A 47,491-nucleotide genomic window follows, 5' to 3' on the forward strand; every position below is an offset into this window, starting at 1 on the left:
TACTTTATATCTATTTTAAGTGAAAAATCGTAACAAACAGTTTGTTTATTAACAATAATTTTCTAGTTTATTATTAGCGTACATAACTATTTATTATAATGACGCTTGACAATTAGTCTGTAACCGCTGATAATTGCGCCGTTTTTTAACCTTATATTTTAATTTTAGTGAGGTGGCAAAATGCCTGTAGTTAACACTTTATCTTAATGCCGACACGGTATTCTCTATTATATTGTCTTTTGCTAGGTATTACCTAAGCGCTTTTATTGCAATTCAATCTATAGATTTTTTGCCTTGTCGGTTTTCCCTTATTTTTTGGAGAAAACGTGATGACAATGGAATCTTATATTCAAAATTTAGAATTAATTAAATACCCACGAACACCACACCTAGAAGGCTCTCGCTTACAATTTGGTGATAGTGAACATGGACAACGCCCTTATAATCAATTAGTTGGTCAACATATCGTTGTTGAAGAAAAGTTAGATGGCGCTAATTGTGCTATTAGCTTTTCAGCCAGCGGAGAACTATTGCTGCAATCTAGAGGGCATTATTTAATGGGGGGGTCACGAGAACGCCAGTTTAATCTATTAAGGCGCTGGGCTTGCGTGCATGAATATTGGCTATTAGAACGATTAGAAGATCGCTATATTCTTTATGGTGAATGGCTACATAAAAAACATGCAATTTTTTATGACGCACTGCCTCATTATTTTTGCGAGTTTGATATTTGGGATAGGCAACAAAACTGTTTTTTATCTACGATAAAACGGCATCAATTACTAGCAGATGGTCCTGTTTTATCGGTGCCAGTTTTATTTGCAGGATCGGCACCAGCTAAATTAAGTGAATTATTGAATTTGGTTAAGGAATCTTTGGCTAAAACAGCTAATTGGCGAACTTGTTTTGAAAAAATTATAACTCGCGAAAAACTTGATTTAACCAAAGCATGGCAGCAATGTGATAATTCTGATTTTATGGAAGGATTATATCTAAAAATCGAATCGGAAGAACAAACAGTTGATCGTCTTAAATGGGTTAGACACGATTTTGTGCAAGCGATTTTAGATGCAGGGCAACACCATTCTGAACAACCCTTTATTCCTAATCAACTAGCCAACGGTGTTGAACTTTATACACCACAATTAACCGTGAATTGGAACAGCAGATTGATAAATGGAGGAAAGGTATGAATTATCCAGCATTAAAACAGCAAATAACACACACCATAGCAATGGATGATTTTAGCCCATGGTTAAGCTGTATTCCTGAATTAAACCGTTTGTTAACTACACCTCAAGATGCTATGTACCATGGCGAAGGGAATGTATGGATTCACACTCAAATGGTTATCCGAGCATTATTGGGGCAGAGTGAATTTGCTAATGCAACAGAAGATGAACAATTTGTGTTATTTATGACGGCCTTATTGCATGATATAGCTAAGCCTGAAACGACTATAATTGATAAAATCACAGGTAAAATTACCCAACCTCGGCACTCAAAAAAAGGTGAGATTTATAGTCGCATATTATTATGGCGAATGGGCGTACCGTTTGATTTAAGAGAGCAAATTTGCCGAATCATTAGCGTACATCAAGTCCCTTTTTTTGCTTTAAATGAAGAGCGAAAAAATAGAACACCTGAATATTTAATTCATCATTTATCGTGGCAGCTACCTATTTGGATGTTATGTCTACAAGCTAAAGCGGATATGCAAGGCCGCATTTGTGCCGATAAAAAAAGAGCACTTGATGAAGTTGAGCTATTTAAACAGTTGGCACTTGAAGAAGGGTGTTTATATCACCCTCGCCAATTTGTGGATGATTATACTCGGGTTCAATATTTTCGGGGAAGTAATGTCTTACCTGATTATGCGTTATATCCCCAAAAAGGATCGGAAGTAATTATGCTAGCAGGTTTACCTGCTTCAGGTAAAAATAGTTGGGTAAGCAAACATTATCCAACATGGCCTGTTGCGTCTTATGATGATGCCAGATCTGAACTAAAACTGAAGCATGGCGAAAATGAAGGGCAGGTTATACAGTTTGTCTTAGCTAAGGTAAAACAGTGGTTAAGAGTAAAACAACCTTTTATTTGGAATGCGACCCATTTATCGCAAGAAATGCGACAAAAAGCGCTCGATTTACTCTACGCTTATCATGCCAACGTGAAAATTGTATATATTGAACAACCAGAAAAAGAGTTATATCGCCGAAATGCTGCGCGTGATACGACTTTGCCCAATAAAACCATTCAGCGGTTATTAAATAAATGGGAGGTTCCGCTACCAACCGAAGCACATAAGGTAAGCTATGTAATTAACCAATAATTGCATAATATCTTATAAGGTAAATTGGGGCTGATATCAAAGCCCCAAAATTGCTTAAATAGCTGTTTACTTAAATAGTTGTTAGCTTCAATAGTTGTGTACAATATTAAATACCTTTATTTTAATACCCATAAATAAAGGTTATTTCTTATTGGTTTATCTTATTTGTTATACTCAGACAAAAACCAAGTAATAGCAATTAAATCCGCCGAACCGCCAGGACTTAAATTACGTTTAACGAATTCGGTATCAAGTTGATATAATTTTTTTCGACCGTCAGAATGAATAATACCACCTTGATCAATAAGATTTTTCGCCTCTTGCTGGACAAAATACAATCCGTCTAATCCTCCTCTTGAAACGACATTAGTATCTTGATTAAAAGCAAGCAAGTACAACATGGCTTGTAGCAAGCAAGTTTCTTCATCATAGCCACTGTTTTGCATTTTTTGAAAAATCGGAAGAGAGATATTTCTAACTATTGCGTAGCCTGATTCAGCTTCCCCTCTTGCACCAGTCAGATTGTGGCGTTTAAATAACCTCTCGCCTACAGAATTTGCTTGTATATTTTGCTTTAGCTCGCTTTGGACAATACCTTGGCAAATTGCTGAGACCTCATCGCAAATACTTTGCGTGTTGACTGGTAATCCTAGTTGTTCTAATTTGCCAATAGCCCCCATTAATAGCCCAAAGGCAAATATACCGCCCTTATGTGTATTGACTTGATTAGTTGCTCGAAACATGGCTTGTTCACACTCAATGCCAATTGGTCTAATGCCTGCTAAAAAATGTTGATTATCATAGTTGGCGGAATTTTTACCGTACTTATAAAAACGCTCAAACCAAATACAAATAGCTTTAATACTTTGGACAAAGGTTTGAAAATCCATATCACGATGTGCACCGCTATTATTCATATCAACCAATCCAGGTTTAGGCGATAAGCAAATTTCTTTTATTAATGCTTTGGTTGCTAATTGTGCAGGTAAACATCGATTAGGATCATTATTAAGTTTTAATTCTAATAATGCGATTTGCTGTGAATAATCACTCATTATTGATCGGTACCTATTAAAGTGTTTTTGAAGTATGATACGAGTTTTTGATAATAATAATTAATATTATCAATATGATAGTTGAGTATTTTTTACTATTTATTCACACGATAGTTATTATCCTCAATTTATTTAGCTACAATCTAGCAATAACGTTATAATGATGTTTTGTGAAAGCGCTAATTCATTGATAAAAATAAATTAGCATCTTAAATAAAGATCAATATTCACTGGTTTTAACTGCTAATACTTCTCGATTACCGTTATGCGCTGGAGCACTAATAATGCCTTCAATCTCCATTTGCTCAACAATTCTTGCTGCTCGATTATAACCAATTCTGAATTTTCGTTGCACGCTAGATATAGAGGCTCGGCGAGTTTCGATAACAAATTCGACCACTTGGTCAAAAATAGGGTCGAGTTCTTCATCGATACTCTCTGAATTATTGCCATCGTTATCACCACTTGAAACGGTTACATTTTCAATATATTTTGGTGCACCTCGTGCCTTCCAGTCTTGAACTACAGCATGAACTTCTTCATCACGGACGAAGGCTCCATGTACTCGTATTGGAATTGAGCTATTAGGGGCTAAATAAAGCATATCCCCCATACCAAGCAGCGATTCCGCACCCATTTGATCTAAGATCGTTCGAGAGTCGATCTTGCTTGATACCGTAAATGCAATACGTGTAGGAATATTAGCTTTAATTAAACCAGTAATCACATCAACCGACGGGCGTTGTGTCGCTAAGACAAGATGGATACCCGCCGCTCTGGCTTTTTGTGCAAGCCTTGCGATTAACTCTTCTACCTTTTTACCCACTGCCATGATAAGGTCGGCAAACTCATCAACCATCACGACAATATAGGGTAATTTATCGAGTGTTGGCATATTAAGATCCATACTATCGGTTGGCTTCCAAAGAGGATCAGGAATTGGTCTACCCATTTCATCAGCTTGTTTAATTTTTTCATTGTAACCAGCAATATTTCGCACTCCTAACGCTGACATTAGACGATAACGACGTTCCATTTCATTTACACACCAATTAAGTGCATTGGTAGCGTCTTTCATGTCAGTAACGACTTGAGTTAATAAGTGTGGTATTCCTTCATAAATAGAGAGCTCAAGCATTTTGGGATCGATCATAATAAACCGCACATCTTCAGGTTGCGATTTATATAAAATACTTAAAATCATTGCATTAACACCAACTGATTTACCCGAACCAGTAGTACCGGCAACTAATAAGTGCGGCATCTTAGCTAAATCAGCAACCACTGATTGCCCAGAGATATCTTTACCTAATACGATTGTTAATGGTGATTGAGCATCTTTGAATTGAGGACTGTCTAATACTTCCCTAAAATAAACTGTTTGACGATTCTTATTGGGTAATTCAATGCCAACATACGGTTTGCCCGGAATAACTTCAACTACACGAACCGATGGCATGGATAATGATCGTGCTAAGTCACGATCTAGTGTTGAAATCCTAGCAGCTTTAATGCCTGGTGCAAGCTCAATTTCGAAACGAGTAATCACAGGCCCAGGCATATAATCAACAACTTTGGCTTTTACTCGGTAATCAGACAAACTTTTTTCAATCAATTCTGACATAGCGTTTAAGGCCACATGATCCACCTCAATTCTTGCCGTTGGAGGCGCTGTTAATAAGTTTAGCGAAGGTAGTGGCGTAGTTGGTTTTGGCAATGGTTTATCATTACGTCTCAATAATGGATGAATTAAACTAGCCTCATCATTTTCTGAGGAATGATAATCTTGATCATCTTGAGCTATCTCTTCAGGATAAATATCATCAATGATTGGATTAGCTTTTTTTAATGCTTCAGTATCAACATATTCAAGTTGTTCTACTTCTAATTTTACGCCTGTTTGCGTTTCAGTTTTTTCATCTGCTATCTCTTGTATGGTAGCTGTGTTTATAATAGCATCAGGCTCTTGCATCAATGGCTGCTCAGTTTCAATGGTTTTCATTATTGAAATATCTAGAGCGGGTTCAAATGAACCCTTTTCATTATTGAATTTAATTTCATGTTTATTGTCTACCGAAGTAAATAAAGGTTTACTTGGTGCATCTGATATTGTGTACTTATCTGATTGTTCAAATGATAGTTTTTCTTCAGATTTTTGCGTTTGGATCACCTGCTTTATTTGCGCCATTGAAGAAGATAAAGCCTGTTCTTGATCTGGAGTTGCTTTATCTCCATTTATGTTTTGAATAATTGATTCAAGACGAGACAAAATTTCCTCTGGGTCGAGTTCTTTCCTAGGTGGATTATCAACGGCTTGGGGTGTTGTTACCTGTGATAATTGCAAAGAATCTTTGGTTTTAATTAATTCTTCGGTCGTTTTGATTAAAATCTTTTCATTTTCATCAGCAAAAATAAGAGTATTTGATGCCTGCTCTTGAGGTATTTCATTATTAACAGAATAACTTGGTGAAATAATTTCGGTGTTATCACCTTTGTTATCACAAGGTATTGTAAATTGAGGTTCTTTTGTTACATCATCAGATCGTATAATATTTTTTTCTTGTTTTAACGCAGTCTGTTCAATGTTATTTGTTGTACAAGCCTTGATTAACCATCTAATAGGTAACAGTAAAATCATGACAAAAGCACCTAATTTTTCCATTAGATTCAACCACGAAAATCCAGTTAATAATGTTATACAGGCTAAGCAAGTTCCAAGAAGAGTTAATGATAAAGTTAAGTTATTTATAATGGGTAGAAGGCTTTCAATGACTATTGCCCCAAGATAACCACCTGCTTCAAATTGTTCTGCATCACGAATATTTAAAGCAAAAAAACCCGTCGAACTGAAGATAAATGCCAAAACACCAATAATTCTAAATGAAAGACTAAAATAATTAATGGGATCATTGGCATGTTTATAAAAATGAACTATGAGTTGTAAACAAATAAAAATAGTAATAAAAGGGATGCTATAAGCGATAAACCCTAAAAATTGGAAAAAAATGTCGCTGGCATATGCGCCAAGATAACCGCCAAAATTGCTAATAGGATAGTGCCAAGCAGTACGAGACCAGCCAGGGTCAGCGGGATCGTAAGTAAACAGAGATAAAAATAAACAAACAGATAAACCTAGTATTGCAAGCAAAATGAATTGAGTAATAATCTGCTTTCTTGTCATTTTGGGCTTTTTCAAACAAGTACCTAAAAAACTATCGCTATTAAAATTGCTGGCATTTTACCATAAATTGCGCTATGTCACAGAGCGAATGAAATATAAAACATCATTTATTGTAGTTACTATCGATTTATAGGAAATAGATTTTCACTAAATCGTTTGCTATTTTGCACGTAACTTTTTGCATTGTTTATATTGCCTTCAATTTCGTTTTCAGTCAGTTTACGAATAATTTTTGCTGGCGAACCGATAATTAAACAACCTTCACTATAAGGAAGCGTGCGTGTGACTAATGAGTTAGCGCCCACTATGCAATTTTTAGCTATTTTCGCATCATTTAAAATAGTACTTCCCATACCAATTAATACATTATCTTCAATAATACAGCTATGAAGAATAACATTGTGACCAATTGTTACATTTTCACCAACAATACAAGGGGTACCTGTTTCAACATGTACAGTGCAATTATCTTGCACATTACTATTTTGACCAATATGAATAGGCGCGATATCGCCACGTAAAACAGTATTAAACCAGATCGAAACACCTTGCTCTAAAGTTACATTACCAATTATTTCAGCTGATTTTGCAATAAAACAATGTTGATGAATTTGCGGATGTAAATCACCTAATTGGTAAATCATGATTTTTCCTTTTTTGGTTTTTGGCACACAAAAATAAGCTAACAGCAAGAAAATTACATAACACCATAGAGCCAACCATTAACCATTCGGTCGAGTTATTTACCGTTTCTCTTACAGTCGAATGCGTTGATGCTAACATTGATAATGATAAACCCATTGCGCCAGCCACTGCAAAGCGAATTGTACCTGCTAAAGAAGAAGCTGTACCGGCAATATGCTGATGAAGATCTAAAATAATCGCCATGCTATTGCCTCCAATGGTTGACATACAACCAATATAACCAGCAATACAAATAACTAGGCAGGTAAACCCTAGATTAAATAGACTGACAACAAGAAGGCTTGTTGCCATAGTAAATTGGATAAAAAGCCCTAACTGCATCATTTTAATCGAACCAACACGTTTAACAAAACGGCTATTTACGGTATTCATCAATATCATAACAATAATATTGAGTGCAAAGTAATAACCAAAATTAGTGGATGCAACGCCATGTAAATTCATATAAACAAAGGGACCTAAGCTTAAAAAAGAGAATAACCCCGCCCCTGAAAATGCGCCTATCATCATATAAGTGAGTGCTTGGCGGTGTCGAAACAGCATAATAAAATTGCTTAAAATACGAACTAAGCTAAACCGATCTCGTTTGGCTTTTGCGAGTGTTTCAGGGATATTGGTGACAACTAAACCAAAGCAAGCGAGAGCAATTAAGCAGATAGTGTAAAAATTGGCTCGCCAATTAAACCAATATAAAATAAATCCACCGATAATCGGCGCCAGTAATGGAGCAACATTGGATATCAGCATGACAAAGGACATCATTTTAGAAAATTCATCACGATCACGATAAATATCTTTCATTAACGCATTAATGACTATTGTGGTTGCCGCAGCCGCAATACCATGAAAAAAGCGAGCGGTAATTAATTGATTAATATTGGTAGCAATTGCACAGCTTAATGCCGCGCCTATAAACATAATTAGGCCAAAAATTAAAACGTTGCGTCGCCCATAACTATCAGTAAGCGGCCCAAATAAAAGTTGCCCAACGGAGAAGCCTAGTAAATAGCAGCTAATAGTGAGTTGTACAGCTGTATCGGCTACATTAAAGTTGTGCGCAATAGTTGGCATACTTGGTAAATACATATCTATAGATAATGGCATAAGCATAGAGAGTAAACCAAGGATAAAAATCAGCGCTTTTTTAGATATTTTTATTTCTACCTGTGTGTTTTGGTTTTGCACAAATCGTTCCTTTTTACGGCTTTTATATAAAATTTAATTAAGGACAAGCTTAATTTTTGCGGTGTGGCTAGCTTTAAAGTATCTATAAATATAAATAGAATGCCTCATCTTAACGACTTATCATTGCGACAATTGATATTAGCTAAAAGAATGAATTTCATCTTGAGTCAATGGTCGATATTCTCCCTCCGGTATATCAATAATCACGTTACCGATTTGTTTTCGATGCAACGCAATTACGTGATTATTAACCGCTGCAAACATCCGTTTTACTTGATGATAGCGACCTTCGCTAATGATTAATTCAGCATGAAAATCATCAATAATGGTTAGTTTTGCAGGTTTAGTGGGTGACTTTTCACTTTTCAGTTGAATGCCTTTTTTAAATATATCAATGAGCTCAACTTTTAATGGTTGTTCAACGGTGACTACATAAATTTTTTCACAATGATGTTTAGGGGATGTAATTCGGTGTGACCACTTGCCATCATCTGTAAGCAAAACAAGCCCTGTAGTATCAAGATCAAGCCTTCCTGCTGCATGTAATTTTTCAGGCATCGGCTCATCAATAAAATAAAGAATTGTTGGATGATCGGGATCATTGGTCGAACAAACATAGCCTTGCGGTTTATTGAGCATAAAATAGCGTTGGCTGGCCACTTGTTCAATTTGATAACCATCATATTCAACTAATTGATCTGGCGATAATTGATACGCACCTGATTTGATAATCTCACCATCGACAGTCACTTTTTTAGCTTTGAGTTCTTTGTTTACAATAGTACGACTGGCGCCTAAATGATGAGCAAGAAATTTATCTAATCGCATAATTTAAAAATATTCCCTATTACTTTAAAGGTGTATAGATATCAAAACGGTGATTTTTAGTTTTAATTTCAGCTGTTGGCTTTTGGTTAGCTAAAAATGGCGCATAATCAGGTCGTTTTACCACAACTCGTTTCCGGGCTAATTGCCTTGCTGGTGCTAATAAACTATCAGCATCACTATCACTACCAACTAGCTGTTGAAAAATGCGCATCTCTTTTTTGACAAGCGCACTTTTTTGCCGATGTGGAAACATCGGATCAAGATAAACAACATCTGGTTTTTCAGGGTAAGCCCTCAATCCCTCAATGCTTGAATCATAAATTAAGTGTAAATGTTGCTCAATCCAGTGACCTATATCGAGATCTTGGTAGGCACGTTGTAAACCATCGCTTAATAATGCGGCAGCGACAGGATGCCGCTCAAACATAGTGACATGACAACCAATAGATGCTAAAACAAAGGCATCACGACCAAGTCCCGCAGTTGCATCAATAACTGAGGGTAAATACTCACCTTTTACACCTACTGCTTTAGCGATTGCCTCGCCACGACCACCGCCAAATTGGCGACGATGAGCCATCGCGCCAGAAACAAAATTAACACAGATAGAGCCTAATTTTGGTTCGTCTGTTTTTTGTAACTCAAGTCGATTATTTTGGGTAACTAGCGTAAACGGAAGATCGGCATGGGCTAATAACCATTGCTCAGCTAATTGTGTTAACTGAGCTAAGTTAGAACTACTTGATACCATAGTGACGAAGTAGCGCATCAAGTTGAGGTTCGCGACCTCGGAAGTTTTTAAATAGCATCATTGGTTCATCGCTACCGCCTTGTGACAATATATTGTCAAGAAATGCATTACCTGTTTTCGCATTGAAGATACCTTCTTCTTCAAAACGTGAAAATGCATCAGCAGATAAAACTTCTGCCCATAAGTAACTATAATAACCTGCCGCATACCCCCCAGCAAAAATATGGCTAAAAGCATGAGGAAAGCGTCCCCATTCAACAGTAGGAACAACAGCAACTTGTTTTCTGACTTCAGCTAATGTGTTTAAAATATCGAGATCTTTTTGCGTATGTAATTTAAAATCAAAAAGACCGAATTCCAATTGCCGTAAAATAAATAACGCAGCTTGATAATTTTTAGCTTCTAGCATCTTTTCTAGCATTTCTGCGGGTAATGGTTCACCTGTTTGATAATGACCGGATATAAATGCGAGCGCTTCAGGTTGCCAGCACCAGTTTTCTAAAAATTGGCTTGGCAACTCAACAGCATCCCACGGCACGCCATTAATACCAGCTACTGATGAAACATCAATTTCGGTTAACATATGGTGTAATCCGTGGCCGAATTCATGGAATAATGTGGTGACTTCGTCATGAGTAAACAGTGCTGGTTTATCTCCAATTGGGCGATTGAAGTTACAAGTTAAATAAGCAACAGGTTTTTGTATATGACCATCCGCAAAACGCATGCGACCAATACAATCATCCATCCAAGCACCACCTCGCTTGTGTTCACGTGCATATAAATCAAGATAGAAGCTACCTTTTAATTCGCCATTAGCAGCATAAAGATCATAAAATTTGACTTCTGGATCCCAAACTTCAACGCCTTTTCGCTCTTTGGCTGTAATACCGAAAATACGATGTACTACTTCAAATAAACCATTAATTACTCGTTGCTGCGGAAAATAAGGCCGTAACTCTTCATCATTAATAGTATATAAATACTGTTTTTGCTTTTCACTATAATAAGCAATATCCCATGGTTTAATATCACTGGCACCAAAAAATTCATACGCATAGCGTTTTAGTTCAGCTAGCTCTTTTTCACCTTGTGGCTTGGCCTTAATTGCTAAATCGCTTAAAAACTCGATGACTTGCGTTGTGGATTTAGCCATTTTTGTTGCCAGTGATTTGTCTGCATAAGTCTTGAAACCTAATAATTGTGCTAGCTCGTAACGTAGGTCCAGAATTTGCTTAATGATCTCTGTATTATCCCATTTACCCGCATTTGGTCCTTGGTCGGATGCACGCGTGTTATAAGCTTGGTAAAGCTCAAACCGTAAATCACGATTATCACAATAAGTCATCACAGGAAGATAACTTGGTATATCCAATGTCAGCAACCACCCCTCTTTGCCTTTAATTTTAGCTTGTTCTTGTGCTGCTGCAAGCGCACTTTCAGGCATACCAGACAGCTCTTTGATATCAGTAATTAGTTTTGACCAACCCATAGTCGCATCTAGTACATTATTACTATATTTTGATGATAATTCTGATAATTTTGCGACAATTTCACCGTAGCGTTTTTGTTTATCATCAGGTAAACCAATTCCGGATAATTCAAAATCACGTAATGCATTATCAATAACTTTTTTCTGTGCTTTGCTTAACGTTGCGTATTGTTCGCTTTCTTTGAGTTGTTTATAGGCCTGATATAAAGGCTTATGTTGCCCAACCCATGTACCGTACTCAGAAAGTAAGGGTAGACAAGCTTCATAGGCTTCACGTAATTCTGAGCTATTTTTAACTGAATTAAGATGGCTAACAGGAGACCAAGCTCGACTAAATTTTTCGTCTACTTCATCAATGGGCTGGATCAAATTATCCCAAGTATATTTACTATTTTGTTTAAGTACAGTTTCAATAGTATTTCGACAATTTTTTAGCGCCTCTTGTATGGCAGGTAAGACATGTTCAGGTTTAATTTGAGAAAAAAGCGGTAATGGTACATCTGTTAGTAATGGATTAGTCATGTTGAGATACCTTTATACAAATGGTGTTGTCTATTAATAGAACATAATATGATGGCAAAGGTGAATAATTCAAGAGAATTTCATGCAAGGGAATACTTATAATCCCATAAGCTTACGTTCACGTTGCCACTCAGTGGGAGTATAGGTTTTTATAGAAAGTGCATGAATGCGGTTATCATTAATAAATTCTGCCAAAGGGGCATAAATAGCTTGTTGTTTTTTTACTCGATTTAAATCAGCAAATAATTCACCTACTGCAATAACTTGAAAATGACTACCATCATCGGTCAGCACATGTACATCATCAAGCTCAAGTGAACTTTTTAATTTATCTATAATTTCTTGTTTATCCATTCTTCATTCTCATCACTAATATAAATTATCGGGATTATTTTTTGTCAAAAAACTTTCAGGTGATTAGGCGTTCTGTATAAAAAGCTAATGTGCTAGCTGTTAATTACCTGTTGTAGATCATACAGCGTCAATAATGTTTGTAACTGAGGATTAATGCCTTTAAGCCCTACGTTATATTTATTGCAAAAATAAACTAAAGTCGCGAGTCCTGAAGAATCAACACGAGTAAGTTGCCCTACATCAATGTGTTTTACACCATTTAATATGGTATTTTGTGTAGACCACAGATCGTTTAATGAGTGAACATCTAGCTCACCAAATAAACACAATACATCTTGTTGTTTTTCTGTTGTGATTCGCGACATTTTAAACTAGCCTTTTGGTTTCGTATTTGGATCAATCTTGCGATTTGAAAGCTCGGTTAATTGTTTCGTCAATGCATCAATACCACCTTGACGTAAAATTGATGACCATTCATTTTGTTTAGTGCTGATCATGCTTACACCTTCGGCAACTAAATCATAGGCTTTCCATTCGCCAGTTACAGTGTTTTTACGCCATTGAAAATCAATGCGTAAAGGTTGACCTTGGTTTGGTTGGATTAAGAGTACACGAATAGAAATAAGATTTTTCCCCGTTAAATCTTTTGCTGCCTCAACTTGATATTGTTGACCATTATACATTGAAAGCGCTTGTGCAAAAGTTTGTACTAAATAGTTTTCAAAAGCATCAAAATAGGCTGTTCGCTGCGCTTCGCTTGCACTTTTGTAGTAGTTCCCTAAAATTAACGCACCAGCGTATTTTACTTGTACATAAGGTAATAAATCTTGTCTAACAATGTCTTTAAGTTTGTTTGGATTTGATTTAATCACCGATGATTGCGACTGCATTGTGGTAAAAATTTTATCGGCGGCTACTTGCATCTCTTTATAGGGATCATTTTCCGCGAATGTATTAGCACTAAACAATAAAGCTAATGCTAAAAAAAGGGTTGTTTTAAATTTGTTTAACATGTTAACTCCTTAGTTTTCATTTATATCTTGTTTTTTATCTTTATCATCTTTGTCTTTATCTGATGAACCACCTATGCTGTAAAGAAATTTACCAATAAGATCTTCTAAAACAATTGCAGGCGTTGTGTTGTGCACAACAAAACCTTCAACTAAGTATGGTGGAGTTTTATTTTTTTCTGCCTTAGCCAAAATATCTGGATCAACGTCTAGTGAGTCAATACTTAATTCCGTTTCTCTATCAACACCTATATTGATATCAATATACTGTTCGCCGAGTATTCCAGATGTCTTAATGGCAAGAGAACTTGAACTTGGAATTTTGTTATACTGAGTATCTATATCCATAGCTACATACGGCTTGTACTCATCGTTATTTGGCGAACTTAACGAAATATCACTAACTCGCCCAATCACTACACCACCGATCTTGATAGGCGATCGAACTTTTAACCCACCGATGTTATCAAATACAGCATAAACCCGAAAGGAATTATGGCTAGCAAATGATGTTGGATCAGCGACTCTAAAGCATAAAAATAGCACTGAACAAATGACCAGCACCATGAATAATCCTACTGTAATTTCAATTTTACGACTCATGTTTAATGACCTCAATGACTAAACATTAATGCGGTTAAAATAAAATCTAACCCCAAAATAACTAATGATGAATAAACAACAGTATTCGTTGTTGCTCGACTAATGCCTTCTGATGTTGGTACACAATCATAACCATTAAAAAGTGCAATCCAAGTGCTAGCGATAGCAAATACAAAGCTTTTTACAAAACAATTGCCCAAATCATGCCACCAATTAACACTACTTTGAATGGATGACCAAAAAAAGCCTGAATCAATCCCTTTCCAATCAACACCAACAAGTGCACCACCTAAAATGCCGACTGTGACAAAAATTGCTGTTAAAAACGGCATACTAAAAAAACCAGCCCAAAAACGTGGAGCAATAATACGTCGTAATGGATCAATCGCCATCATTTCCATGCTTGATAACTGTTCAGTTGCTTTCATTAAACCTATTTCAGCCGTTAATGCTGAACCCGCACGGCCTGCAAACAGCAAGCCTGCAACAACAGGGCCGAGTTCACGAAGTAAGGCAAGTGCGACCATCATTCCAAGGCTTGCTTCGGCACCAAACGTAGTTAATATAAAGTAGCCTTGTAAGGCAAGTACCATGCCAATAAAAAGGCCAGAAACCATAATAATCGTTAGTGATTGAACGCCAACAAAGTAAAATTGTTTGACTAATAATGGAAATTGTTTATTAAATTGTGGTTTACCAATTAATGCACCAAAAAGCATAACGCCAGAACGGCCAATCATCGAAATAATATTGATAAAACATTGCCCTAATTTTGCTAATAAATTCAACATTATTTTATACCTCTGCTTAGGTCTAATTTATAATCATCAGCAGGATAATGAAAAGGCACAGGACCATCTGCCAATCCATCAAGGAATTGTTTAACTCGTAAATCGTCATTATCACGTAATTGTTGTGATGTGCCACCGGCAATAATATGTTGTTCAGCAACAATATAAGCGTAATCAGCAATACTGAGCACTTCGTTTACATCGTGGCTAACAACAATGCAGGTTAATCCTAATGATTGGTTAATTTCAGCGATAAGTTTAACTATAACTCCCATTGATATAGGATCTTGTCCAGCAAAAGGTTCATCAAACATAATTAAATCAGGATCAAGTGCAATAGCACGCGCCAAAGCCGCACGCCTTGCCATTCCTCCAGATAATTCCGATGGCATCATATGCGCAGCACCACGCAATCCAACAGCTTGTAGCTTCATTAAAACTAAATTATGCAACACAGGCTCAGGTAAGTTAAGGTGTTCACGTAACGGATAAGCCACATTATCAAATACAGATAAATCAGTAAATAATGCACCTGATTGAAATAACATACTCATACGTTTGCGGACTTCATAAAGTCTAGATCGAGACATGCAAGGGATGTCTTCACCATCAAATAAAATTTGTCCTGACTGAGGTTTTAATTGCCCCCCAATAAGCCGTAGTAGTGTGGTTTTGCCAATTCCTGAAGGTCCCATGATTGCCGTCACTTTACCTTTAGGGACATTCAAACTCATATTTTTATAAATAGGTCGCGTTCCACGATAAAAAGACATGTCATGAATTTCGACCAGATTTTTCGGTAATTCGCTCGCCACAGTGACTTCCTAGACTACTAAATTAGTATAATTTCGCTTATTTTACTTGATATTTGTGAATAAAGAAATCTATTAAACGCATAATCAAATAGTTATTAGAATTATGCATCAATAATAAACGATAACTAAATCAAGCTCGTTTGATAACGGGGGCTTTAATATCTTGGCATTTGTTTATCAATCATTACAGCCCAAGCATCAATCCCACCTGCAAGGTTATATAGCCTGTTAGGATCGAAGCCATTTTCTACTAAAAAATGGGCAACAGCTAAACTACGCCTGCCGTGATGGCAATAAATTACAATATCAATTTCATCTGGAATTTTATCTAGATATAATGGGATAGTATTCATTGGGATATGAATTGCGTTGTGAATACCGCAAATAGCCACTTCATTGGCTTCACGCACATCAAGCAAAAATAGTTTATCTTGCTGGTTTAATTTGTTTATAAGCTCAATTGGCGTGATTTCTTGTATAGTCATTATTTAAAACTCATTAAAATAGTTGTAAAAAAGTTTCAGGAAACTATGCATTTTAGTATAACAATTTGATTTAGCATTAGCTTTATATCATCCTGAAACACTGTAACAGGATGATATTTTGCAACTTATTCCTCTAAAGCTTTGCTAATTTTTTCATATAGATCTTTAGATAAATTTTCAATTTTAAGCAATGTTTCAAGCGCTTTTCGCATTTGTAGTTGGCGTTTTTCGTCATAACGTTTAAATCGAATAAGGGGATCGATTAATCGCGCCGATACTTGTGGATTTTTCTGATTTAATTCAGTGAGTATTTCAACTAGAAATTGATAACCACTACCATCTTGCGCATGAAATGCGACAGGATTGTTATTGACAAAGGCACCAATTAATGCACGAATTCGGTTTGGATTACTCAGTGAAAATGAGCGGTGGGTAAGCAACTTTTTCACTGTAACAAGGACGTTTTTGTCTGGGCTTGTTGCGTTTAACGCTAACCACTTATCCATAACTAGTCCATCTTGGTGCCATTTGTTATCAAAGTCAGCTAATAATTCAATTCGACAATTAAGTTCCGCTTTTACCGCCACATTTAAGGCTGCTAAACAATCAGTCATATTATTTGCTTGATGATATTGCTGACTAACTAGTGTATTAGCGCGCGAATTATCATCCGCATAGGCTAATAAAGTTAAACAACAGTTTTTAAGTGACCGTTTAGCAATATCGTTATGTTCGATCTGATATTGTGGGGTTTTATTGTTGTTATAGATTGCACCTAATTCATCGTTAAGCTCATTAGCAAAACGTGTTAATAAAAAGTGGCGAACTTGGTAAATAGCAATAGGATCAACCACAGTAAATAAATTCGCCAACTCGTTTTCAGATGGTAAGGTTAATATTAAGGCAATAAGGAAAGGATCGGTATTTTCTGATAATAATACAGATCTAAAGGCATCTAATACAGTATCAGGTAGGGTTAACTTTTGATTTTCCTGATAATTTTTTACATTTAAACGAACATATTTTGCTAATAGCATTTGAGCAGCATCATAACGGCTAAAGGCATTAGTCGCATGTTGCATTAGGAATATAAGATCATTATCTTGATAATCATAAGCTAACTTAACAGGTGCTGAAAAATCACGTAATAATGAAATAATTGGTTTTTCAGCCACATTATCAAAAATAAATTGTTGTTTGCTCTGCGTTAAATTTAAAATGTGGTGAATAGGTTTGCCTTGGTATTGTAATGCAATTATATCACCATTATGCCGATATAACTCGATATTAAGTGGAATATGCAGTGCTTGTTTTTGTGCCTGATCTTGAGTTGCAGGTGTACATTGTTCTACTGTCAGGGAATATTGTTGTTTTGTTTCATCATAATTATCGGTGACGGTTAGCTCTGGTGTACCAGATTGACTGTACCATAATTTAAACTGGGTTAAATCAATACCCGAGGCATCTTGCATGGCAGCCACAAAATCATCACAAGTTGCTGCACAACCATCATGGCGTTTAAAATAGAGTTTCATTCCCGCTTGGAATTTGTCCTCCCCTAGTAAGGTGTGCATCATACGGATAACTTCAGCCCCTTTTTCATATACAGTTACCGTATAAAAGTTATTCATTTCAATAACTTGATCTGGGCGAATCGGATGAGACATTGGGCTGGCATCTTCAGCAAATTGCACGGTACGTAAAAGTTTGACATCTTCAATACGTTTTATTGCACATGACCCCATATCAGCGCTAAATTCCTGATCCCGAAAGACGGTTAATCCTTCTTTTAAGCTGAGTTGGAACCAATCACGACAAGTAACTCGATTGCCTGTCCAATTGTGAAAATACTCATGACCAATCACACCTTCAATGCCTAGGTAGTCATCATCTGTTGCCGTTTGAGGTTTGGCAAGCACATATTTTGAGTTAAAGATATTTAAACCTTTGTTTTCCATTGCTCCCATATTGAAAAAATCAACAGCAACAATCATAAAAATATCTAGATCATATTCAAGCCCAAAACGCGTTTCGTCCCAACGCATGGCATTTTTTAAGCTTGTCATCGCCCAGTGCGAACGATCTAAGTTACCTTTATCAACATAAATTTCTAAATCCACTTTCCGTTTTGATTGTGTGATAAATTGGTCTTTTAAAATATCAAAATCACCAGCAACGAGCGCAAATAAGTAGGCAGGTTTAGGAAAAGGATCTTGCCACTGAACCCAATGGCGCCCATCGGCAAGTTCGCCTTGTGCAATACGGTTACCGTTAGAAAGTAGGAAAGGGTAGCATTGTTTATTCGCTGTAATACGCGTTGAAAAACGTGCAAGCACATCAGGCCGGTCAAGATAATAGGTTATATGGCGAAATCCTTCCGCTTCGCATTGGGTACAAAGCGCATCGCCTGATACATATAAACCTTCCAGTGCAGTATTATCAATTGGTTTGATTTCATTAACAATAGTTAAAGTAAATTCTGTAGGAACATTTTGAATAACTAATCCTGTTTTAGTGAGTTGATAATCATGCCATGGTTGCTCATTAATATTCACCGATATCAACTTAAGATCTTCACCGTCTAAAATTAAATCATTCGCTTGATTATTTTTTTGAAGCACACGGCTACGAGCGGTTACTGTTGTTATTTCTGGTGCTAAATCAAAATCAAGATCAATATCGGTAATGGTAAAATCGGGCACTTTATAATCAAGCCGATTTTTGGCAATAGGTTGCAATTCAGGTGTTTTTGTATTCATGTTATGATGACCTTTTGGTTTGTACTCAAATTATATGCTGTGCTAATTAGCATTATAGCGGATTAAAAACAATCTTATTACATAATTAATCTATATCTTCATTATTATTCTGCTATAATCTTAAGAATTTTCTTTAAAGTAATAGCAGTCAATTTACATGTTACCAGCGATAATTACATCAATACTAGATACTGATGCTTATAAGTTGCATATGCAACAAGCTGTCTTTCATCACTACCCAAATGCAACAGTTGTTGCCGAGTTTCGCTGCCGTAGCGATGATTTATTAGGACAATATGTTAATGAGATAAAGAATCAAGTCAAATTGATGGAATCATTATCACTAAATGATAACGAGTTTGATTATTTATCTCGCATTTCGTTTTTTAAATCGGACTACTTAAATTGGTTAAAAAACTGGCGTTTTAACAGTGAATTACTAACAATTAAAAATGACAATGGGTTGCTGGTTATTCGAATCGAAGGTAAATGGTTAGATGTTATTTTATGGGAAGTGCCATTACTTGCGATCATTAGTGAAATAGTTCACAAAGATCGCTCGCCCAATATTGGTGTTCCTGAAGCCTTAGTAAGGCTAAAAGATAAATTGGCGTTGTTTGATAAAAAAACAGCTAATATAGATATGTCAGGCTTTAACTTAATGGATTTTGGCACACGTAGGCGTTATTCGTTTGCAGTGCAAGAGGCGGTTGTTAGTTATTTAAAAAATAATTTTAATAATTTTCATAGCACTAGCAATTATTTACTTGCTTATCGTTTAGGGCTTACTCCTGTTGGAACGCAAGCACACGAGTGGTTTCAAGCTCATCAGCGCCTAAGCTCAAATCTGGAAGATTGCCAAAAAAATGCACTGCAAGTTTGGCTAGACGAGTATACCAAGGATTTAGGTGTTGCTTTAACTGATTGTATTACTATGGATGCGTTTTTACAGGACTTCGATTCCCATTTTGCCTCTTGTTATCAAGGATTACGGCATGACTCAGGTGATCCAATAAAATGGGGTGAAAAAGCGATTGCGCATTACCAACAATTAGGCATTGATCCTAAAACAAAATTGCTAGTATTTTCAGACAGCTTAAATTTTGATAAAGCGATTAGCATTTATCAACACTTTAATCATCGTGTAAAATTATCTTTTGGTATAGGTGGTTTTTTAGCTTGCGATATTCCATCGCCAGATTTTAATACTAAAGCTTTGAATATTGTAATTAAATTGACAGAATGTAATAATCAGTCAGTCGCTAAATTATCCGATAGCCCTGGAAAGACTATCTCTCAAGATTTAGCTTTCGTTAATGAATTAAAACGGACGTTCAGTGTTAAGTATTAATCAATAATCTCACTTAACATAAAAATAAACAACTAGAAATAATTTATAAAAGCACGTCCTAACAAAAACTTTTGATATTTTGTGTGTAGTAAGTGGCATTAAAAAGGCTGGAAATGCCAGTATTAGTTTAGATATAACATTAAATAATGTAGAGATGGAAAATTAAAATGAATTCAGTTTCACCTATTGTTGATGTGTTACAAGGCAGAATTGCTGTTGGTAGCACTATTTCTGTTCAAGGCTGGGTAAGAACTCGGCGTGATTCTAAAGCCGGTATTTCATTTTTAGCTGTTTATGATGGTTCTTGCTTTGATCCTATTCAAGCTGTTATTGAAAATAATTTACCTAATTATGAGCAAGATATCTTACGCTTAACTGCCGGATGTTCAGTTAAGGTGACAGGTAAAGTCGTGGAATCACCAGGTCAAGGTCAAAAATATGAATTACAAGCCATACAAGTTGAAGTTTACGGCTTTGTTGATGATCCTGAAACTTACCCAATGGCAGCTAAACGTCATTCAATTGAGTATCTTCGTGAAGTCGCACACTTACGAGCAAGAACGAATATTGTTGGTGCGATAACACGTGTACGCCATACACTTGCACAAGCAATTCATCAATTTTTTGATGAGCGTGGCTTTTATTGGTTATCAACCCCAATTATTACCGCATCGGATACTGAAGGGGCTGGAGAAATGTTCCGAGTTTCAACACTCGATATGTTAAATCTGCCTAAATCAGATAATGGTAACATTGATTTTGATAAAGACTTTTTTGGCAAAGAAGCTTTTTTAACCGTTTCTGGACAGTTAAATGCTGAAACTTATGCTTGTGCGCTTTCTAAAGTTTACACATTTGGTCCAACATTTCGGGCTGAAAACTCAAACACAACTCGTCATTTAGCGGAGTTTTGGATGATGGAACCTGAAGTGGCATTCGCCGATCTAAATGACAATGCTAAGCTTGCCGAAGACATGCTGAAATATGTGTTTAAATCAGTATTAGAAAAACGTGCTGACGACATGCAATTTTTCGCGCAGCACGTAGATAAAGAAGCAATAACACGCCTTGAAAACTTTATCAACGCTGATTTTGCCCAAGTTGACTATACTGATGCTATAACCATTTTACAAAATTGTGATGCTAAGTTTGAAAATCCAGTTAGTTGGGGCATCGACTTAGCCTCAGAACATGAGCGTTATTTAGCCGAACAGCATTTTAAAGCACCAGTAGTTGTAAAAAACTATCCGAAAGATATTAAAGCATTCTATATGCGTATGAACGATGACGGTAAAACCGTTGCGGCCATGGATGTATTAGCGCCTGGTATTGGTGAAATTATCGGAGGTTCTCAGCGTGAAGAACGTTTAGATATGTTAGATAAGCGCATGGAAGAATTGGGACTTAAGAAAGAAGATTATTGGTGGTATCGTGATTTGCGTCGTTATGGTACCGTACCACATTCTGGTTTTGGACTTGGTTTTGAACGATTAATTGCTTATGTAACAGGTGTGCAAAATGTGCGTGATGTGATCCCGTTCCCAAGAACACCACGTAATGCAAATTTTTAAATTAATTGAGTTATAACCAATTTAGTGGAACTATAAGCCAACAAATTTCAGTCTCAAATTGTTTAAAAAACAATCAAGCAGACTAAGTTTTGCGCTTAGACATCGCCTTTTATGAAAAGTTCGCTTGATTTTAAAAAAAATTTATACATAATTTACACTACTGTAAAAAGTAAATAAAAATAATAGATAAAAATATTATTTTTTGGATGAATAATTATTTGTACAAAATTGACACTAAACTTATGGACGGTGTCTTTTTAAGAAAATAACCATGAGGGTAAAAAATGAAACGTAATCTATTAGCAATCGCTATTCCTGCGCTTTTAGTAGCAGCTAGCGCAAATGCATCTATTGAAGTATGGAACAAAGATGGTAATAAAGTTGACTTTTATGGTCGAGTAAAAGCAGCTAACAATATTACTGATCGTGCTCAAGTTGGCGAAGGTGATGATACTTCAGCTCGTTTAGGCATGTCAGGTCAAACTCAAATCACTGATAGCATAACTGGCTACGGTCGTTGGGAATATGAAGCTAAAGCTGGTAAAAATTCTGATAACGAAGTACGTTATGCATTCGCTGGTTTAAACTTTGGTGATGCAGGTTCATTTGACTACGGTCGTAACGATGGTGTATTAAAAGCAATCACAGCTTACACTGACGTATTACCACAATTTGGTGGTGATGCAGCAAACAACGATTGGCATGTACTTTCAGCGCGTACTAAAGCTGTTGCAACTTACCGTAACAATAACTTATTTGGTTTCACTGATGATATCAGCTTTGCATTACAATATGCTGATAACGGAGATAACTCAAATACTAGCTCAATAGTTGGTAAACAAGATTCTATCAGAGGTGAATCTCGTGAAGCTTATGGTGCAAATATTCAATGGAATATTTTTGACTCAGGTTTAACTGTTGGTGCGGGTTATGCTCAAACTTCAAACAGTGATAATCGTCAAAGCACTTGGGCTGGCGGTCTTAAATACGATAATTATAATCTATATTTAGCTGCTAACTATTTCCAATCTAAATTTAAAGACGTAGTGGTGTATGGACCGACGCATAGAGGTAATTATAAAACTGCTGATGGCAAAGTTAGAGGTTTTGAATTAGTAGCTCAATATGGTATTGATTTAGAAGTGGGTCGTATCACTCCATCTTTAGCTTATGTTGAACATAAAATGAAGGCTGATTCAACGCATATGGTCGAAGATAATATTCGTTACCATGGTCATGGGTTCACTTCACCTGTAGCTAAATATGTATCTCTAGGTGCAACTTACGATCTAAACAAAAACTTCAGTGCAATTGTTGAATATAAATTCAATTTATTAGATCGCAAAGATGTTGGTGCTGCGTTGAATACTGAAAATGATGAACGTTATAAAAAATCAACTAAACCAGGTACTAAAGACGTGTTAGGTGTTGGTTTAATTTACCAATTCTAATTGCTTCTTGATATCTATAAAAAGGCACTTATTGTGCCTTTTTTTTCGCCTTATAAATACCATTCTAGCTAAAAAAACATTTTATGTTTAAAAAAAATAATAACAAACATTAAAATATTCGAAAATTCGCAGAATTAATCTAACTTCCAGTGTTAAATAGGTAATAAAATCTGTTCTATTACAAGAAAATCGATATCACAATAATAATATAATTGCTAATTATTAGCAGTTATTTGTTAAACCAAAGCAAAGTAATTTGCATCTTTAATAATATAAAATACCTAAGAGGGTAAAAATGAAACGTAATCTATTGGCAATCGCTATTCCTGCGCTCTTAATTGCAGGCACAGCTAACGCTTCTATTGAAGTATGGAATAAAGACAGCAATAAAGTTGACTTTTATGGTCGAGTTTATGCTTTAAACTATATTACTGATCGTAATAACCAAACGGGTGAAGGTGACAAAACCACAGCACGTTTAGGTATGTCTGGTCAAACTCAAGTGACTGACAGTGTAACAGGATATGGTCGTTGGGAATATGAAGCTAAAACTGGTGAAAATGCCGATAACGAAACTCGCTATGCTTTTGCTGGTTTAAACTTTGGTGATTTTGGGTCATTCGATTACGGTCGTAATGATGGTGTGCTAAAAACATTAACGTCATATACTGATGTTTTACCGGAATTTGGTGGTGATGCTTCGGATAATGATCTTTATGCACTAACAGCACGAACCAAAGCTGTTGCAACTTATCGTAACTCAGACTTTTTTGGCTTAGTAAACGGTCTGAATTTTGCTGTTCAATATGCGGATAATGGTGATAATAGCTCTACTCGCCATTTCATCAAACATGATCGTAATGGTGAAAAACGCGATAGCGCTGAAGCTTGGGGTTCAGTAGTTGATTGGAATGTGCTTGATACAGGTTTATCTGTTGGAGCAGGTTATGCTCAAACTGGTGGACATAAGGATGCTAAAGCATGGTCAGCAGGTGTTAAATATGATAATAACAACCTTTATTTAGCCGCATTATATATTCAAGGTAAACAAAAATATGGTTGGGATAATGCATTAACGACACATAGTGCGAATGACTTAAAAACCAAAGGTTATGAATTTGTTGCGCAATATGGTATTGACTTTGAAGTGGGTCGTTTAACGCCATCTGTTGCATATATTCAACATAAAGTTAAAGGTGCATCTAGTTATTCAAGTGATGCAGGACTTAAAGGTAATGATTTAGCGAAGTATGTTGATGTTGGGTTAACTTATGACTTTAACAAAAACTTACAAGCTATTATCGATTATAAGATCAATTTATTAGATAAAGATGATATTGGCGCTCGTCGTGCTTTATATGAAGATGGCGCATTTACTAAATCGCAAATCAAAGGTACAACTAAAGACACCGTAGCTCTTGGTTTAATTTACCAATTCTAATTGATTGTCTCTTAGTATAAAAAAGGCACTTTGGTGCCTTTTTTATTATTTTTTATCGATTAAATATCTGTTGCACTTTAATTAAGACTCTGTTAAAAACAAACAAAGATAATAATAAATTAGGATATTAATGATGCTAAATACCACGCGCAAATTGCTAACTAAAAAAAACATTGCTTTAGTTGCCCACGATCATTTGAAAGAGTCTTTATTAGCTTGGTGCAAAAAAAATCGTGAAGAGCTTTCTCATCATAATTTATGTGGAACAGGTACGACAGGCACATTAATCAAGAAAGAAACAGGATTAAATATTACGCCAATGCTTAGCGGACCAATGGGGGGCGATCAGCAAATTGGGGCGTTAATTGCAGAAGGTAAAATCGATATTCTCATATTCTTTTGGGATCCACTTAATGCTGTACCGCATGATCCCGATGTTAAAGCGCTTTTACGTTTATCAACAGTTTGGAATATTCCGGTTGCTACAAATCAAGCTACCGCTAACGCATTAATACAATCGCCAATATTTACACAAGAAGTGGATATTGAAATTCCTGATTACCAAAGTTATTTGAAAGAACGAGTAAGGTAGATGCTAATTTCTTCTGTAAAGTTTTAGCATAGCTTGTGGTGCAATTGCTAAATATTTTGACGCAAAAACAATAATAATAACTAGTATACTTTTACGATCTGATGGCATAGCTATTTCAAATCGACTTACCATAACCCCCTTTGGATTGCCTTAACGCTAGTAGATTTTTTGACGTCAGGATAATTATAAAAATGCCCCCCGTGATTAAGATAAGAAAGATTGGCTGATTTTTCCATTTCTAAATAAAATAGCTTCATTAACATCTAATTTAGCCCAGACTTCGTTTGAAGTTAAAGGCATTGTTGAAATAATAGTTACTACATCATTAGATGTGGTATGTTTTTGAAAGTCAATTTCAACATCTTCATCAATTAATTTTGCTTTACCAAATGGCGCTTTACGGGTTATCCAATGTAAATTAGTTGCACAATAAGCAAATACATATTGCCCATCAGAAAGCAACATATTAAATATACCAAGTTGACTTAACTGATTGGCACATTGTTTAATATATTTAAACAGTTCAAGATCATCGGTCGGTTGTTGCGAATATTTTTGGTGTAATTGATTTATTAAGTAGCAAAAAGCATATTCACTATCAGTTTCGCCGACAGGTTGAAATAGTCCTGTATCTAAATTTTGGTAATCAGTTAATTGCCCATTATGGGCAAAAGTCCAGTTCTTACCCCAAAGCTCACGAGTAAACGGATGGGTATTTTCCAGTGCGACACCACCGCGATTAGCTTGTCGAATATGGGCAATCACGGCTTTAGATTTAATGGGATATTCTTTTACCATTTTAGCAATAGGTGAATAGCTACAAGGCTCAGGATCTTTAAATGTTCGGCAACCTTTTCCTTCATAAAAGGTAATCCCCCAACCATCTTTGTGAGGACCTGTGTCCCCACCTCGTTTAATTAGGCTACTAAAACTAAAACAAATATCGGTTGGCACATTAGCGCTCATACCCAATAATTCACACATATTATTTTGACATTTCCTTTTCAATAAGAAGAATAAGAATATGAATTACTTTAATGTGGATTTCTTGTACACGATCGGCATAGCCAAAATGCGGAACACGAATATCAACATCGGCAAGCCCATTCATCTTCCCACCATCTTTACCGGTTAATGTAATGATTTTCATCCCTTTTTGTTTTGCTGCCTCAATGGCTTTAAGCACATTGGTTGAGTTCCCAGAGGTTGAAATACCTAAAAGTACATCACCTTTTTGACCTACACCTTCAATATAACGTGAAAAAATAAAATCAAACCCAAAATCATTACCCACACAGGAAATGTGACTTACATCAGATATAGCAATTGCAGGGTAAGCAGGGCGATTATCGCGAAAGCGGCCTGTTAACTCTTCAGCAAAATGCATCGCATCACAATGAGAACCGCCATTACCACATGATAAAACTTTACCGCCTTGTTTAAAGGAATCGGCAATTAAGATAGCCGCTTTTTGAATCTGCTCAAGATTTTTATCATCGGAAACGAAACTAGTTAAGACCTCAATGGCTTGGTTTAACTCATTACGAATATTGTCAATGTACACTAATACTTCCCCATCATTAAATAAATTTATTGTACTATTGTAATTTTTTCAAAATAGCTTGCAAGCGATAAAAATAAAATTACTTTTCTTGGCAAAAACTTTCAGGTAGATATATACATTAAGTACATATGTTTAAATATAAATGTTAAAGCCCAAATAAGTTAAAATAATGACTAACAGTTAAAGAGTGAAATAACAACAAAATTTAGATTAATTTTAAAATTAATAAATAATACATTTACAATAGCTAAATTTTTTCATTTATTTTAAATAATATCTTGGATAAAACTCAGTCGTAACGCTATTTGCCAATAGGATAAGTCTTTAATTCGTGATACAATTTAACAATTATTTTTTCGCTTAAGAAAAGAGTGAAAAGGCATTTAAAATAGAATCAATAAGGAATGAATATGCAAACAATTGAAGGTAAAGTTGCTGCACCAAAAGCTAAGGTTGCAATTGTAGTAGCACGATTTAATCATTTTATTAATGATAGCCTTGTCAATGGTGCAATTGATGCGTTAACACGCATTGGACAAGTTGATGATAAAAATATTACTGTTATTTGGGTTCCAGGTGCTTATGAAATTCCACTGGCTACTAAAGTTGCTGCACAGTCAAAGAAATATGATGCAATTGTAGCGCTAGGTACGGTTATTCGTGGCAGTACGGCACATTTTGATTTTGTTGCTGGTGAATCAAGTTCAGGATTATTAAGTGCAAGTTTAGATAACACTATTCCAGTTGGATTCGGTATTTTAACTACCGAAAGTATAGAACAAGCTATTGAACGTGCAGGCACAAAAGCTGGCAACAAAGGTGCTGAAGCGGCATTAACTGCACTGGAAATGCTAAATATTATTAAAGCAATTAAGGAGTAATTTAGTGGCATTAGTTAATCCTCGTCGTCGAGCAAGAGAATGCGCAGTACAAGCCATTTACTCTTGGCAAGTTTCTAGAAACGATCTTGCTGATGTTGAGACAAGTTTTATTGCAGAACAAGATATGAAAGGCGTTGATGCTAAGTATTTTCGTGAGCTATTAAATGGTGTAGCCAAAAATACCAGCGAATTAGATGACAAAATGACGCCTTATCTCACTGAACGTTCGATTAATGAGTTAGGCCAAGTTGAATTAGCCATACTTAGAATCGCACTGTATGAATTAATAAAACGTCAAGATGTACCTTATAAAGTTGTGATTAATGAAGCTATCGATTTAACTAAAACATTTGGTGCTGCAGATAGCCATAAATTTGTTAATGGTGTATTAGATAAAATAGCACCAACCATTCGTACTCGATAACCAATTAATTATGAGATTGATATGAACAATAATACCGAAAAAAGCAAACCTACTATTTTTTATGCCAAAAATAGCGAATCTAAAAAGCCTTTTCGCTCAGCAACTAAAAAAACGACTGGCTGGAAAAATAAAGATGACTCATTTCAAGTAAAACCTAAACGCGATCGTCATGATCGTATTGAAACATTCAAACCTAGAAATGATAAATCTGCATTTGCAAAAAAGAGTTTTATTGTTGATCTTAATCAATCTAAATTGCCTATTGAGAATGAATCACCATGGCAAAAAAAGCTTCGTACAAATGAACAAACTCCAACTTTTGGTTATGATGGATATCGCCAACGTAAAGAAGAAACGTTAGTTTATAGCGAAAATAGTTGTAAGGCAGTATTCAAACATCGTCGCACAGCAATTGTTAAATTATTTATTACTCAAGAGATGACTTATCAATTTAAAGAGTTAATTGAGTGGCTCGTTAAACAACGCTTAGGTTATGATGTAGTCTCTAGCGAACAGATTGGTAAAATAACCCAAACGCAACATCATGGTGGCGTATGTTTAATTGTTAAAAAACGTATACCACTTACGTTATTGGATTATCTAGAAAACAATAGCGATAAAGATCATGATTGTGTTTTAGCGATTGATGATGTCAATAATCCCCATAATCTTGGTGGGTTAATTCGTAGTGCCGCTTTTTATGGCGTTAATGGTGTCATGTTACGCCAAACAAATTTACTTGATAGCGGTGCTGCTATGCGTGTGGCTGAAGGTGGCGTTGAAGCTGTTGAGTCAATTAAAAGTGATGATTTTGTGGCCTCAATAGATATGCTTAAGCAACATGGCTATCAAGTTATTGCCCTATTACCTTGTCAAGTAAAGTCAATTACATCCAGCGAATTGCACCAAATCCATTTTAATAAAAAAGTTACGGTAGTCATATTTCAACAAATTAATATGAAACTAATTAACAGCGCTAATATTGTTGTACATCTAAAAGGCAATGATAACATGTCCGCATTAAATATTTCGGTTGCAACGGGTGTTTTATTATCGAACTTACATAAGTAAATTAATATTTTTACTATCAATGAGTTATTGATAAAAAACTATTTTACTCATTGATAAAATATATCAAATAGCATCATTTGGTTAGAAATTGCTTTTTTTTTCTGTAAATTGTACTAGTTTTTATATATTTTGGTATGCGTCATGACTTTTAAGCATAAAGTTGGTTTAATTTTTGGGAAGTTTTATCCTTTACATTGTGGTCATATTTATCTAATTGAAAAAGCGATGAACCAAGTTGATGTATTACATATCTTTTTGGGATGTGAAGCATCGCGTGATAAGCAACTATTTAATCAAAGCCGTTTACCAAAACAACCACAAATAAGTGACCGCTTTTCATGGTTAAAAGAAACATTTAAAGATCGCCATAATATTCATATCCATGTACTTGATGAGGCTGGCATCGAGTTTTACCCAAATGGTTGGCAAGATTGGAGCGATCGGGTAAAACAAATTCTTGCTGAGCATAAAATTAAGCCCAATGTGGTATTTACTAGCGAGCCACAAGATGTTAATAACCATAAGTTCTATTTTGATTGCCCAGCCGTTATTGTTGATGCTAATCGAGAATTTATTAACATTAGTGCAACACAAATCCGCCAAAATCCATATAAAAACTGGAATTTTATTGCACAAGCAGCAAAACCTTTTTTTGTAAAAAAAGTGGCTATTATTGGCCAAGGTCGTTTTTGTGACTTACCACTCCAATTTGCTAATATTTATAATACTCAATACGTGCCCAATGGCTATATTAATTATATTGAACGAGAAATTTCAATCCAACATAATAAACGTTATTTGAGCGAATCCGATTATATGAAAATTGCAATGTTACACGTTGAACGAATTGCAAAAGCCGTTGAAACATCAAATAAACTTGTTTTTACTTCAATCGATTTTGAAACACTTGCACAATATTACAGTCAAATTTTCAAAAAAAATAATGATGTTTTAAGAGCCTTAAAAGAAAGTTGTCATTTTGATTTAGTCATTCATGAAAAAGATTTAAATCCTCAATCCTCGCAACTTGAATATTTTGAAACTGTTTCAAAGAAGATTGAAGCATTATTGATTTAGTTCATCACATTTATTATGGCTTATGCTAAAATAAGCCAATTATTTGTGATAGGTAAATTTTATGTCTCAATCTTCTGACAAACAAGACAATACAAATCAAGAAAAAATTGATTTTGGTTACACTCAAGTTCCAAAACAAGAAAAAGTAAAACGTGTTGCTGAAGTATTTCACTCTGTTGCCGATAAATATGATGTTATGAATGATCTTATGTCATTTGGCATTCACCGAATTTGGAAAAAAATCACCATTGAGTATAGCAGTGTGCGTAAAGGTCAAAAAGTTTTAGATCTAGCAGGTGGCACAGGTGATTTAACGGCAAAATTCTCGCAACTTGTTGGTGATAGCGGATTAGTTGTCTTAGCTGATATAAACGAATCAATGTTAAAAGTTGGGCGAGATAAACTACGAGACAAAGGCTTATTTAAAAATATCGAATATGTACAAGCTAATGCCGAGGAGTTACCCTTTGCGGATAACTATTTTGATTGCATAACCATCTCATTTGGCTTGCGCAATGTCACTGATAAAGAAAAGGCTTTACGCTCTATATGGCGAGTATTAAAACCCGGTGGGCGCTTATTAATCCTTGAGTTTTCTAAACCGCAATATCAGATTTTAAATAAAGCTTACGACTTATATTCATTTACTATGTTACCGTTAATGGGCAAAATTGTGGCAAATGATTCTGAAAGTTATCGCTATTTAGCCGAATCAATTCGAATGCATCCTGATCAAAATACACTGAAAAAAATGATGGAAGATGCAGGATTTGTTGATGTGAAATACCACAACATGACAGGTGGCATTGTAGCTTTACATATTGGCTTTAAATTTTGATGCGATAAAAAATAATGACCTTTTTTCGACTTTATAAAATACTTGCGATATTTCGTGCTTATCGATTAGATGAATTGTTACCAAAACACCATTTAGTAAGGTGGCCACGGTTGGTTTTAAAGTGTTTATTTTGGATTAGACCCAAAGCTAAACATCAAGAAATTGGTGAGCGATTACGTCAAGCGCTACAGGAGCTCGGCCCCGTATGGGTAAAGTTTGGGCAGATGGTTTCAACTCGACGCGATATTTTACCTAAACACATTGCAGATTCGCTGACCAAATTGCAAGATCACGTTGCTCCTTTTGATGGACAAATTGCTAAACAGCTTATTGAATCGGCATTAGGTCAAACAATAGATTATTATTTTTCCCATTTTGATGAAAAACCATTAGCATCAGCATCGATTGCCCAAGTCCATACAGCAATATTAAAGCGTAGCCAAGCTGAAGTTATTATTAAAGTATTACGCCCTAATATTTTACCTATTATTGAAGCTGATATACTTTTAATGTATTGGGTAGCTAAACAATTTACCAAGCGCATAAAATCAGGCGAAAAATTGCGAGCTGTTGAAATAGTGCGTGATTATGAAATCACGCTATTAAAAGAGTTAGATTTACAAAAAGAAGCTTACAACACGATTAGATTGCGCGATAATTTTATTAATAGTGATATCTTATATATTCCTTATGTATATCATGACCTTTGTCGAAAAAATGTGTTAGTTGAAGAACGAATTAAAGGTATACCTATCTCAAATATTGAGCAGCTTAAGCAAAATAACGTCAATATGAAATTACTAGCAGAACGAGGTGTTCAGGCATTTTTTACCCAATTATTTCGTGATAACTTTTTCCATGCAGATATGCATCCCGGTAATATTTTTGTCGATATTACCGAACCACAAAACCCCCGTTATATTGGCATTGATTGTGCCATTATTGGTATATTGACTGAGGATGATCAACGTTATCTTGCTGAAAACTTTTTAGCCTTTTTTAATCGAGATTATCGCAAAATAGCCCAACTCTATATCACATCAGGCTGGGTGCCAGAAACAACTGATGTTGTAGCACTTGAAATGGCAATGCGTAACGTCTGTGAACCTGCATTTGCAAAACCCCTTGCCCAAATTTCATTTTCACAAATTTTGTTACAATTATTTCAAGTTGCTCGCCAATTTGACATGGATATTCAACCCCAATTAACTCTGCTTGAAAAAACGTTATTTTATATTGAAGGGCTAGGTCGCCAGCTTTATCCTGAACTAGATTTATGGAAAACAGCAAAACCATTTTTAGAAAAATGGTATCAAGATAAATATAGCGCAAAAAAAATACTACAACAAACTTGGCAATCATTACCCGCGTGGCAAACTATGTTGCCAAAGTTACCCGAAAAATTAAATAACTACGAACGAATCAGTAAACAAATGAGTGCCCAACTAATACAAATTACTCAAGAATTACAGCTTAGTAAAAAGCGCGAACGGAATCTATATAAAATGATGGGGTTAGTGTGTGCTTTATGTATTATTATATTGGTTTCACATTAAGCTGATTGTCTTGGGAATATTATAATTTGCGTGTATAATTTGGTTATTTACCTCATCGGAGATAATTATCATGATGCCAAGCTTACCTCAACTTTTAATATTAATTGCGGTTGTTGTATTGTTATTTGGAACAAAAAAATTACGTTCATTGGGCTCCGATCTTGGCGAATCAATTAAAGGTTTTAAGAAAGCAATGAATGATGATGACGATAAAAAAGATGCTGATAATTCACAAAAATCTGAAAATATCGATTCATCTGATGCTAATAATCAGAGCAAAAAAGAGTAAACCGTGTTTGATATTAGTTTTGGTCAATTATTATTAGTTTTAATTATTGGTCTGGTGGTTTTAGGGCCAGAACGGCTACCCATTGCGATAAAAACAGTTACAGGGTGGATAAAAGTGCTACGCCGAATGTCTGCTACGGTACAATTAGAGCTGAATAAAGAGCTCAAACTGCAAGAGTTGCAAGCCAGCTTAAAAAAGGCCGAACAAAGTGGTTTAAAAACACTTACACCCGAAATTCAAGAATCTATTGATGATTTAAAACGTGTAACTGAATCCTTACAAAAAGAAATCGATTCGGCCACGAAAATTGATACTGAAACTCGTACAGATAAAAATACACCATGACAGACAACGTTACTCAACCATTAATTGGACATCTTGTTGAACTTAGAACACGGCTTTTGCGGTGTATTATCTGTATTTTGCTGGTATTAATTGGCTTGCTTTATTTTTCCAATGATATTTATCATATTGTGGCAAATCCGCTTATGAGTCAATTGCCACAAGGCAGTAATATGATAGCAACGGATATTGCAGCGCCATTTTTCACACCAATTAAGTTAACAGTTGTAGTGGCGATCTTTATTTCAATTCCTTATGTGCTATATCAAATTTGGGGATTTATTGCCCCAGCGTTATATCAACATGAGAAACGTCTGGTTATGCCGTTAATTGTATCAAGCACGATTCTTTTTTATCTTGGTATAGCATTTGCTTACTTCGCTGTGTTTCCATTAGCGTTTTACTTCTTTATCCATACCGCACCGATCGATGTGGCGATTAATACTGATATTACCAAGTATCTTGATTTTGTAATGACACTCTTTATTGTCTTTGGATTTGCTTTCGAAGTGCCAGTTGCTATTATTTTGCTTTGTTGGACAGGAATAACTACACCAAAAAGTTTACGAAACAAGCGACCATATATTATTGTTGGGGTATTTGCTGTTGCTATGTTTGTTACCCCTCCAGACGTATTTTCACAAATACTATTAGCTGTACCCATTTGTTTACTATTTGAAATTGGCACTTTTTTTGCCCGTTTTTATCAACCGCGCAAAAATGACAAAATGGAAGATGACAACAGCCATGATTTTGATGAGACATAAACAAATATAGAATGAGTAAACTGAAAATAACTAAGGATAACGAGTCATAATGAAAGTATCATTACCTGATTTTAATTGCGCCAATGTATTAGTGGTGGGCGATATTATGTTAGATCGCTATTGGTATGGGGGAACGAATCGTATATCGCCCGAAGCGCCAGTACCGGTAGTTAAAATTGACTCGTTAGAAGAACGACCTGGTGGTGCTGCCAATGTTGCTATGAATATTACTTCTCTTTGCGGTAATGTACGCCTAATTGGCCTAACAGGCATAGATGAACCAGCAAAAATTCTTAATGAACAATTAAGTGGACATAAAGTTCAATGCGATTTTGTTTCTGTATCAACACATCCAACCATAACAAAGTTACGCGTTCTATCACGTAATCAACAATTGATTCGTATTGATTTTGAAGAAGGATTTAACAATATTGATGCAACGCCTCTTCTAGAGCGTATTCAAACAGCATTAACGACCCATAAAGTTTTGGTACTATCAGATTATGCCAAAGGTGCGTTATCTGCTGTTCAATCAATGATTAAGCTTGCTAATCATGCCAATGTGCCTATCTTAGTCGATCCAAAAGGAACCGATTTTGAGCGTTACCGCGGGGCGACATTGTTAACCCCAAACATGTCAGAATTTGAAGCAGTAGTCGGACATTGTAAAACTGAAGAAGAGATTGTTGAAAAAGGTTATCAACTCATCAAACAATATGATCTAAAAGCCTTACTAGTAACACGTAGCGAAAAAGGCATGACATTATTACAGTTAGATAAACCAATTTACCACTTACCAACTCAAGCAAAAGAAGTCTTTGACGTAACAGGAGCTGGCGATACAGTAATCGCTACATTAGCTGCAGCATTAGCTGCTGGTCAATCTTTAGAAGAAAGTTGTTTCTTAGCAAATGTCGCAGCGGGTGTGGTTGTTGGTAAACTAGGTACTTCAACTGTTTCACAAGTTGAATTGAGTAATGCCATTCGAGCCCGTGCCAATGACGGTTTTGGAGTAATGACAGAAGAAGAGCTTAAAGAAGAAATCAAAAAAGCGCGTATGCGTGGCGAAAAAATTGTTATGACCAATGGTTGTTTTGATATTTTACACGCAGGGCATGTTTCTTACCTTGCTAATGCGCGTAAACTAGGTGACCGTTTAATTGTAGCAGTGAATAGTGATGCTTCGGTTAAACAATTAAAAGGGGAATCCAGACCCATTAATCCGCTAATGCAACGTATGATTGTACTTGGTGCACTTAATTCAGTTGACTGGGTTGTACCGTTTGAAGAAGAAACACCACAACGTTTAATTGCAAGTATCTTACCTGATGTCTTAGTCAAAGGCGGTGATTATAAACCCGAAAATATTGCCGGCGGTAAAGAGGTCATTGAAGCAGGCGGCACAGTTAAAGTCCTCAATTTTGAAGATGGCTGTTCAACCACCAATATTATTAATGCAATAAAAAATCGCTAAATTAACAAATCTTATCGGTTGCTTCAGTGTGCCGCTGATAAGATTTATAATCCGATATTAATACACTTGCTTATTATTCTATTTTACGCATTTCTTGGAAAAACGTGTTAACGCTAAGCACCATTTTTAGTAACTGACTAATAAAATATTAACAATTATTAGTATGATCAATCGTTAATAACTATTATTAAATTTTAGAATGAATACTTTTTTTATCTTGCGATTTATGTAAAGCTAATAGCTAACTAATGAAAATTGTATTAAGGATATTTAATGACCAAACATTATGATTATATAGCTATCGGTGGTGGTAGTGGAGGGATTGCATCTGTTAACCGAGCGGCATCCTATGGAAAAAAGTGTGCACTAATTGAAGCAAAATTATTGGGTGGAACCTGTGTTAATGTTGGTTGTGTGCCCAAAAAAGTCATGTGGTATGGTGCACAAATTGCTGAAGCCATTAACCATTATGGCCCTGACTATGGTTTTAATACTACCATTAATCAATTCAGCTGGGACAAATTAATTGCAAGTCGAAATGCTTATATTGATAGAATCCATCAATCTTATGATCGTGTCCTTAATAACAATAACGTTGATGTTATTCATGGTTATGCTAAGTTCGTTGATGCTCATACAGTTGAAGTCAATGGTGAACATTATAGTGCTGAACATATTTTGATTGCTGTTGGTGGTAAACCAAGTATTCCGAATATTCCCGGTGCTCAATATGGTATTACATCAGATGGCTTTTTTTCTCTAAAAACCTTACCCAAACGTGTAGCCGTTGTTGGAGCTGGATATATTGCTTGTGAAATTGCAAGCGTATTACATTCGCTGGGAGCACAAACACACCAATTTATTCGTAATGCTACGCCACTACGCTCGTTTGACCCACTTATTATTGATACCTTAATGGAAGTGATCGCAACAGAAGGTCAACAATTGCATACTTTTGCCATTCCGAAATCAGTCACTAAAAATAGCGATAACTCATTAACATTAACTCTTGAAAATGGCGAAAGCTATATCGTCGATTGCTTAATTTGGGCCATTGGCCGTGAACCTGCGACCCATGATATGAATTTACAAGCAGCAGGCATTGCTGTTGATAGTAAAGGTTTTGTGATCGTTGATAAATACCAAAATACTAATATATCAGGAGTTTATTCAGTCGGTGATGATACAGGCGCAACAGCATTAACCCCTGTTGCGGTTGCTGCTGGACGTCGTTTATCAGAAAGGCTATTTAACAATAAACCTGATGAACATTTAGATTACAGTAATATTCCAACCGTAGTATTTACTCATCCGGCAATTGGTACCATAGGCTTAACAGAACCAGGCGCAATAAAACAATATGGTTCTGAAAATGTAAAAGTTTATCAATCAACATTTACAGCAATGTATACCGCAGTTACTCAACATCGCCAACCATGTCGCATGAAGCTAGTTTGTGTAGGTAAAGATGAAAAAATCGTCGGTATTCATGGCATTGGTTATGGTATGGACGAAATACTACAAGGTTTTGCAGTAGCATTAAAAATGGGCGCTACTAAAAAAGACTTTGATAATACCGTGGCAATTCACCCAACCGCAGCTGAAGAGTTTGTCACAATGCGTTAATAGTATCAGTTATTGTGTAGTACACATTAAAATAAAAAGCAGGGTAAAAGCCCTGCTTTTTATTGGTTGTAGCTACTGATTAATGACCCGAGTTACTATTCCATCCCTGTTTTGCAAGTGGGTAGAAACCGACAGCAATCGCAATTAATGCCACAAAAGAGATATAAAGGCCTGCACCAAGATAACTATACTGACCTAATAAATGTTCAGGGCTTAATAAATAAATTGTTAAAGTCGGTGTAAAGGCACTAAATAGTGCATAAGCTAAATTGTAAGAAAACGATAAGCCAGAATAGCGAATAGCTGGAGGAAAAGTTCTCGTTCCAATAATTGGTGTCATGGCGATAGCCCCAATGAAAAGACCAAACGCAGCCCATGTCCAATAAAGTTGAGTTAACGATATTTCTGGACTTAAGGAGCTATAAAAGTAGATGCTTGTAATAGCCAATCCACCCCAAGTAATGACAACGGTTTTAGTGGTACCTAACTTGTCTTCTAGCCAACCGGAAATAACACAGCCGATGGTTAATGTTAATGCTGCAATACAACCGCCAACACGCCAATCAAGATTAGTAAAGTGATACATTCCACCGACAATACGCCCAGGAGTAATTAAAATCCCCACCATAATTGCTGTTGATAACGACCAAGTTAGTAATGCAACAATCACACATGCTGTTTTGTGTTTCTGTAGCACTGTAACTATAGGAATATTTTTTTCGATAGCTTTACGGGCGGCTAATTCTTTAAAAATAGGTGTTTCAGAGAGAAAACGTCTTAAATAAACTGAAATAATGCCAAAAATACCACCAATAATAAACGGAATACGCCAAGCATAATCTAAAATATTTTGTTTAGTAAAACAAAGATCAATAATAATAGTTACAATAAACCCAAGCAAAATACCACCAGTGATGCCAGAAGTTAATGTCCCTACACCAAGTCCATAACGTTGCTTTGGCACATGTTCAGCAATAAACACCCACGCGCCTGGCATTTCGCCACCTATAGCAGCGCCTTGTAGCATTCGCATTACTAACAATAATAGTGGTGCAAAAATGCCAATCATATCGTAAGTTGGCAATATACCAATGATAAATGTTGGTAGGGCCATCATAGCAACACTTAAGGTAAACATTTTTTTACGCCCAACTTTATCACCAAAGTGAGCCATAATAATGCCGCCAACAGGGCGAACTAAATAACCCGCAGCAAAAATACCCCAAGCAAACAAATCTAATGTTAATGGTGAAAGTGTATGCGGTAAAAAGAGTGGCTTGACGATGGTATCAATGTAAAGTGCATAGATAACAAAATCATAAAATTCTAATGTACCACCTAAAGAGGATAAAACTAACGTTTTAAAATCCTGACAAGTTAATGGTCGAGCACTAGGCTGCCATTCGGTGTTAATTTCAGACTGACTCATGGAAAACCTTATTATTAAATTAAGTTAAGTTAGAAAATAAAAAAATCTGTCTTTTATTGATTTAAGATAAAAATGAAAGTTTCATTCTGCCATAAAAAAAAGTCCTTTTTTTCATCATAAAAAAATTTAATGTATATAACAAATCAACTTATTTGATTTATAATCCAACCAATTTATGCTTAAAAAATACAAAGCGACATAAAGCATAATTAATAATAGATAAGCGAGGTAAAATTTGATGCAAAATAACGAGAAAGTACGTTGTGATTGGGTTTTGAATGATCCCATATATATTCATTACCACGATAACGAATGGGGCATTGTTCAATATAATAGCCTTAAATTATTTGAAATGATTTGCCTTGAAGGGCAACAAGCAGGGTTATCATGGATTACTGTTTTGAAAAAGCGTGATGAATATCGCCGTTGCTTTTTCAATTTTGACCCCCAAAAAATCATAAGATTGTCAACTGAAGATATTGAGCAATTACTTAAAAATAAAGGACTGATCCGTAATCGTTTAAAGTTAAATAGCATTGTCAAAAATGCCCATGCTTATTTAAATATGCAAAAAAAAGGGGAAGATTTCTCGCAATTTATCTGGTCTTTTGTAAACGGCAAGCCCATTATTAACCACTTTAAAGATAAAAGTGAAGTACCTGTAAGCACCGAAATATCTGACAACATGTCAAAGGAGTTAAAAAAAAGAGGCTTTAGTTTTGTTGGCTCCACAATTTGTTATGCTTTTATGCAATCAATGGGACTGGTTGATGATCATTTTCAGAATTGCTTTAAAAAAGGATGTTAATTTAATGAATATATTGAAGTTATTAAAGTATTCTGTAATCGCTATTTTAAGTTATTTTATTATCTGTAATATTGTTATTTTTATTTATGCACAACAAAAGCCCGTTGATAATGCTGAAACTATGGTTGTGTTAGGCTCTCAAGTTGTCGGCACGCCAGCTATAGCGCCTTTAACTTTACAAATTCGTTTAGATATTGCCGCTACTTACTTACAAAATCATCTTCAAACTAAAGTCGTTGTTTGTGGTGGACAAGGTAAAGATGAATCAGCAAGCGAAGCCAGTGTGATGTTTAATTACTTAGCGAATAAAGGAATAGATGCTTCACGAATCTATATTGAAGATAAATCAACCCGAACTGCGCAACAATTCGTGTATGCTAATCGCGTTTTACCATTAGGGAAAACGATAGTTGTAACTAATGATTTTCATTTATTACGTTCAGTAATGCTGGCTAAACGCTCAGGATTTAATGATGTATCTGGATTGTCAGCGCCCTTGAGCTTTTCTAATTTTGATAAATATATTGCGATGATAAGAGAACCACTTGCTTTGGCTAATTCTTGGTTATTTGATCACCCTAAAAATTAAATTAGGTATGGTAGTTTTTAACAACTTATCAAATCTTTTGATTCTTTTATATATTTTTTGAATATAGCTCATTCTTATCATCACTAGATAAGTAAGCAGTAGCTGTTTTTGGCATCTTGTCCATGATATTATGGCACATTGCTATTTAATTTAGAAATTAATACATATGAATTTAGATACTATTGTTGCACAGGCAACCCCACCTGGCCGTGGAGGTGTTGGGATTTTACGTATTTCGGGATCTCAAGCCCGAGCAGTAGCTCAATCTATATTAGGTAAATTACCTAAACCACGCCACGCTGATTATTTACCTTTTTTAGCATCAGATGGTTCAACTTTAGATGAAGGTATCGCTTTATTTTTCCCTAATCCACATTCATTCACTGGCGAAGATGTGCTTGAGCTACAAGGGCATGGTGGGCCAGTTATTCTCGATTTATTGTTAAAACGAGTTCTGGAAGTGCCTAATGTCCGTATTGCACGCCCTGGTGAATTTTCAGAGCGCGCATTTTTAAATGATAAACTAGATCTTGCCCAAGCAGAAGCCATTGCTGATTTAATTGATGCAAGTTCGGAACAAGCAGCAAAATCTGCAATATCATCTTTGCAAGGTGTATTTTCTAAAAAAGTAAATACACTGGTTGAATCATTAATCCATTTACGCATTTTTACCGAAGCAGCAATTGATTTTCCTGAAGAAGAAATAGACTTTTTATCGGATGGTAAAATTGAGGCTCAGCTAAATGAAGTAATTACTCGCTTAGCTGAAGTTCGCCAAGAAGCTAAGCAAGGAACACTGTTACGAGAAGGAATGAAGGTAGTCATTGCTGGGCGCCCTAATGCAGGTAAATCCAGCTTGCTTAATGCACTAGCAGGGCGTGATGCCGCCATAGTGACTGATATAGCAGGAACGACCCGAGATGTACTACGTGAACATATTCATATCGATGGTATGCCGTTACATATTATTGACACCGCAGGTCTACGTGAAGCCAGTGATGAAGTGGAGCGAATTGGTATTGAGCGAGCTTGGCAAGAAATTGAACAAGCAGATAGAGTATTGTTTATGGTCGACAGCACAACAACGACCGAATCCAATCCCGAAAAATTATGGCCAGAATTTATTGAACGCTTACCTAAAAATTTGCCTGTTACTGTTATTCGCAATAAAGCAGATTTAACTGGCGAATCGCTAGGTTATAGCGAAGCAAATGGTTACTCGCAGATCCAACTATCTGCACGAACAGGTGAGGGAATAGAACTGCTACGTGATCATCTAAAACAAGCCATGGGCTATACCAGTAGTACCGAGGGAGGATTTTTAGCACGCCGCCGCCACCTACAAGCACTCGAAAAGGCAGCTCAGCACTTAAACAATGGCAAACATCAACTCGTTGTTTTTCATGCTGGTGAATTGTTAGCTGAAGAACTAAGGTTAGCTCAAGAAGCTTTAAGCGAAATCACGGGAGAATTTACCTCCAATGACTTATTAGGCCGTATATTTAGTTCGTTTTGTATTGGTAAGTAAATGAAATTAAAAAAATGAATAAAATCAATGGCTTTTCTGAACGTTTTTTAGAGGTAAAAATGCACTCTTTTTGTGCTGTTTTTTATTCATAGTATGCAAATACTTCCTTGTTTTTGAAAATATTAAATATATCCACATTAAATCACTATTTTAATGGTGATTTGTAAATGCGTTATTCTTGATATCGATTTGTCATAAATTTTTTTTATAACCTTAAAAAAAGATTGAAATCGCACGTTAATTAAGTAAGGATAACTGACAGTAATATTTTTATACACTATGTATAGCAAAGCCTTTAAGACTAATGCAATGAACAATAAGGAGTCAACATGTTTAGTAAAGATATGACTATTGCCGATTATGATAAGGAATTGTGGAATGCCATTAAAGGCGAAGAACAGCGTCAAGAAGATCATCTTGAACTGATCGCATCAGAGAACTATACCAGCCCACGAGTAATGCAAGCGCAAGGCTCACAACTTACCAATAAATATGCTGAAGGTTATCCTGGCAAACGCTATTATGGTGGTTGTGAATATGTTGATATTGTTGAAAAATTAGCAATAGAGCGTGCTAAGGAGTTATTTGGTGCGGACTATGCCAATGTGCAACCGCATTCGGGTTCACAAGCTAATTTTGCGGTTTATATGGCACTGTTAAAAACAGGGGATACCGTTTTAGGTATGAATTTATCCGAGGGAGGTCATTTAACGCATGGTTCGCCAGTGAGCTTTTCAGGCAAACTTTATCATGTTGTTTCTTATGGCGTTGATGATTCTGGTCATATTGATTATCAACAGCTAGCTAACATTGCTCAAGCATCAAAACCTAAAATGATTATTGGCGGATTTTCGGCTTACTCTGGCGTAGTTGATTGGAAGCGTATGCGCGAAATTGCCGATAGCGTAGGCGCTTACTTATTTGTAGATATGGCGCATGTAGCCGGTTTAGTTGCAGCGGGCGTTTATCCAAATCCTGTTCCTTATGCGCATGTTGTTACCACTACAACACATAAAACCCTAGGAGGCCCACGAGGGGGATTAATTTTAGCTAAAGGTGGTAGTGAAGACTTATATAAAAAACTAAATTCAGCGGTTTTCCCTGGGGCACAAGGCGGTCCTTTAATGCATGTGATTGCAGCTAAAGCTGTTGCATTAAAAGAAGCCATGGAACCTGCGTATAAACAATATCAACATCAAGTAGTTAACAATGCTAAAGCTATGGTGGAAGTGATTTTAAATCGTGGTTATAAAGTGGTATCTGGTGAAACAAACAATCACCTATTCTTAATTGATTTAGTCGACAAAAATATTACAGGTAAAGAAGCTGATGCCGCTTTGGGTAGTGCTAATATTACTGTTAATAAAAATAGCGTACCTAAAGATCCGCAAAGCCCATTTGTAACATCGGGTGTGCGTATTGGTACACCAGCTATTACTCGTCGAGGCTTTAAAGAAGCCGAATCACGTGATTTGGCCAATTGGATTTGTGACGTGTTAGACAATATTGATGATGAACAAACCATTCAAACAGTGAAAGAAAAAGTGTTAACTATTTGCCGTCGATTACCAGTTTATCAGCATTAATTATTGATAAAAAATCGCCGACTATTGTCGGCGATTTTTTTGATAGCTTGTTTTATAAAATGATTTTTATTTATCATTCGTTGTATTATCTTGGGTTTTTTCTTGCTTTTGTAGTTCGATATAGTGTTCTAAATAACCTTTGTGCCATAACCAACCGCCCATTGCGCCAACACCAAGTAAAATAGCTAACCCAAAAGCGGCAATTAAAACTTTGTTGCTGTTGTTTTTCATTGGGTCACGCAAATTGCGTTTTGCGTTTGATGGCAATTCAGCTTTGCTGGTGAGCAAACTACCCAACATTAAGTTGATTTTAACTTGGCCATTAATTGCCCAACCTGATGCTTCAAGTAGTGGACCTAGAGTTCTACGTCGTAATTTTAACCATGCCAAAATAACAGACGGTCCTGAAATAATTAAGAATAATCCAATAAAGAATAAAGGAAATTGCCACCAAGTTAGCGAAAAAATTGCTTGAAAAATAGAGGCTAATGCCGTACCTATTGCACCTACAGCTAAACCAATTGCGGCAAAAATACCAACGCTTTTACCAATATCAAATTTATTTGCTGGGTTTTGCAACGCTTGTTCACTTGATTTTTCAATATTGGCATCTTTACTGCTAGCCCATTTGTTAATTTGTTCAGTAATACAGCGACCAATACGTTGATAAGGTGCTAAAATTGCTTGTTGAATGCTAATTGGCTTAGTGATTATTTTAACCACATTAGCATCCCAATCATTTCCTTTATTATCGATAAATACACCATTGCGACCTTCAAGTAATAAATCGCCTTGCCCTGCTGTCATTGCCGCGGCAATGAGTTGCTTTTGCCCATGCCTTGTGCATTCACAATAAAGTAAACAAAGTTCAGAATAATTTGCCATTGTTACGTGCTTAGCAATATTATCAACTGCAACGCAAAGGGTTGCACAGCGCCCATCAATATAAAGTTTACCAAGCTGAAATGCAGCTCGTGTATTTGGTGAGAAGAAATCAGCAAAAGACGCAAAGTTAACCAATAAACGATATAAATGTTTATGAAATAAGACTAATTTTTCTAATATGAGAATGTCTGACGCCGATATTGGCGTTTTATTATCTTGTTCAACCATTTGCTGAAATTCGGTTAACAAATCGTCGTTAGCCAGACTAATCATGAGATTGCTTGGTATATCTTCTATGCTAGCAGAGGGTTCAATTGCCACAGTTAATTGTGCTAATTCGGGCTTAGAACTAATCAGTTTAGCGTAAGCTTGCAAGCTTTGTTGAATATGTTGCCATTCTTGCTGTGTTAGCTGATCTGAATTGGATAAGGATGTTTCTACTAATGTTTTAAACCGACTAATTTTAGTTTTCCAAAGAGGGTTTATTCCATTGACTAAATCAAGCACCTCAACTGTGTCGATTTTTGATAGAGGCAATTCGGCTAAAGCCTCATCAGACAATAATCCATTTTGTGTCGGTACGATATACTTTTCGTCTACGTTAAGCGCTGTTTGTGCTTGCGGGGCATATTGCGCCAATTCAACACGTAAAAAATAATCATCAATTTTGGGTTTTAATAGTTGAATTAGCTTCCATATTTCAGCGCTATTTTCACCAAATGGTGTATCGGTGTTATTTATTTTTGCTTGCCATTGCAACCAAGTTTTTAAGTTTTCAACAAATGTGGTGGCAATGTTTAAATCAATCCCCTCTTGTCCACTCATATCTTTTTGTGCACCAGTGGTTTTGATTGCTGTTTGAATAAAGGTTTGCATGTCGCTTGATAATTCGCTTGATGCAGGGAAGATTAAATCACCATTGTAAAGTTTATCAGCATTGGTTTTAATTGATTGCCATATATCATCTTGTGTCAAATAATCCACATTACTTTTATTCAAACTAGCCAAAATACTCCGTGCCGTAGTAGAGAGTTTTTCCCCTTGTGGGGTAGACGTTTTAATTTGCGATAAAGGCAGTGTTTCGCTCATTGTTAAAAGGCTATCAAATGACACGATTTTATCTTGTGTCCAACTAATAGCATCTAAAATATCAGGAATGCGAATACGTCCATCTTGATCTGAATCAAGTAATGCTAAAGTTCGCTCGTCAAAATCTAACCCAATTGTTGGGCAGCTTAATGCAACCCATAATTTAGGGTCTAAATCTGGTAAATTGATAATGTCATCAGCACTTTTAAATACAACTTGATCCAACCCACCAACTCGCTGGAATGTCCACATATGGCTCATAATAATCTCCACACCGAAACTCATTAATATTTTTATTCATTAATATAACAGTATTTATTTTTTTTTATAGGATAGAACAGTGATTTCTAATATTTGTGAGACCTATTAGTGCTTCTTTATTTTTTTGATTTATTTGCCTTGGCTAACTTTATGATAGAATAATGCCTTATTACTTAATATCCAAATAAAAATCACCATTATGTCATTAATTAATCTTACCAATGCTTACCTTTCATTTAGTGATGCGCCACTGCTCGATCATATTGATATGTCTATTGAACCAAACGAGCGAGTTTGCCTTGTTGGTCGTAATGGTGCGGGCAAATCAACGTTACTGAAAGTATTAAACAAAGAAATACCATTAGATGAAGGTCAAATTATTTATGAAAATAATGTGATAGTTTCACGTTTGCAACAAGATCCCCCTCGCGATGTGCAAGGCAATGTATTTGACTTTGTGGCCGAAGGGTTGCATGAACAAGCGCAATTATTACGTGATTATTACGATTTGGCACATCAAGTAGAGCAAGATCCTTGCGAAAGCAATTTAACCAAATTAGCCAAAATGCAAGAGCAATTAGATCACCAAAATGGCTGGCAATTAGATAGTCGTATTCGTAATGTTATTTCGTCGCTATCGCTTGATGGCGATGCTTTGCTATCTTCGCTATCTGGTGGCTGGCTTCGTAAAGCCGCATTAGCCAGAGCATTGGTTTGTCAACCATCGGTTTTATTGCTTGATGAACCAACTAACCATTTAGATATTCAAACCATAAAATGGTTAGAAGAGTTTTTAAAAAGCTTTAATGGCAGTATTGTATTTATTTCTCATGATCGCTCTTTTATTCGCCAAATGGCAACGCGCATTATTGATTTAGATCGCGGCAAAATTGCCTCTTGGAGTGGTAATTACGATAACTATCTAATTGGCAAAGAAGAAGCACTACGTGTTGAAGAGTTGCAAAATGCCGAATTTGATAAGAAATTAGCCCAAGAAGAGGTCTGGATTCGCCAAGGTATTAAAGCACGCCGTACACGTAATGAAGGGCGAGTACGTGCATTAAAAGCAATGCGCCAAGAGTATAGCGCACGTCGGCAAGTAATGGGTAGTGCCAAAATGCAAATTGAAGAAGCCCTGCGTTCAGGCAAAATTGTTTTTGAGCTTGAAAATGTAACCTATCAGATTGGGGATAAGTTGCTCGTTAATGATTTTTCTGTACAAGTATTACGAGGTGATAAGATTGCTTTAATTGGTCCTAATGGTATTGGTAAAACGACTTTGTTAAAACTGATGTTGGGTAATTTAGCGCCAACATCAGGTAGTGTGCATTGCGGTACCAAGCTTGAAGTTGCCTATTTTGACCAATATCGACTTGAGCTCGATCCTGAAAAAACAGTAATGGATAATTTGGCTGAAGGCAAACAAGAAGTGATGGTTAATGGCAGATCTCGCCATGTTCTTGGTTATTTACAGGACTTTTTATTTCCACCAAAACGAGCGAGAACACCTGTACGAGCTTTGTCGGGTGGAGAGCGTAATCGCTTATTGCTTGCTAAACTTTTTTTAAAACCTAGCAATTTATTAATCCTTGACGAACCAACCAATGATCTTGATATTGAAACGCTTGAATTATTAGAAGAGCTAGTTAACGATTATCAAGGTACGGTCTTATTGGTTAGCCATGATAGGCAATTTGTTGATAATGTAGTGACACAGTGCTGGTTTTTTGAAGAACAAGGTCATATTGGTGTTTATGCCGGCGGTTATGCTGATGCATTTCAACAACAACAGCAGGCAAAACCAGCCAAGGCCGCGATAAACAATAATAAAGAGAATAATCAATTAGAAAAAAACAATAATATTAATACTCAGAACAATAAGCAAACCAGTAAAAAGAAAGCAAAGCTAAGTTATAATGAGCAACGTGAGCTAGCACAACTTCCCAATAAGATAGAACAATTAGAAAATGAAATTGCTGATTTACAAAAACAAATCAGCAATAGTGATTTTTTCAATCAACCTCATGAGGTGACAAATCCCGTACTACAAATGTTAGCCACTAAAGAATCAGATCTAGAAGCTATATTTGAACGATGGGAACAGTTAGAGTCTTTAAGTAAATCATAAGATAA

Annotated in this window: 41 protein-coding genes and 1 pseudogene; 23 read left to right on the plus strand and 19 right to left on the minus strand. The window is 35.9% G+C overall.

The features are described from left to right. Nucleotides 1–329 precede the first annotated feature (329 nt). Both A9G28_RS01765 and A9G28_RS01770 read left to right on the plus strand, forming a co-directional pair. Complete coding sequence (locus tag A9G28_RS01765; protein ID WP_176700696.1) at nt 330–1,193, plus strand: RNA ligase family protein; 864 nt, start codon at nt 330–332, stop codon at nt 1,191–1,193. Next, complete coding sequence (locus A9G28_RS01770) at nt 1,190–2,332, plus strand: AAA family ATPase (protein ID WP_065567651.1); 1,143 nt, start codon at nt 1,190–1,192, stop codon at nt 2,330–2,332. The genes A9G28_RS01765 and A9G28_RS01770 overlap by 4 nt, the downstream gene beginning before the upstream one ends. Before the next feature lie 161 nt (nt 2,333–2,493). On the opposite strand, the gene citG is transcribed toward A9G28_RS01770, so the two are convergent. The 15 genes from citG to pepN all read right to left on the minus strand — a co-directional run bounded on the left by citG (nt 2,494) and on the right by pepN (nt 18,868). Then, complete coding sequence (citG, locus tag A9G28_RS01775; RefSeq protein ID WP_065579573.1) at nt 2,494–3,387, minus strand: triphosphoribosyl-dephospho-CoA synthase CitG; 894 nt, start codon at nt 3,385–3,387, stop codon at nt 2,494–2,496. Between the two features lie 220 nt (nt 3,388–3,607). After that, nucleotides 3,608–6,583: a DNA translocase FtsK 4TM domain-containing protein gene (locus A9G28_RS13985; RefSeq protein ID WP_065579574.1), complete on the minus strand. Its 2,976-nt coding sequence runs from the start codon at nt 6,581–6,583 to the stop codon at nt 3,608–3,610. Nucleotides 6,584–6,687: 104 nt separating this feature from the next. After that, nucleotides 6,688–7,212: a gamma carbonic anhydrase family protein gene (locus tag A9G28_RS01785; protein ID WP_065579575.1), complete on the minus strand. Its 525-nt coding sequence runs from the start codon at nt 7,210–7,212 to the stop codon at nt 6,688–6,690. Beyond that, the gene (locus tag A9G28_RS01790; RefSeq protein WP_065579576.1) at nt 7,193–8,458 is read right to left on the minus strand and encodes a Bcr/CflA family multidrug efflux MFS transporter; all 1,266 of its coding nucleotides are present in this window, start codon (nt 8,456–8,458) and stop codon (nt 7,193–7,195) included. The genes A9G28_RS01785 and A9G28_RS01790 overlap by 20 nt, the downstream gene beginning before the upstream one ends. Before the next feature lie 138 nt (nt 8,459–8,596). After that, entirely contained in the window at nt 8,597–9,286 is a 690-nt protein-coding gene (rsuA, locus tag A9G28_RS01795) for a 16S rRNA pseudouridine(516) synthase RsuA (RefSeq protein ID WP_065579577.1), read from the minus strand. A gap of 19 nt (nt 9,287–9,305) precedes the next feature. Next, nucleotides 9,306–10,037: a class I SAM-dependent methyltransferase gene (locus A9G28_RS01800; protein ID WP_065579578.1), complete on the minus strand. Its 732-nt coding sequence runs from the start codon at nt 10,035–10,037 to the stop codon at nt 9,306–9,308. Continuing rightward, nucleotides 10,024–12,051, minus strand: a complete 2,028-nt coding sequence (prlC, locus tag A9G28_RS01805; RefSeq protein ID WP_065579579.1) for an oligopeptidase A — start codon at nt 12,049–12,051, stop codon at nt 10,024–10,026. Before prlC ends, A9G28_RS01800 begins: the two co-directional genes overlap by 14 nt. Nucleotides 12,052–12,147: 96 nt before the next feature. Beyond that, nucleotides 12,148–12,405 (minus strand): BolA family protein, encoded by a 258-nt coding sequence (locus A9G28_RS01810; RefSeq protein ID WP_065567659.1) that lies wholly within the window; start codon nt 12,403–12,405, stop codon nt 12,148–12,150. A 92-nt stretch (nt 12,406–12,497) separates the two neighbouring features. Next, nucleotides 12,498–12,770 (minus strand): STAS domain-containing protein, encoded by a 273-nt coding sequence (locus A9G28_RS01815; RefSeq protein WP_065579580.1) that lies wholly within the window; start codon nt 12,768–12,770, stop codon nt 12,498–12,500. A gap of 6 nt (nt 12,771–12,776) precedes the next feature. Further along, a complete protein-coding gene (gene mlaC / locus A9G28_RS01820; RefSeq protein ID WP_065579581.1) occupies nt 12,777–13,418 on the minus strand; it encodes a phospholipid-binding protein MlaC in 642 nt (213 codons plus the stop codon). A gap of 9 nt (nt 13,419–13,427) precedes the next feature. After that, complete coding sequence (gene mlaD / locus A9G28_RS01825) at nt 13,428–14,018, minus strand: outer membrane lipid asymmetry maintenance protein MlaD (RefSeq protein WP_065579582.1); 591 nt, start codon at nt 14,016–14,018, stop codon at nt 13,428–13,430. A gap of 11 nt (nt 14,019–14,029) precedes the next feature. Further along, on the minus strand, nt 14,030–14,809 hold the full coding sequence (gene mlaE / locus A9G28_RS01830; RefSeq protein WP_141673638.1) for a lipid asymmetry maintenance ABC transporter permease subunit MlaE: 780 nt from the start codon (nt 14,807–14,809) through the stop codon (nt 14,030–14,032). Beyond that, nucleotides 14,809–15,624, minus strand: coding sequence for a phospholipid ABC transporter ATP-binding protein MlaF (gene mlaF / locus A9G28_RS01835; RefSeq protein ID WP_218057063.1), 816 nt, complete (start codon nt 15,622–15,624; stop codon nt 14,809–14,811). Before mlaF ends, mlaE begins: the two co-directional genes overlap by 1 nt. A 155-nt stretch (nt 15,625–15,779) precedes the next feature. Further along, complete coding sequence (locus tag A9G28_RS01840; RefSeq protein ID WP_065567664.1) at nt 15,780–16,109, minus strand: rhodanese-like domain-containing protein; 330 nt, start codon at nt 16,107–16,109, stop codon at nt 15,780–15,782. 125 nt (nt 16,110–16,234) lie between these two features. Then, nucleotides 16,235–18,868, minus strand: coding sequence for an aminopeptidase N (gene pepN / locus A9G28_RS01845; RefSeq protein ID WP_065579583.1), 2,634 nt, complete (start codon nt 18,866–18,868; stop codon nt 16,235–16,237). A gap of 157 nt (nt 18,869–19,025) precedes the next feature. On the opposite strand from pepN, the gene pncB reads away from it, so the two are divergent. The 5 genes from pncB (at nt 19,026) to A9G28_RS01870 (ending at nt 25,274) form a co-directional block, all read left to right on the plus strand. Further along, on the plus strand, nt 19,026–20,219 hold the full coding sequence (pncB, locus tag A9G28_RS01850) for a nicotinate phosphoribosyltransferase (RefSeq protein ID WP_065579584.1): 1,194 nt from the start codon (nt 19,026–19,028) through the stop codon (nt 20,217–20,219). A gap of 167 nt (nt 20,220–20,386) precedes the next feature. Continuing rightward, entirely contained in the window at nt 20,387–21,790 is a 1,404-nt protein-coding gene (gene asnS, locus A9G28_RS01855) for an asparagine--tRNA ligase (protein ID WP_065579585.1), read from the plus strand. Between the two features lie 284 nt (nt 21,791–22,074). Then, a complete protein-coding gene (locus A9G28_RS01860) occupies nt 22,075–23,241 on the plus strand; it encodes a porin (protein ID WP_065579586.1) in 1,167 nt (388 codons plus the stop codon). Between the two features lie 295 nt (nt 23,242–23,536). Continuing rightward, nucleotides 23,537–24,682: a porin gene (locus tag A9G28_RS01865; protein ID WP_065579587.1), complete on the plus strand. Its 1,146-nt coding sequence runs from the start codon at nt 23,537–23,539 to the stop codon at nt 24,680–24,682. Between the two features lie 133 nt (nt 24,683–24,815). After that, nucleotides 24,816–25,274, plus strand: a complete 459-nt coding sequence (locus tag A9G28_RS01870; protein WP_065579588.1) for a methylglyoxal synthase — start codon at nt 24,816–24,818, stop codon at nt 25,272–25,274. A 204-nt stretch (nt 25,275–25,478) separates the two neighbouring features. On the opposite strand, the gene A9G28_RS01875 is transcribed toward A9G28_RS01870, so the two are convergent. Next, nucleotides 25,479–26,258, minus strand: a complete 780-nt coding sequence (locus A9G28_RS01875) for a class II glutamine amidotransferase (protein ID WP_065567671.1) — start codon at nt 26,256–26,258, stop codon at nt 25,479–25,481. Between the two features lies 1 nt (nt 26,259). Then, the gene (gene lpcA, locus A9G28_RS01880) at nt 26,260–26,838 is read right to left on the minus strand and encodes a D-sedoheptulose 7-phosphate isomerase (protein WP_065567672.1); all 579 of its coding nucleotides are present in this window, start codon (nt 26,836–26,838) and stop codon (nt 26,260–26,262) included. A gap of 410 nt (nt 26,839–27,248) precedes the next feature. Here lpcA and ribH point away from each other — a divergent pair, with 410 nt between their 5' ends. The 11 genes and pseudogenes from ribH to gorA all read left to right on the plus strand — a co-directional run bounded on the left by ribH (nt 27,249) and on the right by gorA (nt 37,183). Further along, nucleotides 27,249–27,719: a 6,7-dimethyl-8-ribityllumazine synthase gene (gene ribH, locus A9G28_RS01885; RefSeq protein WP_065579589.1), complete on the plus strand. Its 471-nt coding sequence runs from the start codon at nt 27,249–27,251 to the stop codon at nt 27,717–27,719. Nucleotides 27,720–27,723: 4 nt separating this feature from the next. Continuing rightward, the gene (gene nusB / locus A9G28_RS01890) at nt 27,724–28,143 is read left to right on the plus strand and encodes a transcription antitermination factor NusB (protein WP_065567674.1); all 420 of its coding nucleotides are present in this window, start codon (nt 27,724–27,726) and stop codon (nt 28,141–28,143) included. Nucleotides 28,144–28,164: 21 nt separating this feature from the next. Further along, complete coding sequence (locus A9G28_RS01895; protein WP_065579590.1) at nt 28,165–29,214, plus strand: TrmH family RNA methyltransferase; 1,050 nt, start codon at nt 28,165–28,167, stop codon at nt 29,212–29,214. 141 nt (nt 29,215–29,355) lie between these two features. Next, nucleotides 29,356–30,291 (plus strand): multifunctional transcriptional regulator/nicotinamide-nucleotide adenylyltransferase/ribosylnicotinamide kinase NadR, encoded by a 936-nt coding sequence (gene nadR / locus A9G28_RS01900; RefSeq protein WP_065567676.1) that lies wholly within the window; start codon nt 29,356–29,358, stop codon nt 30,289–30,291. 61 nt (nt 30,292–30,352) lie between these two features. After that, nucleotides 30,353–31,129 (plus strand): bifunctional demethylmenaquinone methyltransferase/2-methoxy-6-polyprenyl-1,4-benzoquinol methylase UbiE, encoded by a 777-nt coding sequence (ubiE, locus tag A9G28_RS01905; RefSeq protein ID WP_065579591.1) that lies wholly within the window; start codon nt 30,353–30,355, stop codon nt 31,127–31,129. Between the two features lie 14 nt (nt 31,130–31,143). Continuing rightward, on the plus strand, nt 31,144–32,685 hold the full coding sequence (gene ubiB, locus A9G28_RS01910) for a ubiquinone biosynthesis regulatory protein kinase UbiB (protein WP_065579592.1): 1,542 nt from the start codon (nt 31,144–31,146) through the stop codon (nt 32,683–32,685). A 70-nt stretch (nt 32,686–32,755) separates the two neighbouring features. Then, nucleotides 32,756–32,974 carry a twin-arginine translocase TatA/TatE family subunit gene (gene tatA, locus A9G28_RS01915; RefSeq protein WP_065579593.1) on the plus strand — a complete coding sequence of 73 codons (219 nt, stop codon included), beginning with the start codon at nt 32,756–32,758 and terminating at the stop codon, nt 32,972–32,974. 3 nt (nt 32,975–32,977) lie between these two features. Beyond that, nucleotides 32,978–33,259 (plus strand): annotated as a pseudogene (gene tatB / locus A9G28_RS01920) (Sec-independent protein translocase protein TatB); the annotation flags it as partial. Between the two features lie 56 nt (nt 33,260–33,315). Then, nucleotides 33,316–34,083 carry a twin-arginine translocase subunit TatC gene (gene tatC / locus A9G28_RS01925; protein ID WP_065579594.1) on the plus strand — a complete coding sequence of 256 codons (768 nt, stop codon included), beginning with the start codon at nt 33,316–33,318 and terminating at the stop codon, nt 34,081–34,083. A 49-nt stretch (nt 34,084–34,132) separates the two neighbouring features. Beyond that, entirely contained in the window at nt 34,133–35,557 is a 1,425-nt protein-coding gene (gene hldE / locus A9G28_RS01930; protein ID WP_065567682.1) for a bifunctional D-glycero-beta-D-manno-heptose-7-phosphate kinase/D-glycero-beta-D-manno-heptose 1-phosphate adenylyltransferase HldE, read from the plus strand. A gap of 273 nt (nt 35,558–35,830) precedes the next feature. Further along, on the plus strand, nt 35,831–37,183 hold the full coding sequence (gorA, locus tag A9G28_RS01935; RefSeq protein WP_065579595.1) for a glutathione-disulfide reductase: 1,353 nt from the start codon (nt 35,831–35,833) through the stop codon (nt 37,181–37,183). 79 nt (nt 37,184–37,262) lie between these two features. Here gorA and A9G28_RS01940 read toward each other — a convergent pair whose 3' ends face one another. Continuing rightward, entirely contained in the window at nt 37,263–38,612 is a 1,350-nt protein-coding gene (locus tag A9G28_RS01940; RefSeq protein WP_065579596.1) for an MFS transporter, read from the minus strand. A 238-nt stretch (nt 38,613–38,850) separates the two neighbouring features. Here A9G28_RS01940 and A9G28_RS01945 point away from each other — a divergent pair, with 238 nt between their 5' ends. The 4 genes from A9G28_RS01945 to glyA all read left to right on the plus strand — a co-directional run bounded on the left by A9G28_RS01945 (nt 38,851) and on the right by glyA (nt 43,123). Continuing rightward, nucleotides 38,851–39,420 carry a DNA-3-methyladenine glycosylase I gene (locus A9G28_RS01945; protein ID WP_065579597.1) on the plus strand — a complete coding sequence of 190 codons (570 nt, stop codon included), beginning with the start codon at nt 38,851–38,853 and terminating at the stop codon, nt 39,418–39,420. Between the two features lie 4 nt (nt 39,421–39,424). After that, a complete protein-coding gene (locus A9G28_RS01950; protein ID WP_065579599.1) occupies nt 39,425–40,009 on the plus strand; it encodes a YdcF family protein in 585 nt (194 codons plus the stop codon). A 166-nt stretch (nt 40,010–40,175) separates the two neighbouring features. Beyond that, nucleotides 40,176–41,537: a tRNA uridine-5-carboxymethylaminomethyl(34) synthesis GTPase MnmE gene (mnmE, locus tag A9G28_RS01955; protein ID WP_065567686.1), complete on the plus strand. Its 1,362-nt coding sequence runs from the start codon at nt 40,176–40,178 to the stop codon at nt 41,535–41,537. Between the two features lie 329 nt (nt 41,538–41,866). Then, nucleotides 41,867–43,123, plus strand: coding sequence for a serine hydroxymethyltransferase (glyA, locus tag A9G28_RS01960; RefSeq protein ID WP_065567687.1), 1,257 nt, complete (start codon nt 41,867–41,869; stop codon nt 43,121–43,123). Between the two features lie 66 nt (nt 43,124–43,189). On the opposite strand, the gene A9G28_RS01965 is transcribed toward glyA, so the two are convergent. Beyond that, nucleotides 43,190–45,358 (minus strand): MerC domain-containing protein, encoded by a 2,169-nt coding sequence (locus A9G28_RS01965; RefSeq protein ID WP_065567688.1) that lies wholly within the window; start codon nt 45,356–45,358, stop codon nt 43,190–43,192. A gap of 199 nt (nt 45,359–45,557) precedes the next feature. Between A9G28_RS01965 and A9G28_RS01970 the strand changes: the two genes are divergently transcribed. Next, nucleotides 45,558–47,486 carry an ABC transporter ATP-binding protein gene (locus tag A9G28_RS01970; RefSeq protein ID WP_065579598.1) on the plus strand — a complete coding sequence of 643 codons (1,929 nt, stop codon included), beginning with the start codon at nt 45,558–45,560 and terminating at the stop codon, nt 47,484–47,486. Nucleotides 47,487–47,491: the final 5 nt, after the last annotated feature.

The sequence above is a fragment of the Gilliamella sp. Fer1-1 genome (assembly GCF_001690825.1).
In the GTDB taxonomy this organism is placed as follows: domain Bacteria; phylum Pseudomonadota; class Gammaproteobacteria; order Enterobacterales; family Orbaceae; genus Gilliamella; species Gilliamella apicola_C.

Bases quoted from the DNA above. Each gene is read 5' to 3' on its own strand.
- A9G28_RS01765 (WP_176700696.1), top strand. From the start codon at position 330: ATGACAATGGAATCTTATATTCAAAATTTAGAATTAATTAAATACCCA.
- A9G28_RS01770 (WP_065567651.1), top strand. From the start codon at position 1,190: ATGAATTATCCAGCATTAAAACAGCAAATAACACACACCATAGCAATG.
- citG (WP_065579573.1), bottom strand. From the start codon at position 3,387: ATGAGTGATTATTCACAGCAAATCGCATTATTAGAATTAAAACTTAAT.
- A9G28_RS01785 (WP_065579575.1), bottom strand. From the start codon at position 7,212: ATGATTTACCAATTAGGTGATTTACATCCGCAAATTCATCAACATTGT.
- rsuA (WP_065579577.1), bottom strand. From the start codon at position 9,286: ATGCGATTAGATAAATTTCTTGCTCATCATTTAGGCGCCAGTCGTACT.
- A9G28_RS01800 (WP_065579578.1), bottom strand. From the start codon at position 10,037: ATGGTATCAAGTAGTTCTAACTTAGCTCAGTTAACACAATTAGCTGAG.
- prlC (WP_065579579.1), bottom strand. From the start codon at position 12,051: ATGACTAATCCATTACTAACAGATGTACCATTACCGCTTTTTTCTCAA.
- A9G28_RS01810 (WP_065567659.1), bottom strand. From the start codon at position 12,405: ATGGATAAACAAGAAATTATAGATAAATTAAAAAGTTCACTTGAGCTT.
- A9G28_RS01815 (WP_065579580.1), bottom strand. From the start codon at position 12,770: ATGTCGCGAATCACAACAGAAAAACAACAAGATGTATTGTGTTTATTT.
- mlaC (WP_065579581.1), bottom strand. From the start codon at position 13,418: ATGTTAAACAAATTTAAAACAACCCTTTTTTTAGCATTAGCTTTATTG.
- mlaD (WP_065579582.1), bottom strand. From the start codon at position 14,018: ATGAGTCGTAAAATTGAAATTACAGTAGGATTATTCATGGTGCTGGTC.
- mlaE (WP_141673638.1), bottom strand. From the start codon at position 14,809: ATGTTGAATTTATTAGCAAAATTAGGGCAATGTTTTATCAATATTATT.
- A9G28_RS01840 (WP_065567664.1), bottom strand. From the start codon at position 16,109: ATGACTATACAAGAAATCACGCCAATTGAGCTTATAAACAAATTAAAC.
- pepN (WP_065579583.1), bottom strand. From the start codon at position 18,868: ATGAATACAAAAACACCTGAATTGCAACCTATTGCCAAAAATCGGCTT.
- pncB (WP_065579584.1), top strand. From the start codon at position 19,026: ATGTTACCAGCGATAATTACATCAATACTAGATACTGATGCTTATAAG.
- asnS (WP_065579585.1), top strand. From the start codon at position 20,387: ATGAATTCAGTTTCACCTATTGTTGATGTGTTACAAGGCAGAATTGCT.
- A9G28_RS01860 (WP_065579586.1), top strand. From the start codon at position 22,075: ATGAAACGTAATCTATTAGCAATCGCTATTCCTGCGCTTTTAGTAGCA.
- A9G28_RS01865 (WP_065579587.1), top strand. From the start codon at position 23,537: ATGAAACGTAATCTATTGGCAATCGCTATTCCTGCGCTCTTAATTGCA.
- A9G28_RS01870 (WP_065579588.1), top strand. From the start codon at position 24,816: ATGCTAAATACCACGCGCAAATTGCTAACTAAAAAAAACATTGCTTTA.
- A9G28_RS01875 (WP_065567671.1), bottom strand. From the start codon at position 26,258: ATGTGTGAATTATTGGGTATGAGCGCTAATGTGCCAACCGATATTTGT.
- ribH (WP_065579589.1), top strand. From the start codon at position 27,249: ATGCAAACAATTGAAGGTAAAGTTGCTGCACCAAAAGCTAAGGTTGCA.
- A9G28_RS01895 (WP_065579590.1), top strand. From the start codon at position 28,165: ATGAACAATAATACCGAAAAAAGCAAACCTACTATTTTTTATGCCAAA.
- nadR (WP_065567676.1), top strand. From the start codon at position 29,356: ATGACTTTTAAGCATAAAGTTGGTTTAATTTTTGGGAAGTTTTATCCT.
- ubiE (WP_065579591.1), top strand. From the start codon at position 30,353: ATGTCTCAATCTTCTGACAAACAAGACAATACAAATCAAGAAAAAATT.
- ubiB (WP_065579592.1), top strand. From the start codon at position 31,144: ATGACCTTTTTTCGACTTTATAAAATACTTGCGATATTTCGTGCTTAT.
- tatA (WP_065579593.1), top strand. From the start codon at position 32,756: ATGATGCCAAGCTTACCTCAACTTTTAATATTAATTGCGGTTGTTGTA.
- tatC (WP_065579594.1), top strand. From the start codon at position 33,316: ATGACAGACAACGTTACTCAACCATTAATTGGACATCTTGTTGAACTT.
- hldE (WP_065567682.1), top strand. From the start codon at position 34,133: ATGAAAGTATCATTACCTGATTTTAATTGCGCCAATGTATTAGTGGTG.
- gorA (WP_065579595.1), top strand. From the start codon at position 35,831: ATGACCAAACATTATGATTATATAGCTATCGGTGGTGGTAGTGGAGGG.
- A9G28_RS01940 (WP_065579596.1), bottom strand. From the start codon at position 38,612: ATGAGTCAGTCTGAAATTAACACCGAATGGCAGCCTAGTGCTCGACCA.
- A9G28_RS01945 (WP_065579597.1), top strand. From the start codon at position 38,851: ATGCAAAATAACGAGAAAGTACGTTGTGATTGGGTTTTGAATGATCCC.
- A9G28_RS01950 (WP_065579599.1), top strand. From the start codon at position 39,425: ATGAATATATTGAAGTTATTAAAGTATTCTGTAATCGCTATTTTAAGT.
- mnmE (WP_065567686.1), top strand. From the start codon at position 40,176: ATGAATTTAGATACTATTGTTGCACAGGCAACCCCACCTGGCCGTGGA.
- glyA (WP_065567687.1), top strand. From the start codon at position 41,867: ATGTTTAGTAAAGATATGACTATTGCCGATTATGATAAGGAATTGTGG.
- A9G28_RS01965 (WP_065567688.1), bottom strand. From the start codon at position 45,358: ATGAGCCATATGTGGACATTCCAGCGAGTTGGTGGGTTGGATCAAGTT.
- A9G28_RS01970 (WP_065579598.1), top strand. From the start codon at position 45,558: ATGTCATTAATTAATCTTACCAATGCTTACCTTTCATTTAGTGATGCG.